This is a genomic window from Parvibaculum sp., from assembly GCF_002684405.1.
In the GTDB taxonomy this organism is placed as follows: Bacteria; Pseudomonadota; Alphaproteobacteria; order Parvibaculales; family Parvibaculaceae; genus Parvibaculum.
In genome coordinates, this window is sequence record NZ_NYVD01000101.1 from 1 (window position 1) to 49048 (window position 49048).

Sequence of the window (49048 nt, forward strand, 5' to 3'; positions counted from 1 at the left end):
CCAGCCAGTACCCGCCTCCCAGCAGCCGCCTTAGCGGGCGCGGCCCAGCCGGGCCTCGGCCAGTTGCATCGCCTTTTCGGGACGGCCCTGGTCGAGCGCCTGTTTGAGATTTACCGCCGACTGCCCCGGCAGCCGCTCCATCGCATTCGCGGGCCGGCGCGCCACCACCATATCGAGCAGCTCGGCGGCACGGCGCCTGTGCGCGTCGCCGTCGAGGCCCAGCAACTGGACCGCATATTGATAGGCAATGGAGATGTTGCCCGGGTCGATAGAGAGCGCGCGTTCATAGGCCTGCTGGCCGGCCTTGACCGACGCGCCGTAGATCGCCTCGCCGATAGAGCCGCCCGCATAGGCGATCTGGAGGTTCCACCCGCCCAGCGCCGCATGCGCCCACGGGCTGTCGGGCGCCAGTTTCAGGGCGATGTCGATATGCTTGCGGGCTTCCTCGCCCAGCCCCTGCATATGCGCTTCGAGGCCGCCTTCGCTGCGGGCCACGAAGCCCAGCGCGATGGCCAGCGCCAGATGCGCCTCGGGGCTGTCCGGCGCGCCGGCCACGGCCTTTCGCGCATCCGCCAGCGCGGTCCGATAGCATTCGAGGCGGACCTTGTCCTTTTCCTCGATGAGATCGCCCCGGGCCATTTCGGCGTGGGCGGCGAGCGTATATCCCTCGGCGGTGCCGATTTCACGCGCGACCCCGGCGGCGCGCGAAAAGGCGCCGTCGTCGAAGGCTGCGCGCGCGGCGTCGAGATCGCTCCACATGGCAGCGGCCGGCTGGGCCAACTGGGCCAGGACGAGGATCAGCAATAAAGAGACCCATCTCATGCCGCATTTCCCTCGAAGCGCCGAAAGGTGAAATATCATACGGTATGATTGGTCTTTAGGGGGCTCCCGGCAAGCCTGGATATGCGCCAGGGGCGCTATCCGGCCGGAATTTCGCGCGATCAGCCTTTGGAAAGGTCTTCCCCGGCCAAGGCGCGGCGGATGAGGGCGACGCTCTCTTCCCGGCCGTAAAGCGCGATGAAGGAGCCGAAACGCGGTCCCTGCGTCTCGCCCAGCAGCACTTCGTAAAGCGCCTTGAACCAGTCGCGCAGCTTTTCGAAGCCATGCGTCTTGCCGATTTCATAGACCACGGTCTGGAAGGCTTCGGCGCCCGCATCGGAGGGCATCTCGTCCAGACGGTCCGCCAGATCGGCAAGCGCGATCGCTTCCAGATCGCTCGGCTGCCGGTAGGTCTTGTTCGGCTTCACGAAGTCATGGAAGTAGTTGATCGCATAGCCGACCATATGGTCGAGACGCGGATAGGTTTCCGGCGAGGCGTCCGGCGCATAGCGGCGGATGAACCCCCAGAGTACATCGTGGTCTTCCGAATGGCTCGCGCTCACCAGATTGAGCAGCAGCGAGAAAGAGACGGGCAGCTTTTCAGCCGGCGGGGTGCCTGCATGAATGTGCCAGGCCGCGGAGTTCAGCCGCGTGCGCAGATCCTGTTCCGGGAAGTTCACGATCGAGGAAAGATACTCGTCCACATTCTTCGGAATGACGTCGAAATAGAGCTTCTTGCCGGAGCGCGGGCTCTGGAACATGAAATATTGCAGGCTTTCGGGGCTCGCATAGCGCAGCCAGTCATCCATGGAGATGCCGTTGCCCTTGGACTTCGAAATCTTCTTGCCTTCCTCGTCGAGGAAGAGCTCGTAGTTGAAGCCTTCCGGCGGCCTCTTGCCCAGCACGCGGCAGATCTTGGAGGCGAGCTTCACACTGTCGATCAGATCCTTGCCGGACATTTCGTAGTCGACATCGAGCGCGGCCCAGCGCATGGCCCAGTCGGCCTTCCATTGCAGCTTGCACTGGCCGCCCGTGACCGGCACTTCCACGATCTCGCCGGTATCCGGCTCCTCATAGGAGACGGTGCCCTTTTCGGCATTGCGCTCGACGAGCGGCACGAGCAGCACATGGCCGGTGCGCGGGCTGACGGGCAGGATGGGGCTGTAGGTCTGCTGCCGCTCTTCGCGCAGGCTCGGCAGCATGATCTTCATGATCTCGTCGAACTTCTCGAGCACCTTCCTCAGGGTCTCGTCGAAACGGCCCGAGGTGTAGTAGTCGGTCGCGCTGGCGAATTCGTACTCGAAGCCGTAGCTGTCGAGGAAAGCGCGCAGCATCGCATTGTTGTGGTGACCGAAGCTCTCGAACTTGCCGAAGGGGTCCGGGATGCGCGTCAGCGGCATGTTGATGTAGCCGGCCAGCATCTCCTGGTTCGGGACATTGCCGGGCACCTTGCGCAGGCCGTCCATGTCGTCGGAGAAGCACAACAGGCGCGTCGGCACGCCGGGCGCCAGCGTCTCGAAGGCATGGCGGACCATGGTCGTGCGGGCGACCTCGCCGAAAGTTCCGATATGGGGCAAGCCCGACGGGCCATAGCCCGTTTCGAACAGTACGGTGCGCGTCTCGCCGCCTTCTTTTTCCAGCCGGTCCACCAGTTTTCGCGCTTCCTCGAACGGCCAGGCTTTGGAAACCCTGGCTGCTTCAAGAATTTCGTCTTCACCGAATGTGGCCGGAAGTGTATCGGACGGCATTTTTTGACCTGTGTGTAAGGACTTAATGCTTTGTCAAGCGCGCGGACCCTATGCTGACCTTTAAGTACAGTCAACGCGGCAGTGGGGACCTGCGCTATATGGGCGTATCCTGCATATGTATCGTTGAGCCGGAGAGCAAATAAGGTGAGCGCGCAAACCAGGGACGAAGAGCCCGAAGCGATGGAAATCCCCGCCATCCGTCGGCCCGCGGACATGACGGCGCGCCTCAATGCGGAACTTCTCCGCATCCTTTTCGGCCTCGGCGACAGCAGCAGCATCACGGTCCTTCTGGGGATCGTGGTGGTGGGGCTGGTTTTCGTTCCCTACTACGCCCCGATCTGGACGCTGCCGGCGGTCATCGCCGTGCAGGGCGTCGCGGAAATGCTCTTCTCCCGGGTCAAAAGAGGATTCCGGGAGGATGCAGAGGCCGTTGCCCATGCCTCGAAATGGGCGCAGCGCTATACGGCCGTCACGGCGCTCAGCGGATCGACATGGGGGCTGGCCGCCTGGCTCTGGCTCCCCCATGCGCCGCTCACGCATCAATTCTTCTTCACTTTCGTGCTGTCGGTCCTGTGCACGGCCACCGCCGTGACACGGGCCACCTATCCGCCTGCCGTGTTCGTCTATACGAGCTTCGTCGCAAGCCCGACCATCCTGCTGTTCGTGCTGCGCGGCGACGCCATCTCGGTCGCCATCTTCGTGCTTGCGCTGCTGTTCTTCGCAACGCTCGCGGGCTGGACGCGTCAGGTCCAGCACTCCTACCGGGAGGCGGTGCGGCTAAGACTCGAAAATGCCGATCTGCTGGAGCGCATGTCGCGCGCCCATGCCGCGGCGGACCAGAAGCGACGGGAGGCGGAACGGGCCAAAGCCGAGGCGCAGGCCGCCGCCGCCACGAAGGGCGCATTCCTCGACATGCTCGGCCATGAAGTGCGCGCGCCGCTCTCTTCCATGGCGCGCATGGCGGCGCAGCTGGGCAAGACCGCTCTCGACGGGAGCGCGCGAGGCCTGGCGAAAAGCATCGAAACGACCAGTCAGCTGCTTTCGCGGCTGTTCGACGACATGCTCGATTTTTCGCAGATGGAAACGCAAACCCTGACGCTGGCACCGCGCCAGCTCGACCCCTCCGAGCTGGCGCGCGACGTGGTGCGCGCCATGCGGGACGCGGCGTCGAAGAAAGGCCTGTCCCTCGAACTCGACCTCGCCACCGATATACCCGCGGTCATGACGGCCGATCCGGACCGGCTGCGGCAGGTCCTGATCAACCTGATCGACAATGCGATCAAATTCACCGATCAGGGCGGCGTGGTCCTGCGCGCAGCGCGGGTGGAGGGGCCCGAGGATACGACGCTCCTGCGATTTTCGGTGACCGATACGGGGCCCGGCCTCAGCGAGGATATGCGCCAGCTTGTCTTCGACACCTTCGAGCGCGGTCCGCAGGAAAAGGCCGACAATGCCATGATCCACAGCGCGGGCCTCGGCCTCGGCCTGCCGATCTGCGACCGGCTGGTCCATCTGATGGGCGGCCAGATCGGCGTGGACAGCGTACCGGGCCTCGGCAGCACCTTCTGGTTCCTGTTGCCGCAGGAACCCGGCATGGCCGCCGAGTATCTCGCCACGCTCAACAGCGCGCGCAGCGGAGAGCAGCAAATATGGACCGCCCCGCTGCTGGACCACGGCATGCTGTACGAAATCGAGAACGGGATGGCCGGCGACGCCCTGACCGAATATCTGGTGGAGGGCCTCGAAAAGGTACTCGTCTTCCACCGCAATGTCTGCAGCGCGAAGACGACCCGCAATGCCGAAGCGTTGCGCGAAAGCGCCGCCGAACTGGCCAAGGCGGCGGAAAATCTCGGCCTTGCCGCCATCGCGGAAAACGCACATGCGATCGGGGAAGCACTGGACAAGGGTGAGGAAAAGGCCGCTTTCGCGAATGTGCCGCGTCTTGAACGGCAAATCACCGCCACCTGGCATGCGCTGGCGCAATCCTATCCCAGCCTGGGGGCCTGACGCCCTCGCCGCTGCGCCGTCCGCCCGGTCATGGGCATTCCTCGCAGGGGCATGATATGACGAAGCATGCCTTCCGACACGGACCCCGAATCGATGGAATTGCCGGATGTTCCTGCGCTGGTGCCGCTTTCAGGCGGCAGCGCGGGCGGCGCCGTGTCCGTGACGCCGGATGGCGAGATCGAGGAGCTTTCAGCCGAAGCGGCGCTGGCCCTGATCGAGCGGGAGCCCGTGATGCTGGTGCATGGCGGCTTTACCGCAAGACGGATCGCCCGCTCGCCGAATGTCCGCGATCCCCATTTCCGCGAAGCGGGGCCGCATGTCTTCGACCTGCTGGAGCTCTTCGCCTTCACCTTCCCGGCGCAACCCTGCCTGCCGACGCCTGAGGGACTGTTCCGCGCCCTCGGCCTACCCTCCGCCGACACGCCGGAAGACCAGGCCATCAGGCTGCATGAGGCGGCGGCGCATATGCTGCGCATCCTTGCCAATCCGCGCCTGCCCGACCGGCCCTTCGCGGCACGCACCGCCTTTCGCATGGCCGAGGGCGGCTGGGCCTGGGGACCGGGCGTTCTCAACGCGATGAAGGATGTACTGGGGCGCGACGGCAAGCCGCCTGCCGGGCGCGGCTTCGATGTCTGGAACGAATTGCCCGAATGGGAGGACAAGCCGCCCCGGCCTGCGCCGGGCGTGCTCCCCGTCAGCGCAGAGGAAGCGCAGGAACGGCTGGCGGAACTAGCCGGACCGGACGCGGAAGCCCGGCCCGGCCAGAAGGATTTCGCCGCCACCGCCGCGCTCGCCTTCGCGCCGCGCAGCAAGACCGGCGAACCGGAAGTGGTGCTGGCGGAAGCCGGTACCGGCATCGGCAAAACCATCGGCTATATCGCGCCGGCAAGCCTTTGGGCGGAACGCAACCAGGGCACGGTGTGGATTTCGACCTATACCAAGAACCTGCAACGCCAGCTCGATCAGGAACTCTCGCGGCTCTATCCCGATCCGGCGGAGAAGGCGCGCAAGGCGGTGGTCCGCAAGGGCCGGGAAAATTATCTCTGCCTGCTCAATTTCGAAGAGATCGCCGGCCGGGCGGCGCTGGGCGGCGGCGCGGTCACCATCGGCCTTGTCACGCGCTGGGCGCGGGCAAGCCGCGACGGCGACATGGTGGGGGGCGATTTCCCCGCCTGGCTCGGCCCAAGGCTCGCCAATATGGCGGGACGGGGCGGCGTGACGCTGACCGACCGGCGCGGCGAATGCGTCTACAGCGCCTGTCCGCATTTCAGGAAATGTTTCATCGAGCGTGCGATCCGGAAAGCACGCCAGGCCGACATCGTGGTGGCAAACCATGCGCTCGTCATGCGGCAGGCCGCGCTCGACCTCGCCGCCTCCTTCGCGCCCCCGCAGAATACGCAGAAGGTCGAGGAGGCCGTCGCGGCGGGCGCCGAGGATGAAGAGCCCAGCGGGCGCGAGGCGCGGGGCCGTTTCGTCTTCGACGAGGGTCATCACATTTTCGAAGCGGCGGACAGCGCCTTTTCCTCCATCATTTCAGGGCTCGAAGCCGCGGAACTCCGGCGCTGGATCCGCGGCTCGGAAGGACAGAGGCGGCGGCGCGGACGCGGTATCCAGGAGCGTGTCGGCGATCTCATCGGCGAGAGCGAGACGGCGGAAGAGGCGCTCGACGCGCTGCTCTCCGCCGCCGCGGCATTGCCCGGCCCCGGCTGGACGACGCGGCTTGCAGACGGCAGCCCGCGCGGCGCGGCGGAAGACTTTCTGACGCTGGTCCGCCAGCAGGTTCATGCGCGTGTGGAAGACGCCAATATCGGCTTTTCCCTCGAAGCGGAAACCTTTCCGCCGGTGGACGGGCTGGTAGACGCGGCCAAGAAACTGAGCGACGGGCTGGGACGAATTGCCGGGCCGATGCGGCTCATCTCCGACCGGCTGTGGGCGCGGCTCGACGACGAGGCGGACAAGCTCGACACCTCGCTGCGCATTCGCATGGATGCCGCCATACGCGGGCTCGACCGGCGCGCGCGCATTCATATCCCCGCCTGGCAGAACATGCTGGCGAGCCTGGGCGGCACGACGCCGGAAGATTTCGTGGACTGGTTTTCCATCGAACGGCAATTCGGGCGCGAAATGGATTTCGCCATGCACCGGCATTGGCGCGATCCGTCTCTTCCCTTCGCCGAAGCGGTGCTGGAACCTGCGCAGGGCGTGCTCATCACCTCCGCCACCTTGCGGGACGGCCTGCCGGAAACGGAAGACGCAGACGGGCATGCGGAGGACAGCTGGACCTCGGCGGAAGTACGCACCGGCGCAGGCCATCTCGTCGTCCCCGCCAAGCGCGCCTTCAGCCCCTCTCCCTTCGACTATGCCGCGCAGTCCCGCGTGCTGGTGGTGCGCGATGTGAACATCAACAAGGCGGACGAGCTTTCGGCGGCCTATCGCGAACTCTTCCGCGCCTCGGGCGGCGGCGCGCTCGGCCTTTTCACCGCCATCCATCGCCTGCGTGCCGTGCATGAACGGATCGGCGGGCCGCTCGGCGAAGCGGGGCTCAATCTTTATGCGCAGCATGTGGACATGCTCGACACGGGCACGCTGGTCGACATCTTCCGGGCGGAGCGCAATGCCTGCCTGCTGGGAACGGATGCCGTGCGCGACGGCGTGGACGTGCCCGGCGACAGCCTGCGCATGATCGTGTTCGACCGGACGCCCTGGCCGCGCCCGGATATTCTGCACAAGGCACGGCGCGAGATTTTCGGCAAGGGCCGCTATGACGACATGCTGACGCGGCTGCGGCTGAAACAGGCTTTCGGGCGGCTGATCCGCCGGGCCGGCGACAGGGGCGTTTTCGTAACGCTGGATGCGCGCCTGCCGACACGGCTCACCACGGCCTTTCCGCCGGGCGTGGAAGTTCAGCGTGTGGGCCTTGCCGAGGCGATCGCGCAAGTGAAGGGCTTTATCGGCGCCGACGCGCCGTGAGCATGGCGACGGGGAGCGACCTTGCCGCCGCCTGCATCAATCCGTAAGCTCCGCTCGCCCGATCAACCGTGAGGAAGCGCATGTCCACGATCTCCCCCCAGCACGCCCTTATCTACATCATGGTCACCATGAGCGCCGTCGACCGCGCCATGAGCGACAATGAACTGCAGGAGATCGGGAATATCGTGAAAACGCTGCCCATTTTCAGCAATTTCAGCGAGGAAAAGCTCATCCCCGTCGCCCGGGAATGCGCCTCGATCCTGCAGGAAGATGGCGGCCTCGACGCGGTTTTCGGGCTCGCCAAGGACGCGCTGCCGCATTATCTGCGCGAGACGGGCTATGCGGTTGCCGTGGAAATCGCCAGCGCCGATATGAGCGTCAAGGCGGAGGAACTGCGCCTGTTGCAGATGCTGCGCGAGGCGCTGGGTGTGGACAAGCTGACCGCCGCCGCCATCGAGCGCGGCGCGCGCGCGCGCCATATGACCGAGTGAACTACGCGGCATTTCCTCGCAGGCTTGTGATCGCGGCTTCATTTTCGCAAGGCCGCGCGATCCTGTAACCTGTGCGCAGCGCAATGAGGCGCATCACGCACAGGTCCAGATGAGCGAATTCCTGTCCCTCCACGAACCGCAACTGCGCCTTGCCGTCTTTGGCGGGGTGCTGCTTGCCATGGCGCTATGGGAGATATTCGCACCCCGGCGGCGGCTGTCCGCGCCGCGCTGGCACAGATGGACCACGAACCTGCTGCTGTCGGCGGGCGGTACGCTGCTTCTGCGCATTGCCGTGCCACTGCTGGCGGTGGGCGTGGCGCTGGAGGCGGAGCGGGCCGGCTTCGGGCTCTTCCACTGGCTGAGCGCGCCATGGCCGCTCGCCTTTATCCTCTCGTTTCTTGCGCTCGACCTTCTCGTCTATGCGCAGCATGTACTTTTCCATCATGTGCCGCTGTTCTGGCGGCTGCACCGGGTCCATCACGCCGATACCGATATCGACGTGACCACCGGCATCCGCTTTCATCCATTTGAAATTCTCGCCAGCATGGGCATAAAGATGGGCGCGGTGGCGCTTCTGGGAGCTCCGGCGGCGGCCGTCATCCTGTTCGAGGTGGTGCTGAACGCGACGGCCATGTTCAATCATGCCAATATCGAAATACCCGCCTGGGTAGACCGCTTGCTCAGGCTTGTCATCGTGACGCCGGACATGCACCGTGTGCATCATTCTGTGCGGCCCGAGGAGCACAACAGGAATTTCGGCTTCAACCTGTCTGTCTGGGACCGGCTGTTTTCCACCTATCGGGCAGAGCCGCGGGAGGGGCACGAGAAAATGCATATCGGGCTTGCCGACTATCCGGCGCCAAATCCTCAATATCTGGGCTGGAGCCTCTGGCTGCCCTTTGCCGGGCGCGCACCGCGCCGGGAGCGACATGTATGAAACGCCTCTGCCTGCTTCGGCATGCCAAGTCCGACTGGTCGGACCCGGCCCGCGACGATTTCCACCGACCGCTGAACGAGCGCGGCGCCAAGGCGGCGGACTTCATGGCCAGCTATGTTGCGAGCTGCCCCTACCGCCCCGACACGGTGATCTGTTCCACCGCGACGCGCGCGCAGGACACCTGCGCACCGATGATGAAAGAACTGGGCGACGATGTGCCCGTGATCTATCGCGAAGAGCTTTACCATGCGATGCCGGACCAGATGCTGGCGGAAATCCATCGCGCGCCCGACAGCGCGGATACGCTGCTGGTGATCGGACATAATCCCGGGCTCGTGCTGCTGGCCATGGCGCTGGCGGTCGATCCCGACGATGAAGTGTCGTTGCGCATTTCGCGCGGCGTGCCGACAGGCGGGTTCATCGTTTTCGATTTCGACATCGACCACTGGGCCGACCTCAAGGAAGGTAAGGGCACGCCCGTCTTCTTCGGCCGCCCGCGCGACCTGATGGCCGACTAAGCGAAGAGCTAACTCTCTGTTCTCTTTGATATCGCGATCCCGGACGGAAAACCGGTTCCCACTTTTCCTAGGATCGCTTCAATAAATACTCTGAGAAAAGTAGCGCGACGAGATGCGCCGATAGGTGCCGTCCGCGACAAGGCTTGCGAGCGCGGTATCCATGCGCTTGCGCAGCGCTTCGTCCTTGCTGCGCAAGGCGATCCCCGCGCCCTGCCCGAACCAGGAAGGATCGTCATAATCCGGCCCCGCAAGGCGGCAGCATGTCCCGTCCGTCCTGAGCCAGCGCAGCAATGCGTTCCGGTCCCCAAACAGATAGTCGACCTTGCCTTTCGCGAGCGCCTGCTCGGCATCTTTCAGCGTCGTCACGTCGACGGCTTCCACGCCCGGAAAATGATGCGTGAGAAAAGCCGCATGGACGGAGCCCGCCTGAACGGCAACGCGCTTGCCCGCGAGCCCCGCTGCGCTGGCCGGGAAACCGCCGGATTTCTGCACGGCGAAGTGTCCGGGCGTCGAGTAATAGGCGCCGGTGAAGACGATGCCCTCTTCATGCGGCGGCGCGGCGCGCGGCGCGCTCGGGATCAGCATGGAGGCGATCACGACGTCGCCGTCGCCGGATTTGAGGGCGGGCAGAAGCGCTTCCCATGGTTTCGTTTCGAAGCTGCATTGCGCCTTGAGCCTGTCGCATAGCGCATGCGCCAGATCCACATCGAAGCCGGTCAGCTCGCCTTTGTCGTTGCGATAGTTGAAGGGCGGATAATCACCCTCGGTGAGCACGGTCAGGACAAGCGGCGGTTCGGCTTCCTTTTCGGGCGTGCCAGTTTCCGCAGGGGTCTCCGCCGGTATCTCCGAAGGCGTTTTCGCCGCGAGACGCGGATTGACGAGCGGCACCCCATGGGGCAGCGGTTCGCCGGTCGCGGCCGGTTTTTCCTCAACAGGGTTTTTGTCGGCGGGGTTTATGTCAGCGAGGTTTTCTTCAGGGGGTTCCTGCGTCGGCGCGGCAGCGGATGCCCTCAAGCCCACCGAGGCCATGTCGACCGATCCGGTCTCCGGCGCGCCCGCATCGGGAGATGCCTCGTGCGACGCCGACCGGTTCACCGGCTCGGCGAACTTCGTTCCCTCGTAATGCCGGGCCAGACCTCCTGCTATCAGGATGATCGCCAGCAAATTCAGATAGGCCAGAAAACGCATACCCGCCCCGAAACCCCGATTGCACGGCTTACCCGTGCCATTGTGAAACAAACTGCCGCGGACTGTCTCCCATCCATGCGAAATGAAAGAAAGGCGGCCATTTCGCCTCTCTCAGCAAGAGGCATGCCCGGCCCACATTCAGCCGAAAAAGGATTTACCAGACCGATATTACGGAATATCATCTGTGTAATTACCTATGTAAAGACACCGGTTTCTTTTTCGTTTTCCAATAACCCGGCAGGCCTATGCGATCTGCTCTTCATTCGAAGCGTGCAGACTCTCCCTCCCGTCGGGCGCGGCCCCGCCCCTTGCGGGTGCGCCGTAAATGGCCCCTCCTCGGCACGCTGGCCCTTCGCAGCGGTCTCGTCTCCCGGCGCGAGCTGGCCCCCATTCTGGCCGAGCAAAGGCGGAGCGGCAGCCGCATCGGCGACGTTCTCATGGCCGAAGGCAAGGCAGGGCCGGACGATATCGGCCGCCTTGTTGCCCGCCAGAACGGCGTTCCGTTCGTCGATCTGGAAGAAGCGCCGCCCGATAGCGGGATCGCTGGCGCGCGGACCGAAGGGCAGCCGTCGCTCGATTTCTGCATAGCCCATCAATGCCTGCCCTGGCGGCGCCGGAACGGAAAGGTGACATGGGTCGCGGCGGACCCGTCCCTGGCGAAGAAGGCCGTCGCGGATCTGGTGGCGGGACCGTTTGCCATGTGGGCCGGGTCCGCGCGGCAAATCCGCCGCGCCATCGAAGCGCTTTATGCAGACGAACTGACGGAGCGGGCAGTACGCGGGCTCATGACGCATGCGCCTCAGGATTCCGCCGCGATGCGCCTGTCGCCGGGCCAGTGCATAGCGCTGCCGCTTCTCGCCGCGGGCGCGGCGCTGCTGACGGCGCTATACCCGCAGACGGCACTGGCCGTGTTCAGTGTCGCGCTGAGCATTTGCTTTCTCGCCGTGTCGGCACTTCGGGGGGTCTCCATCCTGCTGAGCGCCGCCGGACGCGAAACGGCGGAGGAGCTTGCCTATGAGCGGCATGGACCGGGCCCTGTCGACGAGCTGCCTGTCTACACGATCATGGTGCCGCTCTTCCGCGAGGCCAATGTGCTGCCGCCGCTGACCGATGCGCTCAAACGGCTGAACTACCCGCCCTCGAAACTCGACATCAAACTGATCTTCGAGGCATGCGACGCGGAGAGCTACGAAGCGGCCAAGGCTCTGAACCTGCCTGGCCATTTCGATTTCATCCGCGTGCCGGAAAGCGCGCCCCAGACCAAGCCCAAGGCCTGCAATTTCGCCCTGCCGTTCGCGCGCGGCGACTATCTTGTCATCTATGATGCCGAAGACCTGCCCGAACCGAACCAGTTGTTGAAGGCGGTGGCGGCCTTCCATCTGAACGATCCGAAACTCGCCTGCCTGCAGTCTCAGCTCAATTACTACAATTGGAGCGAGAACTGGCTGACTCGGCAATTCGCGATCGAATATGCATCCTTTTTCGATCTCATGCTGCCCATGCTGGTGCGGCTGGGCCTGCCCATCCCGCTTGGCGGCACATCGACGCATTTCCGCACGGATGTCCTGCGGGAGGTAAGCGGATGGGATCCGCATAACGTCACCGAGGATGCCGATCTCGGTATCCGGCTTGCCACGCGCGGCTATCGCTGCGGCATTATCCGCTCCACCACCGAAGAAGAAGCCAATTGCCGGCTGCACAACTGGGTCCGGCAACGCTCGCGCTGGATCAAGGGCTGGCTGCAAACATGGCTGGTGCGCATGCGGCATCCCGTATCGCTGTGCCGCTCGCTCGGACCGGCGGGGTTTCTGGGGTTCCAGCTGGTGATCGGCGGGTTCACGCTCGCCACTTTCGCGCACCCCTTCTTTTATATCGTGGCCGGCGGCATCGTCGCTGCGCACGGGCTCGGCGGCCTGTTCAGCGCGCATTGGCTGACCGGTTTCAATCTCTCCGTGCTGATTTCCGGCTATTCCCTGTCGATCCTTGCCGGGATGATCGCCGCAAAACGGCGCGGGCGCCTCTCCCTGATGGCCCACACGCTCACCATGCCCGCCTATTGGATGCTCATTTCAGCCGCCGCGGTGAAAGCGGTTTTTCAGCTTTTGCGGCATCCTTTCTATTGGGAAAAAACGGTTCACGGGTTGAGCCGCATGGCTCCTCCCTCTAACCAATCGATAATCAGTTTGGCGGATACTCCCGACAGGTGACCTTCTGCGATTCGGGAATTCGAGACATGGCTATCGCCCAACACATCCCTGCCCAAACATCCAGCAAGCTCTCGCAGCGCGACTATGCCAGGCTCAACGCGCTGGTGGTCGAGGATGCCAAGGATATGGCAAGCCTTCTGCGCGGGTTCCTGCGCGAGCTGGGCGTGAAGAATATCTGGAGCGTGGGGACGGGCGAGGACGCCTTCGAAATTCTGAGCAAGCACAAGATCGACATCGCCATCATCGACGACCTGCTTCCGCCGCTGGACGGCCTGTCGGTCGTTCGCGCCGTTCGTTCCGCCGACGACAAGAAGCTCGCCCCGATCCCCGTGATCTATGTCACGCATCAGCGGACGCAGGAATCCATCATCAATGCGCGCGATGCGGGCGTGACGGAAATTCTCTGCAAGCCCTATTCGTTCCAGCAGCTCGTCACGCGCATGGAAACCGCGATCCTGAAGCCGCGTGAAATGATCCGTAGCGAGAAGTTCGTCGGCCCGGACCGGCGACGCCGCCGGGGCGACGCGCCGACGGAAAGGCGCCGCTCCGTCGACAAGCCCGAAGTCGAAGCCGACAAGTTCGAAGTCGAATAAGGCTCAGGCGGAATAGGGGTCAGGCCGCGGGACGGCAGGTCTCGCGATATTCGTCGCGCAGCAGGTTCTTCTGAACCTTGCCCATGGTGTTTCGCGGCAGCTCTTCCACGAAGAAGGCGCGCTTGGGCACCTTGTAGTTCGCAAGCCTTTCCTTCAGACGGGCAAGCAAGGTCTCTTCATCGAGCGCTTCGCCCGCGCGCAGCACGACCAGCGCCACGCCCGCCTCGCCGAAGTCGGCATGCGGTACGCCGATGACGGCCGACTCGTCGACCTCCGGCATATCGTCCACGATTTCCTCGATCTCCTTGGGATAGACATTGAAGCCTCCCGAGATGATGAGGTCCTTGGCGCGCCCGACCAGATGCACATAGCCGTCTTCGTCGATGCGCGCGACATCACCGGTGCGGAACCAGCCGCCTTCGGCAAACTCCTCGGCTGATTTTTCCGGCATCCGCCAATAGCCTGAAAACACATTCGCGCCGCGCACCTGCAATCCGCCCGTCTCGCCCTGCGGCAACACATTGTCATTGTCGTCGGTCACGCGAACTTCCGTTCCCGGCAGCGCAAAACCCACCGTGCCCGCGCGGCGCTCTTCGTCATAGGGGTTCGACGCGTTCATGCCCGTTTCGGTCATGCCGTAGCGCTCGAGAATGGTGTGGCCGGTGCGCTCGCGGAACGCGTCGAAGGTTTCGGTGAGAAGCGGCGCGGAGCCGGAGGTGAAGAGGCGCATGTTGCGAACCGCCTCGGCATCGAGGCCGCTGCCCGCCAGAAGCCGGGTGTAGAATGTCGGCACGCCCATGAAGACGGTGGCGCGCGGCAGCTCCGCCAGCACGCGGTCGCGGTCGAACTTCCCGAGCCAGATCATCCGTGCGCCGGACAGCAATGCACAATGGCAGGCGACGAAAAGCCCGTGCGCGTGAAAGATTGGCAGGGCATGCAGCAGCACATCGTCTGCGCTGAAGCGCCAGGTGTCGCGCAGGGCGAGACCGTTCGAGGCCAGATTGCGATGGGAGAGCATGGCCCCTTTGGGCTTGCCCGTCGTACCGGAGGTATAGAGGATCGCGGCGAGATCCTCCGGCGCGCAAGGAACCGGCGGTAATTGTTCATTGCCATGCGCGGCCAGCGCATCGGCGAGGCTTCCCTTGCCCTCCGCATCAAGCGTCAGAACCTTCGCACCGGCCTGCCGGTTTGCGATCTCCGCAATTTCGCTTTCGCGGGACGGATCGCAGATGACGAGGGCGGGTTCGGCATTGCCGACGAGATAATCCACCTCCTCGGTACGGTAGGCGGTGTTCATCGGCATGAAGGCGAAGCCGCCGCGCAGGCAAGCGAGATAGACGAGCAGCGCTTCGGGCGATTTCTCGACCTGCACCGCCACCCGGTCTCCCTTTTTCAGCCCGAGGGCGTCGAGGAACCCGGCACAGCGGCCCGCGCCTTCCGACAGGTCGTCAAAACTCCAGGCGCTGCCGCCACGATCCGGCAGTTCCATCGCGATGCGATTGCGGTCGACGGGAAAGTTGCTTTCCATCAACGCATAGAGCGACGCATCCTCTCCCGCCATTGGGTCCTCCTTCGCAGCGCAAATCAGCTCACGACATGCATGTGGAAATAATGCATGTGACGCTCATATTGCGCCAGCAGGTCGGCGATCACCTGTTCCTTGGTGTAGCCCATGATGTCGTAGCGCTGCCCGCCTTCGCGCAGGGAAACCTCGATGCGCCACACCTTGCGGCTCTCGGCCTTCTTGCCTTCCAGTTCGGTGATGGCGAAGGACGGGATATTCACCCCTTTCATCGTGACGCCGTACTGGAACTCGTCCTCGCTGCCATGCGAGACGGTCAGCATGGCGCTGTCGTCCTCGGTGACCACCTGCGCATCGAGCCCGCGGCCGCGAATTTCTTCCGCCACGTCCTCCAGCGCCGGGATCACCGTGCCCTTGAGGAAGCCGACGGCGCGTTCCTTTGTCGGCTGGTTCAACAACGTGCCGAGGCGCTGCCGCCAGGGCACGGCGGGCGCCGTGGCCGCCGACACGCCATGTGCCGATTGCAGCGTGTCGCGACGCTGCGTTTCCCGCCTGAGGGCCAAGAAGAGGCCGTAGGAAACCAGCAACAGGATGATGCCGAGCGGGAAGCCCGTGGTAATGGCCGCCGTCTGCAAGGCGACGAGGCCGCCAGCCAGAAGCAGGAGCGCGGCGACCACGCCTTCCGTCAGCGCCCAGAAAATACGCTGCCAGACAGGCGGTTCTTCCTGCCCGCCGGAGGTGATGATGTCGATCACGAGACTGCCGCTGTCCGACGAGGTGACGAAGAACGTCACGACCAAGATTGTGGCAAGGCCCATCGAAATCGAGGCGAAGGGCAGATTTTCCAGGAACTTGAACAGGGCCACCGCCACATCGGCATTTACCGCGCTGACAATGTCGGCGGTGCCGGCCATTTGCAGCTCCAGCGCCGTGTTGCCGAAAACGGTGAACCACAGGAAGGTGAACGCCGAGGGCACGAGAAGCACGCCGATCACGAATTCGCGGATCGTGCGGCCGCGCGACACGCGCGCGATGAACATGCCCACGAAGGGCGACCAGGAAATCCACCAGCCCCAATAGAAGAGCGTCCAGTTCCCGATCCATTCATTCGGCTGATAGGCGTAGAGCGTGAAGGTCTTGTTGACGAGATCGCTCAGATAGGCGCCGGTGTTCTGCACGGTCGCGGTGAGCAGGAAGACCGTCGGGCCCATCACCAGCACGAACAGCATGAGCAGCACGGCGAGCAGCAGGTTGATTTCCGACAGGCGGCGAATGCCCGCATTGATGCCCGACACCACCGATGTCGTCGCCATCAGCGTGATGACGACGATCAGGATGACCTGGACCGTGGTGTCTTGCGGAATGCCGAAGAGATAGCTGAGACCCGCATTCACCTGCATGACGCCGAGGCCGAGCGAGGTCGCAACGCCGAACATGGTGCCCAGCACCGCGAAGATGTCGACGACATGCCCCATCCAGCCGTGAATACGATCGCCGATAATGGGATAAAGCGCCGAGCGGACGGTGAGCGGCAAGCCCTGACGGAAACCGAAATAGGCGAGCGAAAGCCCCATTACCGCGTAGATCGCCCAGGCGTGAAGCCCCCAATGGAAGAAGGCCAGTTCCATCGCCTGGCGCGCGGCGCCCACCGTTTCGGCGGGCCCCACGGGCGGATTTGAATAGTGCATGATCGGCTCCGCCACGCCGTAGAACATAATGCCGATACCCATGCCGGCACTGAACAGCATGGAAAACCAGGAGAAGGTCGAGAAATCCGGCTCCGAATCGTCCGGTCCAAGGCGAATGCTGCCCATGGAACTCATCGCCACGCCCAACGCGAAGACGATGAAGACGGCAACGGCAAACACGTAAAACCAGCCGAACTTGCCGACGATGAAATTCTGGATCGACGTCACGAAGGCCAGCGTATCGTCAACGTCGCGGAACCAGACGATGGCCAGCACGGAAAAAATCAGCACGACGGATCCGATAAAGACCGGGGCGCTGGCTTGAAATAAAGAAGATTTCTCGCTGTTGCCGTTCTCGGACATATATGACCCTCTCGCTATTTTGGCGGAAAGACGAGAGACCGCGGATGGCGGACCCCGCCAGAACAGGATGCCCCCCCACTGGCCGGATACCGACGGTTCTCGTGTGATTTTCGGGCGTCACCATCGCATACAGCACGCCGAGGGCCAACCCACGGGCCCCGGACGCTGTGTGATGCAAGGTGAAAATCCGGCCGAAGTCACTGATGAGGAAATGTTTTTTTCAGCCCGCCAGGCGCGTCAGCCCAAGAGCGAGCCCGCCACCGTCATGAGAAAGATGAAAAACCCAAGCGTTGCAGAATAGAAATAATGCCGTGCCGTCATGACGCGCTCCCAACCCGAAATCCCATGACGCCAACCTGCCGCAAAGCCGGCTAGCATCGCATGACCCAAATGAGCCAAATGCGCGGGCGCGCATGGCACCGGGCTTGCTAGGCTCCGGAGATACGCTCATGAAAAACGCGGCGGAAAGGGCTGAAATCCGGGCCTTTCACGCGGCGCTGCAAGAAGAAAAGGACGAGGCCGGTGACGAGTATGCCCTTTACGATAGCGGACCTGCGCAAACGCTATGCAGAAGGGCTGACGCCCGCGGAGGTCGTCGAGACCGTTTTCGAGCGGCTGGCGAAAGCGGACGATCCCGGCATCTTCATCCATCTCGCGGACAAGCAGGCCCTGCTCGACGAGGCGGCGGCGCTCGGCACGCCCGATCCCGACAAACCGCCCCTCGACAAACCTTTGTGGGGCGTTCCCTTCGCGGTGAAGGACAATATAGATGTCGCCGGCATGCCCACCACGGCCGCCTGCAAGGAATTCGAATATACGCCCTCGCAGGATGCGGAGACGGTCGCGCGGCTCAAGGCCGCGGGCGGCCTGTGCATCGGCAAAACCAATCTCGACCAGTTCGCCACCGGGCTTGTGGGAGTGCGCACGCCCTACCCCGTGCCGAAAAACGCGGTCGACCCTTCTCTGGTGCCGGGCGGCTCCAGCTCCGGCTCGGCGGTCGCCGTGGCGCGCGGCATCGTCAGTTTCGCGCTCGGCACGGATACGGCGGGGTCGGGCCGCGTGCCCGCCGGGCTCAACAATATCGTCGGGCTGAAGCCGACGGTGGGCGCGATGTCCACGAGCGGTGTGGTGCCTGCCTGCCGGACGCTCGATTGCGTCTCCGTTTTCGCGCTCACCGTGGAAGACTCCTATGAAGCCTTTCAGGTGATGGCCGCGTTCGACGAGAGCGATCCCTATTCACGGCATTTTGCGACGGCATCGCTCGGCGCCACGCCGCCCGTGCTGAAGGTTGGCGTGCCCGCGAAAGCGGACCGGAAATTCTTCGGCGACACGGACATGGAGGCCGCCTATGAGGCCGCGCTCGACACGCTCGCCTCGCAAGGCCACCAGATCGTGGAGATTCCGTTCGGCGATTTCTACGCCGTGGCCGATCTCCTTTACGAAGGCGCGTGGGTGGCGGAGCGCTATGCCGCCATCGAGGATTTCATCGCCGCGCATGAAAGCGCGCTGCACCCTGTAACGGCGGAGATTATTCTCGGCGCACGCAAGCTCGGCGCGGTCGACGCCTTCAAGGGGCTTTATGCGCTGCAGGCGGCAAAACGCAAACTCGCGCCGGTCATCGGCGGCGTCGACCTTTTCTGCGTGCCGACCGCGCCGACGCATTACACGGTGGACGAGGTGCTCGCCGACCCCATCGGCACCAACAGCCGCAACGGCACCTATACGAATTTCGTGAACCTGCTCGACATGTGCGGCTTCGCAGTGCCGACCGGCACACGCGGCGACGGGCTGCCGGCGAGCGTTACCCTGCTGGCGCGCGCCGGACGGGACTGGCTCACCGCCGCCGTCGCACGCGATCTTCACGCGGCAAGCGGCGTGACGCTGGGCGCGACGGGCTGGAGCCTGCCCGAGACACAGCCCGCGAAGATCGTTGGCGCGCCGGGCGAAATCGAGCTCGTCGTGGTGGGGGCGCATCTTTCGGGCATGCCGCTCAATCGCGAACTCACCGAGCTCGATGCGGTGTTCGACCGCGCGGTATCGACGACGCCGGATTATCGGCTCTACGCGCTTCCCACAACGCCGGTGGCCAAACCCGGTCTCATCCGCGATGAGAAGAACGGTGTCGCCATTGCCGCGGAAGTCTGGCGGCTGACGCCCGAAGGCTTCGGCAGGTTCGTGTCGAACATCCCCTCGCCGCTCGGCATCGGCACGCTGACGCTTGCCGACGGGACGAGCGCCAAGGGCTTCATCTGCGAAACCTTTGCCGTGGAGGGCGCGGAGGATGTGAGCGGCTTTGGCGGCTGGCGCGCCTATATCGCCTCGAAGACCAAGACGGGCTGACGGGGCGGGCTGACGGGGCCGCCCTTCTCCGCCGCCTAGCTGTCGCCCGCCGAGGGGACACCGCCTGTCACGCCTGCCAGCGCATCCGTCAGCGGCGCCAGGCTATTGCCGCCGCTATCGCCGGAGCCGCCCGTGTCGGGGAATTTTACGGTTGAAAGCGCGTCGATGACAGGGGTCGTCACGGGGGCGAGCGAGACGCCTTCCGGCAGGCTGCCGGTAACGGGCGACAGGGCCGTTCCGAGAACCCCGCCATCGGTTCCGGCTACAAAAACCGGAACCGCGCCTTCTTCGGTGCCGATCAGCGCGCCAACCGGATCGCCGCCAAGCAATTGCGTGACGGGGCTGTCTTCACCCGATGCGCCAAGGCCGGGATCTGCCAGCTGCGCCAGTTGCGGGGTCAGATTGTCCCCGACCGCCTGACCGAGCGCATCGCCCAATGGCTGCTGGGGCACGCTATCGGCGGGGAACTGCTCGCTCACCGCATTGGTGCCGCCGAGCAGCGTATTGACGGCTCCCTCCGTGCCGAGGGTCGCGCCGAGCAGGTCGTTTCCTGCGAGCGCGGTGACGGCACCGTCCTGCCCCGAAAGCCCCAGCCCCGGCGAGGGCGGCGGCGCTTCCTGCGGTGTGGAGGACCGATAAGCGGAGGGCAGCACCAATGTGCCGGTATCCACACAGCCGGCCACCAGCACGGCAATCGCACAGCCAAGCAATATCCTGTTCACACGCCCCTCCCCGAAAAGGCAAAACGATTTTCCCGATCGCGCCTCAGGCTCGTCACCGGCAAGCGCTGTCCAATGGAAAAAGCCGCAAACGCCGGGGGCAATGTAAATTAGGTGGAATTTTGTGCGCGGGGCCAGGGCGGCCACTCTCGCAGCGACAGTATCTGCCCATGAAAATGGCCCGGTGCGCCGTGAGAGACGCAACCGGGCCACCTCCCCCTGTCTTTTAACGCCAGTGGAGGAAAGAGCGCGGGGAGACAGGAGGCTCCCTGACCGGCCTGAGTGACACCGAAATTGTGGGATGCCGATACAAGGCTGCACATGCTACGGAGCAGCCGGTCCGGAATACCGGCCCGGCCCTTAGTGAGGAGGGGGCCGGACCGGATAGCATTCGTCAGTGCTCAGAAGGCGTAGGACACCGTCATGGCCACGAAGTTCTTGTCGTAGTCCACGTTCCGATTTTCCGCCCCCATATGCATGGTGTAGGAAACGCCGGCCTTGAAGCCCTGATAGAGCGCATCGACGCCGAGGCTCAGCACCTTCTTGCCCTTCACGAAGCCCGGGCCGATGGGACCGGCGGAGTAACCCGACACGTCATGCGACCAGTAGAGGTGCGGCTCGATCGTCCACCCCGTGTTGAAGGCGGAGTGATAGTCCTGGAAGGCATAGATGCGGTAGCCGGTCGAAAAGGCCGAGGCATAGCGCGCTGAGAGCGAGCAGTTCTGCGTCGGCACGCCACTCGACACCTGACAGACATCGCCGACCGCGATTCCGACACCGGGATTCGCATGCGTCTTGTTCGACCCCGGGATGGCGAAGCGGTTATTGTCCGAATCCGGCAGGTACTGGAAGCCCGCATTGATGAGCAGCACGGTGAAGTCGCCACCCGTATTACGCACGAACCAGTTGGACGGCGTCAGCGTGGACAGCGAGGTCAAGGAGCCGTGCAGCGCCTTGGTCCGCCGGTAGCCGGGAATGACCTGGCCCGCCGCGACCATTTCGCCGGTATAGATCGGCGCCTCGCCCGGATTGGCCGTAAAGCCAACCGCTGCAAAGTCATGCGCGAGGAGTTCCGTCGTATCCACCTGGAACGGCATGTTCGGGTAATAGGCGAGATCGCCCGAGATCGCCGTGCCATCGCCGAAGATTGCCGGCAACATGGTGACGGAGGTGTTGAAGCTCGCCCCGATCATCTTGATGTCTTCGGGATATTGAGCCAGCAGTTTTTTACCGCCGCCGGCGAGGGAGCCCCCATAAATGCTCATGCCATAGTAAAAGGTGGTCCCGGCAATTGCCCAATTATCAATTGGCGAGCCGGGGTAGTCGAAGGTCAGCGAGGGCCCGGCGCAGTTTACCGGGTCCATCAAATTGCCGCCACACGCAGCACTTGCCAACCCCAAGGTGCCACTCGGGTCATCCAGCGCCGTGAAGGTGCCGATGGGCAGCTTGGAATGGAAGTTCACGAAGTAGAGACCGAGATCCGTGCCCTGCCCCAGCCAGTCAGCATAATGGCGCAGCGCGAAGCCGTATTGCCCCTCATCCTTCGTTTTCTCATCGCCGATACGCGGCAGATAGCTCGGCGGCGGAAATACACCAGCTTCCAAGCCGCGGTTATAATCACCAAGCGCGATGCCATAGGCGCAGCCCTGGCCCAGCGCATCGCTGACGGAGAAAAGCGTGCCGCAAGCCGGAAGCTCGGACTTCTCATGCTCATAGATATACATGGCCTCGAGCGTGACATCGCCCGGCAGACCCAAGCTCGCATAGGCCGTGCCCTGCGGCAGGAAGACTTCCTTCAGTTCCAGGCCCGGCTGGTAGAGCGCGGCCACGTCGAAAGGCAGATATGACGAGACGCCGCCCTGGATGAAGGTGCTTTCGCCCCAGCTCACCACCTGCCGGCCGAGACGGACATTGAGCGGCATGCCGGCAATGTCCCAATCCGCATAGGCATAGGCGTCCAGCAGCTTGATGTCGCGCATGGCGTATTTCTTGGCGCTGCGGGCCCCGTCATTGAGAGGCCGTCCGCCATGCGGGTTCGCAGCGCCACCGATTATAGGACCGTATTCGTTATAGCCGTCATCGATGTCGCGGGCGGCCGGGTCGAAAAAGGCCTTGCCGGAAACGTAGAAGCCGTAATTGCGCCACTGGCCGCTCAGTTCCGAAACGACCTTATAGGGCATGGAGAATATCTCGCCCTGTTCGACATTGATGTTGCCGTCGTCGTTATTGACGTCCCAGCCGGAGCCATCCGACTGGAGGCAACCGCCGTTGAAATAGGAGATATGGGAGCAGTCCCGTCCCTCCGTCCGCATGGCGGCGGATACGGACACCGTGGTGTCCAGTTGCATCGTCAAATCGCTGAATTTGAATTCCAGAGCGTCGGCCGACGACGCGAAGAGCGCCGGCGACAATATCAGTGACGCGGCGACAAGCGCGCGCCGCCCGCTTTTTGCGGGCGAATGCAGGATTGTCATTCCTTCCCCCCTTTTCCCCTTTACGTTTCTACTACGTGCTTTTGTTTCTCTCGCTTCCGCGAGCGCCGCCCGCTCATCGACAAATGCCCGATGACGCAACGAACTCCTCCCTTTCGAAGCGAGGGGAGTATGCGTGAAGGAGGCAGGCCGGTTGAAGGTGGCTTCTGGCCAATGTGACGGTTCGATCTGGCCAGTTCGAAAACCCCCTTCGCGGCAGCCGATTTCCGAGCGGCGGAAGTGCCACAGCGCCGGATTTTTCGTTCCGCAAAGAGGTGCACGCCCAATTCGCAGCGCGAAATACCCATATTTTTCACCTTTCTCCGATTCTCGATTTCCGACAGCAAATATGCGTAATCCTTATGTGGTTTTATCTTTCCCTTCTTCTTCGGATTGACAGTCCAATACTGTGTGTCCAGACTTCATTACGGGGAGGGAACGGTCATGCGCGTCACGAAGAGCTATCCGCTAGCGGCCTGTGTGGTCATCGAGGAGCTGGGCTTCGATTCATCGACGCTGCAATCCTTCGAGGGGCTCGGACTTTCCGGCGACGACCTGCCGGATCTGTGCCGGCAGATCGCCATCAGCGCGGACCATCACCCGGAACTCGGACTGCGAATCGGCCGCTCCCTGAGCCTCGGCTCGCATGGCATATTCGGCCACGCGCTGATGAGCTGCAGGACACTGCACCAGGCGGCGCGGATATTGATGCGCTACAACCCGCTCGACGGCGAAACGCGCTGCGCGAACGTCTCCTATACCGCCGACAATGTGGTGCTGAGTTTCGTTTCGCCCTTCGAGATTCCGTCCTTTCCCGGCCTGATGAGCGAAATTTTCTTCGCCGCCGTCGTCAATGCGCTGCGGGAACTGCTGGGTACGGATCTGAGCGGCGCCCGCCTGGAGCTGGCGCATGTGCCGCGGATCGACGAGGACCACTTTTCCGACCTCATCAAGATGCCGACGACCTTCGGCCACAAGGCCAACCGGCTTCTGGGCCCGATAGAGGCGATGCAGGTTCCCCTGCCCGCCGCAGAGATCGATACGGCGCCGCTTTATCTGGAGCAGTGCGAGAAACTGCTGGCGCAGATGGGGCGCGCGCATGGCACGCATACGCAGGTGCGCCGGATATTGATGCGCATGAAACCGCAATTCCCGCGCGAGGGCGAAGTGGCCGCGATGCTGAATATCAGCCCCCGCACGCTGCGCCGCCGCCTGACGGGCGAAGGCACGTCCTATCAGCGGATCTGCAACGAGGTTCGCGCGCATGTCGCCTGCGAATATCTGCGGCGGACGGAAATCGGCATTGCCGAAATCGGCGCGCTTGTGGGATTCGAGGATGCGGCGAATTTCCGGAACGCCTTCAAACGATGGACCGGCATGTCGCCCAGCGCGTTCCGGGCGCGGCCGCCGGACCATGCCGGCGACGAGCGGGAGACGATCGTCTCTCTCCCCTCGGCCATCGACAACGGCGGCGGGATCGGCAACGGGATCGGCAAGCCCCGGCTGCGCGTTCAGTAACGCTCCCGCCGCTGGATATGCAACAGCGCTTCAGCCGACATAACCAAACACTCCTTCAGGGCTTTCGACGGAAAAACCCCGGGAGCTTTGTTCGCTCCCGAGGCTCACAATTTCGATCCGATTGCGGGGTGTCGAACCGGGCATGACGCCCGGTTCTCCGTTTGCGGTGCCTTAGCGGGCGCCCATCCGGCGGATCGCGCTGGGCGAGTACTCGTCACCGTTCAGCTCATCCGCGAAGAAGTTCACCGCGGGCTCCTCATTGTTCAGAGCCGAGGCAAGGTAGCGGCTGCCCTGCAGGTCGTAGTCCATCTGACCGGCATAGGCGCAGAGCGGCACGTTGTAGGCCTGGATCTGCTCCAGCTCCTGCACACGCCAGATGTCGCCTCGTCCGTCATAGAGCTCGGTCGCGGCGATCTGCCAGGCATCCTCGTCCATATGGAAGACGCGGCGGGCATAGACGTGGCGTGTGGAGGGCTTCAGATCGGCCTGCACTTCCCACATGCGATGCTTTTCGTAGCGCACGAAATCCTGGTTGAGGTGGCGCGCCTGGATGAGGTCGTCATATTCGGCCAGACCCATCTCGTAATTATTGGCCGCCATGTAACGCACATTCTTGCCGAGCACGGTCCAGTCGTAGCGTTCCAGCGAGCCGTTATAGCCGTCGAAGCTGTCGGCGGTGGACAGGCCGTCCGTGTTCACGCCGGGATTGTCGAAGGCGATGTTGGGCGCGCGGCGCACACGGCGTGTGCCGGGGCTGTACTGCCAGGCCTGGCGCGGACGCTTGGCCGCGTTGATCGCTTCATGCACCAGGATCACGTTACCGGCGGCGCGCGCCGGCGCAATCGTGTGCGCAATGTAGTAGATCGAGTTGTTGTTGAGATCTTCCGCGCTCTTCTTCGTCGGGTCGGACCACCACAGGATCGCCTGGTCCTGCACGATCAGCGGCGTGTAGGAGCCGCTCGGCGTGACCGGCATGGCTGCGAACTGACGGATCAGCTTGAAGGAGCGATAGCGCAGCGTGTGGTTCCACACGATTTCATAGGCGTTGTTCGGAATGGGGAACGGGAAGCCCATGATGGCCTTCGAAACGCCGTTGCCGCCGCCCACAAGCTCACCGACGCGCGCATTGCGCTTGGTCGCTGCATAGACGTTCTGGGGATAGGCGCAGCTACGCCGCGTCTGGAAGACTTTCATCTTGTAGTCGTCATAGCGTTCCAGCATCGCCGCCTGACCGGGCGTCAGGAACTTCCGGTACTGGTCGATGTTGGAACCGTCCACGACATAGAGCGGCTTGTCATCGGGGAACGGGTTCTCCAGATGATCGCCCACCTGATAGCTGACATTGGAGGGAACCGAATTCAGTCCCCCGGTCCAGGCCGGAATATCCCCTCCATCGCCAGCCTTCTCCGCGCCGATCGGCGTCAGGTCCTGCCCCAACCGATTGACCTGGTTTTCCGGTACTTTCGCGTAGGACGCGGTCATGCCGAGCGCCAAGATGGCAGCCGACAGCGTGGCTGTTTTCATAATCCTCATCGAAACCTCCCCCCCTTTCAGGCGATGCAATGGCCTGTTGTTCGTTACTGGTAACGTCTCGCCCCCGCCACTTCCATGTATCGAGCCAGCTTCAGGACAAGCGATCTGCGAAGGTGCAGCCTAGAGGGAACGCCTTAAGGCGACAGGCCTCAAACAGGCCAAGTTAGGGGTAAAAAGCGGCCACCCCGCGCCATTCCCCGCATGCGCCTTGGCAGACGGCAGTGGCACGCGCCACCGGACACGCCACGGCAAGCCGCAACCAGCCCCGCCGCAACGTCCGCCCGAAGACATATGCCGGTTCCTGTCTCATTACTCCGTATAAGGATGTTGAAAGTTCTTTCCCCGACCTTGTCTTCTGGCTAGTATCCCTCTGCCAACTTCGTTGTCCCGCGCATGATTCTGCACATACCTGTCGCGGGCCTCCCAATCCAGAAATCATAATGAAACCGGCGACCTGCCCTTCGGAAGGTTGGTTCCGGACAATCTGGGGGTAGGAGTAGGCCAACAATGTATTTGTCTCCCGCATATGTCACAGTTCTCGAATCCACACTCAGGCAGCTTGGATACGACGCGTCGGAATTTGCGCGGACCTATAGCGAACCGTTGCGCGAGAAGGATCTCTACGATCTGTGCTGCCGCGCCGTGGACATCTCGCACGGCCATGCGGAGCTGCCGCTTCTGGTCGGCACGGGATTTCACCTGGGCACGCATGGGCTGTTCGGACATGCGCTGATGAGCTGCCAGACATTGCGGCAGGCGGCGAGGATTCTCGTGCGCTACAACCCGATCAATGGCGACAAGGGACGGGTGCAGGTCGTCTTCGCAGATGAGTCGGTGGTGGTTTCCTACTTTCCGGCCTTCAGCGTGCCCGGCGCGCCGAACTTTCTCACGGATCTGTTTTTCTCCGCCGTGTCGACGGCACTGAGGGAACTGATCGGCCGCCACCTCGAAACGGCGCAGCTGGAGCTTTCCTACACGCCGTCCATTCCCGAAGAGCGATATTCCGATATCGTCGGCATACCGACCACCTATGGACATCTCGCCAACCGGTTGATCGGTCCGGCCGATGTTCTGGACCGCCCGCTTCCGGCCGCCCATATCTCGACGGCCGACGCCTATCTGCGCCAATGCGAGAAGCTGCTTCAGCGGATGGAGGAAAGTCACGGCTATCAGAACATCGTGCGGCGCCTTTTGATGACGTCCCGCTCGAGCCTGCCCAACGCGGCTGAAATCGCCGACAAGCTCAATATGAGTCCGCGAACCCTGCGCCGGCGGCTTCTGGACGAGGGAACGAGCTATCAGGCCATCGTGAACGAGGTCAGGAGCTATCTCGCCTGCGAATATCTGCGCGACACCGATATCAGCGTGTCGGAAATCGGCGTCCTTCTGGGGTTCGAGGATATTTCCAATTTTCGAAATGCCTTCAAGCGCTGGACCGGCGTCTCGCCACGCGATTACCGCCGGCAGGCGCGGCAAGCCGAAAGCACCTAGCGCGTCGCCCGCCACATCCATTCGCTCAGGATTCCGCGTCCGACACTCAGCTCGCCAAGGCCCGTGCAATCGTCTGCCAGGCCGCCAGGCGCAAGGGCTCTTCGCTGCCGGTCGGGTCCGGATCAGTGGAAAACTGCACGATCACGGTTTCGGCCGTCGGCGCGATCCATAGGCGTTGACCGAACTGGCCCCGAGCGGCGAATGAATCGAACTCGTCGTGAAAGAACCACCACTGATTGTGATAGGAGCCCCCCGGATAGGACATGGGATCCCCCTCGAACACATCGCGATCTCCGGCTTTCCCGATTTCCGCGATGACGCTGTCTGGTACGATTCGAGTGCCGTTGAACATGCCGTTGCAGCGAAGCATTTCGCCGAACCGCGCCAGGTCGCGGGCCGTCGCGGAAAGTCCGCCGGCGGCCCATTCGGTGCCGCCCAGATCCACGAAAAACGAGGCATCGTGCTCCGCGCCCAGTTTCGACCAGAGACGATCGCCGATGAGTTGGTCGAGGCTCTTGCCGGTGACACGCCGCAAGATCCAGCCAAGCATGTCGGTGCTGCCATTGTCATAGCGAAAGGCGCCACCATGGGGCACCGTTGCAGTATTTGTCGCCAGCGTTTCATAGACGCCTTTCGGCCCCGCATAATCCGGACCGCCATCGATGAATCCAAGCGCGGCGAGGTACCCCACCTGCACCTGCCCCGGCACGCGCGGCGGAAAGGCGCTGAAGTCGAAGTGAGCCTGCATATCCTGCAACTGCTGCACCGTCGCCTCGCCCAGCGCCGTTCCCTGAAGCTCCGGCACATAGGTCCCCGCGGCGGCGCCACGGTCGATCTCGCCCTCCTGGATGAGCCATTCGACCAGCAGGCCGACAAATCCCTTTGTGCAGGAAAACAATGCGTGCAGCGTCGATGCCGTCATATCTCCGAAATAGCGCTCGAAAACGACCTCGCCCCGATGCACAACCAAGAGCGCATCGACGGCCGACCGCCTATAAAAATCCTGCATCGGAAGGGTGTCGTTTCCCTCAAAGGCTATGGGCAGGCTATCGACATCCAGTCGCTGTCCATAGCCGAAGGGGGTGATTGCCTCTTCTCCTCGGGAAACGCGCGTCGTGGGAAACAGCCGAGACTGATTCATGAAGCTCCAGCGCAAATGCCCGGGCGCCATCATGTTTGCGCGCGTGACGCGTTTTTCCGGCGGCGGAGGAAAACCGACCATGATTCCCAAATCGCTCGGCGCATCGAGATTGGGCGCGAGCGGCGCTGCTTGCTGCGGAGCCTTGTCGGCGGGGCGTGTCATTGGTTCTTCAAACCTTCTTCTCGTCGAGGCGTGACACTCGGTTTTGCCGATACGGGAACACTTCAATCGACCCGTATCAGGAAACCCCGTAGCGCATACTTTTCAAATTCTGGATGTGGAGATGCATCCCGCAACCGACCGGCGCCGATGTCACGCCGATGGCCTCTCCTCCCTTGATCACCGAAATTCCCTCCGCGAGATCCCGCATCGCGAATTTGTGGTAGAGCGGAATGTCTTCTTTCACTTCCAGTTCACGTGCCCCGTCCGGCGTGACAATGCGCACCATGGCACCTGCCTTCAACGGGACAAGGGCCAATGCGACATCATCATCCGTATGCAGCATGAATCCGGCATATCGAGGTTCGCCGGCCATCAGAGCGTTTCTCCGTTTCGGCTGATCGTTTCATCGCCTTCTCCCAGGATCTCCCCGAAGGTGTATGCCCCGGAAGCGACATCCATCATCTGCTCCAGCAATGCCTTTGTGGCGTCATCGAAGGTCGTTTCTCCGGTCAGAATTCCACTGGCGTCGAAATCGATCTGCTCGGTCAGCTCGCGGCACGCCACCGCGTTGGCCGACAGCTTGACCGTCGGCGCCAGCAGACTGACGAAGCTGTTGCCCGGACCGGTCGTGAACAGCACCATATGCGCGCCCGCCGCGACAAAACCGGAAAGCGATTCCGTGGAATAGAAGGGCTGATCCATCAGCCAAAGTCCGGGACCGGCGGGGGCTTCGCCATGTTGCAGCACGCCGCAAACAGGCGAGCTGCCAGTCTTCATGACGGCGCCCAGCGACTTCTCCTCAAGCGTGGAAAGCCCCATCGCGATGTTGGCCGGCCCCGGATTGCTGCCGATCAGATCTATCCCGGCTGCCTCGGCCCGTTTCATGCGCCGGTCGACGGCTTCTCTCAGACGTTCGGCGACGGCGGGCGTTGCCGCCCGTTTCTCCAGAAGATGTTCCGCCCCGAACCACTCCATCGTCTCGCCGCCCATCACACGACCGCCGCCGGCAACAACGGCGTCGGCGATACGGCCCACGAGCGGATTGGACGCGACCCCGGAACTGGTATCGGAACGCCCGCATTCGACGCCGATGCATAGCTCCGACAAGCTGGCAGGGCTACGGCGCGCGGCGGACAGCTCCTTCAGAAGCCTGGCCCCGGCCCGCATTGCGGCATCCGTCAACCGAAGACCGTCATGCCCGTAATCATCCAGCACCAGCTTCGCCGCGGGGCGGCCCGACGCCTCGACAATGCGGTGATACAAATTTCCCTCGATGGGATTGCAGCTGATCACAAGGACCGCACCGACATTGGGATGCGTTGCGAAACCGGACAACATCCGCCGGCGAAGCACTGCATCTTCCCCGATAATTCCCCCCGTATAGGGGATCGTGATCAGCTTGGCCTGAGGAAGGGCCGCCGCGACACGCCGGGCGATGGGGGTGGTGAGCCCGGACAGAGAAAGTATGAGCAAGTCATTGCGCAACCCGACCGATCCGTCGGGTCTGCGATAGGCGTCGAAACGATATTCTTCAGTCATGAATCCGGTTCCACAGCTCAACGAACCACCCAAATGCCCGCCTTGCCTCCCTCACGGTTCCCCAACCTTTCCGCGATCGGGTAGCCGCAAGCGATCCGAGCCTTATTGTTGACAATTTATCTCAGCACGATACCAAAACACCGGAAAATTGGCGATTATCCTAGGGCAATAGAAGATGATCGAGTATGATTGTCAACAATCAATCGTGAATCGCCCGTTTTCGTGACGCCAGAGGCAGAAACTCTATGGCCGCTTCCCAGGAACCACCCCCCGGCGAAGACAGTCGCCGCACGCACGCCGCGGAAATCGCCGACGCGCTCGAGCAGGAAATCGGCGCGGGTACAATTCCGCCCGGCACAAAGCTGATTGAGGAAGCTCTCGCCAAACGCTTCGGGGTGTCCCGCGGGCCAGTGCGGGAGGCGTTGAGAATTCTGTCGCGCGACGATCTGGTGCGGATACGCCCCCATCTCGGCGCTTGCGTGCCGGAGCTGACCCCCAAGGAACTGTCCGATCTCTACGAAGTCCGGACGGCGCTGTTCGCGGCCGCCATCCGGCTATTCACCCTCCGCCTGCATAACGGCGAACTGAGCGAGGAATCGATTGCCCGATACGCGACCTTCGGCAAGGACCTATGGGCCGCCAAAGACGCGCCGGCGGAACAATTCGCCCGCCTGAGCCAGAGCGCGGCGCGCTTCATATACAAACATTGCGGCAATCCCGTTCTGCACCGGCACGCAGAGCGTATCGACCGTCAGGCATTCCTGTTCTATGTGAGATTTGCCAAGCAGGACATGGCGCATCGTCAGCGCTTTCTGACGCTGTCCAATATGCTCGGTCAGGCCGTCCGGATGGGGGATGCCGATCTTGCGGCAAGCCTGGCCCAGAAGCTGGGCGAGGAAAACCGGCGCACCACCTATGAGCAATATCGCGCGCTGAAGTCCACCAGCGAACATCCGCAAAAGGATGAGTTCACTCCCCCGATCACGGAGTGACATGTTTCCCGATCGCCGCCATGGCGGGCGACGGTCGAGTGTGGGCGGAAGGAAGGGCTGGAGCGGGTGAAGGGAATCGAACCCTCGTCGTAAGCTTGGGAAGCTTCTGCTCTACCATTGAGCTACACCCGCGCGGCCTTCTTAGTAGCTTAGCCGTCCCGCCCCGCGCAAGAGGGATCGCGTCGGGAGAAGCGGCAGGGCCCTACCAGCGGTTCTTCACTTCCTCGGCAAAGCCCAGCAGGTCCGTCACCTCCAGCCGGCTGCCATCGTCCAGCACCACATGGCCGGAGAAACGGCCGAAGACCTGATGCTGGATGGAGCGCAGGATCTTGAGATCCACGGCGCTGCTGCGGTCGATGATGGGTTCGAAACGCATTTCGAAGCGACCGTCATTGCTGCTGAAACTCCAGGGCGCGCCGTCGAACGTGCCTTCGGGGATGTGGAAGGTCACCTGGTCGAGCTTGTGCGCCGTGCCGTCGACGAAGACCATGTTCTCGGACGCCGCCGAGGTGTCGCCGAAGCCATAGCCGATATTGAAACCGAAGGGCTTTCCGCCGACGAGGCCCGAGGCCGAGCCCCAATACCATGTGTTGTCATAGGTCCAGACGCCCCGGCCCCAGTCGAGCACGCCGACAGCGGAAGCCGGGTCGAAGGCAAAGCTCTTGCCGCCGACCGTGACGCCACCGCTCGCGGGCATGCAGTTGATCTTCTGGTTGTAATAGAAGGCGCGCGGCGCATCGGGGAAGGGCGTCGCGATGACCATGCGGTCCATGGGCGGCTGGCTTAAAAAGATCTCGCCCTTGAGGCCCGCGCCCTTGCCGAAGTCCGGACAGTCGAGCGTCAGCCGCCGTCCGCCGGGCTCATGCCGGAAGGAGATGTCGATTTTGGGATGATGCTGGACGATATCGCCCGTGTCGGCGCTTTCCGGCAGCTTCATCCTGCCGCGCGGCAGCGCGGTGACGATGCTTTCCTCGGTCGCTTTCGGCGCGGTGAAATCGAACCAGGTGGTGCCGAGAAGGCCCATATAGCCATTGTCGGCCACCACCATGGCAATGCCGTAATCGCCCGCCAGCACGCAGTAATAGTCCCACTCCTTGATGCGGAACCAGGGCGCGCGAATGGCCGAGCGGCGATAGCTTCGCACCTCCGACCTCGCCCAGCCCCGTTCGACGAGGTGCCCCTTTGCGTCGAGCAAATCGCCATTCGTCATTTCATGCTGCATCGAATCCCCCTGCGTTCCGGCCGAAGAGCATAGCCTGCCTCGCAGATTTGTGAATTGCCGTTGCGCCTGACCGCGCTAGTTTCTGAGGCATGACTGTGAAACCCGACAATCTGCCCCGCGAGAAATTTTCCCATCCGGATGTGACGGCCAAGGAGGAGCGCCGCGCCTCGGTCGGTTTCCGACGGCTGGAGACGCTGTGGATCAACACGGGCACGCTCTGCAATATCGAATGCGCGCATTGCTACATTCATTCCAGCCCGACCGAGGACCGGCTTTCCTACATCACGCGCGACGAGGCGGCGCGCTATCTCGACGAGATCGAGGCATTGAAGCTCGGCACGACGGAAATCGCCTTTACCGGGGGCGAGCCCTTCATGAACCCGGATATGTGCGCCATGGCGGAGGACGCGCTCGCGCGCGGGCATGAGGTGCTGATCCTCACCAATGCCATGCAGCCCATGATGCGCCCAGCGGTAAAAACCGCGCTTCTCGACCTCCGCGCCCGCTTCGGCAATCGCCTGAAGCTGCGGATCAGCATCGACCACTATCTGGAAGAGCCCCATGACCGGGAACGCGGCGCCGGCAGCTATGCGCGCAGCATTGCGGGCCTGCGCTGGCTTGCCGCCCACAGTTTTCCGCTCACCGTCGCGGGCCGAACAGCGTGGGGCGAGGAAGAAAGTGTCATGCGCGCGGGCTTTGCCTCGCTCTTCCGCCAGCTGGAGCTGCCCGTCGATGCGTTCGACCCGGCTTCGCTCATCCTCTTTCCGGAGATGGACGACGAGGCCGATGTGCCGGAGATCACCACTGCCTGCTGGAACATCCTGCATGTCGACCCGGCGCAGGTGATGTGCGCGACGAGCCGCATGGTGGTGAAACGGAAAGGTGCTGCGGAACCGAGTGTCGTCGCCTGCACCCTGCTTCCCGACGATCCTCAATTCGATTTCGGGCCGCGGCTCTCGGATGCGCTTCACCCCGTGAAGCTCAACCACCGTCATTGCGCCAAATTCTGCGTGCTGGGCGGCGGGAGCTGCACTGCGTGAGCCGGCGCCAAAGCGCAATGATTTAAATCAAATTTTATCTATTTATTTTCCTCGGCCTCTTTCACAAGTATACGGGTTCCTCCTTATTGATCCGCTCCTTGCGATATTCTTTTCTTCTCGGGGACAAGATTTCCAATAACCCCCCCAGACGAGGAGGATCGTCCATGAAGAAGATCGCAGTCACTCTGGTTGCCGCCACGAGCGCATTCGCCATGTGGGCAGGCGCTGCCTCGGCCGACGTGTTCATGACTGGTAAGCAGGTCGCCAAGGAGATCGTCGGCAACACGATCGAAGGCCAGTATCGCGAATGCGCAGCCGACCGGAACGACTTCCAGGAATATTACGATCCCGACGGCACGATCCGCGGCCGCGAACGCCCCTGCCGGATGAGCGGCAGCTGGTCGCGTTATGGCGGCTCGTGGGAGGTGAAGGACGGGAAGTTCTGCGTCACGCTGGGCTCCGGCCGTTCCAGCGGATGCTTCGACTACAATATCGGCAAGGATGGCATGCTGACCCGCTACAATGCGGTTGGCGTGACCGATCTCAAGTTCAAAGTCTATGACGGAAATCCCGACCATCTTTGATGGCGGTCGCAGGATTACAGGCGGGCGCGGCCTCATGGGGCGGCGCCCGTTTTCTTTCAGGTAAAGGCAGATCGGACCGCGATGGCGGCGACGACATGGAAGGCCGCGCCGGCCTTCATATCACGATGCACACCCTGTCGCCCCTCAGCGAGCCTTCATCATCATAGCAAGATTGGAAAGCATCGAGCTGTCCCAGACAGCGCAAATATCGGCCTGTGTATCGAGAAACGCTTCCATCACCAATGGATCGAAGCCTCCCGGATCTCCCCGACACTCTTTCATCAGTTGACTGATGGTATCTTCGTGGCTGCGCTGTGCCTTATAGGAACGAACGGAACGCAGCGCGTCATAGACATCCGCCACGGCTACGATACGCGCCTCAAGCGGGATATTCTTCCCGCTCAGCCGAGCCGGATAGCCTCTCCCATCATATCGTTCATGATGAAGGAGCGCGACGTTGCGCGCCATTTGCGCGAACGGCCCCGCTTCCTTCGCGAGTGCCTGCCCCCCAAGATAGCAATGAGCCTCGATCAGGCTGCGCTCATCAAGCGTAAGAGAGCCCGGCTTGCAGAGTGTGGAAACCGGAATGAACAACTTCCCGACGTCGTGGAAATAGGCGGCATCGCCGATCAGGCTCGCCTCTTGCGCGGGCAGCCCCATCGCAAGCCCTAACCCTGTCGTCAGCATCGCCACGCGGGTTGAGTGGCCATACAAATCCAGACCGGGATGCGCGCAATCGGCGCGATAAAGGGCATGCCTCAGCTCTGCCAGGGCATCTCCGCCGGACCTATCATCCAAAGACTTATGAGGTTCCATCTCGACCTCTCAAGCGCCGCCCTCTCAAATGCGGCGGCGCCATCTTTTGTCGGGGCCGATTAAGAAGTCTCTAACGCAGCGTGTCCGAAAGGCATGGATGACAGGCTGCCACTTCGCCCAACGCGTTTCCGCAATGACATACGATCAGGCGGCAATGAGCCATATGAGAGGCAGGACGATCGCCGTGGCGATACCGTTCAGCGCCATGGCGACGCCGGAAAAGGTGCCCGCAACCTCATGTTCCTGAAAGGCGCGCGCCGTGCCGATGCCATGCGCGGCCGTGCCCATCGCAAACCCCCTTGCGCGCTCGTCCTTCACGCCCAGCGCGTTGAAGAGCATCGCACCCGATATGGCGCCGATGATGCCCGTCACGATGACGAAGGCGGCGGTGAGCGGGGCCAGCCCCCCGATCTTGTCGGCAATCCCCATCGCAATCGGCGTGGTGACGGATTTGGGCGCCAGCGAGCGGATGGTTTCCGCCTCCGCGCCGAGGGCCCAGCCGATGCCGACAGCCGACACCACCGCCGTGGTGGAACCCGCCACAAGCGCCAGCACCATGGGTTTCAGCGAGCGGCGCACATGATGGAAATTCGTGTAGAGCGGCACCGCGATGCCCACCGTGGCGGGACCGAGCAGCCAGAGGAGAAGCGCGCCCGCTGGCTCATATTGCAGCATGGCCTGTTTATCGACCGCCAGCAGGAACATGACGGGCAGCGCTGTCAGCAGCACGGTGTTGGCCAGCGGATGGCCGTTCACCTTTTGCTGGAAGCGCCGGGCCAGAAGATAGATGCCGACGATGAGCGCGAGCCAGAAGGCCATGGCGCCGATCTCATCAAGCGGGACAAGGTCGATACCGATGTCACTCATTCCATCCCCTCTCCGTCATCGCCTTTCGCCGCCCAGCGGAAAACGAGCGCGCCGACCGCCATGGCAAGCAGGGTGGAGACGACAAGCGCCACGGCAATCGGCAGGAGATCGCGGCGCAGGAGCGCGATATAGCCCATCAGGCCAACACCGGCGGGCACGTAGAAAAGGTTGAGGTGGGAAAGCAGGAAGGCGGTCATGCGGCGCAACGGGTCGGGCACATGGCCCGTCGCGAGCAGCCCGGCCAACAGGATCAAGATGCCGATAACCGTGCCGGGCACGGGAAGCGCCAGCGTATCGGACAGCCAGTTGCCCACCTCGTTGCAGACAACCAGCAGCGCAAAGGCGAGCGCGAGGCCGGGGAGCCCACGCATGGTTCAGCGCGCCTTGAAATGCTTGGAGAGCTTCAGCCCCTGGCGCTGATAGTTGGAGCCAATATCGCCGCCATAGAGTTTGCCCGGGCGGTCGGTCAGGCGCTCATAGACGAGGCGGCCGATAATCTGGCGATGCTCCAGAATGAAGGGCACGTCGTGGCTGCGCACTTCCAGAACGGCCCGGCTGCCGACGCCGCCGGCTTCACGCGCGCCGAAGCCGGGATCGAAGAAGCCCGCATAGTGCACGCGGAACTCGCCCACCAGCGGGTTGTAGGGCACCATTTCGGCGGCATGGGTGGGCGGCACATGCACGGCCTCGCGCGAGGCGAGGATGTAGAATTCATCCGGGTCCAGAATGAGGCCCCTGTTGTCGCGGATATAGAGCGGCTCCCAGAAATCGAGAACCTCATAGGCGTCCGGCTGGTCGACATCGATCACACCGGTATGGCGCTTGGCGCGATAGCCGACAAGGCCGTCTTCCCGGTCGGTTTTCAGGTTCACGGTGAGCGCGAGGCCGCCATCGATATCCGCCTCGCCCTCCACGAGCTTTACCTGCTCGTGCAGCCGCTTCAGTTCCGCGTCGGAATGGGTCGGCGTGCCGCGCCGAAAGCGGATCTGCGACAGGCGCGAGCCGGGCCGCACCAGGATCGGAAAGGTGCGCGGCGAAATCTCCAGATAGAGATGGCCCTTGTAGCCGGGCTCCACCTGATCGAACTCGGCGCAGAAATCGGTGATGACGCGGGTGAAGACATCGAGACGGCCCGTCGAGCTTTTCGGGTTCGCGGCAGCCGAGGTGCGCTCCGACAACGCCAGCGCTTCCACCAGCGGGACGAGATAGACGCAGCCGGTTTCCAGCACGGCGCCTTCCGTCAGGTCGATCTTGTGAAGGGTCAGCTCTTCGACGCATTCCATGACACCGCGATGGGGGCCGGGCAGGAAGCTCGCCCGCAGGCGATAGGCCGTGGTCCCGAGCCTCAAATCGAGGCTCGCGGGCTGGATCTGCGCCGGCTCGATCTCGGGGCTGCCCCAGATTTCCTTTTCCCGGATCAGCGACTGGATCGCATGGGCGGGCAGGATACCGGTCGCATGGGTCTGGCCGGGGCCGACCCTGCGGGGCTCCGGATCTTCAATATGGGGAAAAAGGTCGTCTGCGGGTGTCGTCATGGTCCTGCCCTTATAAGGTGGCCGGGCTTTTGGCGGAAGCCCCGCGATTGCGGTCCCGAAACAGGCCGGGCCGGACTTCTGCCCGGCTGCGTCTTGACTGGACGCCCTGCCCGGCTTTTAATGCGCCGCGTTCGGGCGGCTCAGGGCCGGTCGGGCCCGTGGTGATTTGAGCCGACCGGCTTGCGGCCACGTAAAACAACCCGCTAAAAAGGTCGGGTTGTGAAACCCCGTCCTTCCCGGTCGGGGTTTTTTGTTTTGGGGACACGCCAATGACCGAAAAGACCCCCTCCTCCGCCAAATGGAGCGCCCGCACCGCCGCCGTCCATGGGGGCACCATGCGCAGCCAGTTCGGAGAGACGAGCGAGGCGATGTTCCTGACGTCGGGCTATGTGTACGAGACGATGGAATCGGCGGAGGCCCGCTTCAAGAACGAAGAGCCGGGCTACGTCTATAGCCGCTTTGCGAACCCCACCGTGCGCATGTTCGAGGAGCGCATCGCGGCGCTTGAGGGCGCGGCGGATGCCCGGGCGACGGCAAGCGGCATGGCTGCCGTGACCGCCTCCATGCTCTGTCATCTGCAGGCGGGCGACCATGTACTGTCTTCGCGCGCGCTTTTCGGCTCCTGCCGTTACATCGTGGAGACGCTGCTGCCGCGCTTCGGCGTGACCTCCAGTTTCGTGGACGGGCGCAACATGGACGAATGGCGCGCGGCCATCCGCCCCGAGACCAAGGTGCTCTTTCTGGAATCGCCCTCCAACCCGACGCTGGAAGTGATCGACATCGCGGCGGTGGCCGAGCTTGCCCATGCCAATGGGGCGCGCCTGATCGTCGACAATGTGTTTGCGACGCCGGTTCTCCAGAAGCCGATGGAGCTGGGCGCGGATGTCGTCGTCTATTCCGCGACCAAGCATATCGACGGCCAGGGCCGCTGCCTCGGCGGGGTGGTGCTGTCGGACCAGGACTTCATCGACGAGCATCTGGCGAATTTCCTGCGCCAGACCGGCCCCGCCATCAGCCCCTTCAATGCCTGGGTCATGCTCAAAAGCCTCGAGACGCTGGACCTTCGTGTGCGTCAGCATGCAAGAAATGCAGAGGCCGTTGCGCGCTTCCTCGACGGCCATGAAAAAGTGGAACGTGTATTTTACCCGGGCCTCGAATCCCACCCTCAGCACAATCTCGCCATGAGCCAGATGGAGATGGGCGGCAACATCGTCGCCTTCGAGGTGAAGGGGGGCAAGGCCGGCGCCTTCAAGGCGGCCAATGCGCTGGAAATCGTCAAGATTTCCAACAACCTGGGCGATGCCAAGAGCCTCATCACACACCCGGCGACGACGACCCATCAGCGGCTTTCGCCGGAGGCGCGAGAGGAGCTGGGTATCCGGGAAGGGCTCGTCCGGCTCTCCGTCGGGCTCGAGGAGGCCGACGATCTCATCGCCGATTTCGATGCGGCACTTGCGCGCATCTGAGATTGATCCACTCCGGACAGGTGAACATTAAGGGGAATTTAGCCCCTCTCCTGCTAAGTCTGCCTTGCGGAACTCGCTGGGACACCTCTTGCCAAGAACATGGCCGGGTCATATCCAGTGCCGCGGGGCATTCAGAATGAAGACCTCACGCCGGGCGTACCGGAGAGCAGGACAGCCGATGTACAGCGAGAAGACAAGATCCATCAAAGTCTGCGTAGAACCGACCTATCTGGAAGACCAGTCGGAGCCCGATGACGATTATTTCGTCTGGGCCTATCGCGTTGTCATCGAAAATGAAGGCGGCGAGACGGTGCAGCTGCGCTCGCGCTACTGGCAGATCGCCGATGCGGGCGGCCGGGTGCATGAAGTGCGCGGCGACGGCGTGGTCGGCGAGCAGCCCGTGCTCCATCCCGGCGAGCGCTTCGAATATACCAGCGGGACCCCGCTCGGTGCGCCTTCGGGCATCATGTTCGGCAAGTACCAGATGGAAACCGGCGGCGGCGAAACCTTCGAGGTGAACATTCCCGCCTTCTCGCTCGATTGCCCCCACACCAAGGCACTGATGAACTGATCGCCAAGCCGCGCTAGGATGCGCCCTCACCCAGGGGGACGCGATGGCGCCGATACGGCTTTCAACCCGGGAGATGATCGACCGGCTCATCTCCTTCGACACGACCAGCCGGAATTCCAATCTCGAGCTGATTTCCTTTATCGAGGACTATCTGGCCAGTCACGGCGTCGCCTCGCAGCGCGTAGTGAACGAGGACGGCTCCAAGGCCAATCTCTTTGCAACTATCGGCGAGGCGTCGAAGCCGGGCGGCATCGTGCTGTCGGGCCATACCGATGTCGTGCCGGTGGACGGGCAGGACTGGTCGGGCGATCCCTTCCGCGTGGTCGAAAAGGACGGGATGCTTTTCGGGCGCGGCACCAGCGACATGAAAAGCTTCATCGCCATTGCGCTCGTCATGGTGCCGGAGTTTCTGAAGCGCGGACCGACCATCCCCGTGCATCTCGCCTTTTCCTATGACGAGGAAATCGGCTGCCTCGGCGTCAGGCCGATGATCGACGGCATCGTGCGCACCCTTCCGCGCCCGGCGGTCGCCATTGTCGGCGAGCCTTCGATGATGAAGGTCGTCAATGCGCATAAATCCATCCAGTCCTATTTCACGACCGTGACGGGTCTCGAATCCCATTCCAGCCAAACGCACAAAGGCGTCTCCGCGATCTCCTATGCGGTGGAGCTGATCGCGTTTCTGGACAGGCTCGCGCAGGAAATGCGCGAGCGCGCACCGGCGGGCTGCCGCTTCGCGCCGCCCTACACCACCATCAATGTGGGGGTGCTGAAAGGCGGTACGGCCGTGAACATCATTCCGCGCCAATGCGAATTCGGCTGGGAATACCGCGCGCTGCCCGACGACGATCCCGACGAGATCATCAACCGCTTCACCGCCTTTGCCGAAGAAGAATTGCTGCCGCGCATGCGTGAGGTCTATCCGCAGGCCCGCATCGAAACGCGCGAACGCGCCAAAGCGCCGGGCCTCGTGCCGGAAACCGGGTCGGCGGCGGAAACGCTGATCCTGAAGCTCGCGCAATGCAACGAGACGGAAGCCGTCTCCTATGCGACCGAGGCCGGGCTTTTCCAGATGGCGGATGTGCCGACGCTGGTTTGCGGGCCCGGCGACATTGCGCAGGCCCACAAGCCGGACGAGTTCATCGAGCTTTCTCAGATCGCCGAATGCGAGCGCTTCATGATGCGGCTCGCGGAGCATGTGGGGGGCTGAGAGCTACTCCTCCAGCCCTTCCTTCAGCTCGTCGGCGGTGAAGACATAGACCGAGCTGCAGAACTCGCATTTGGTGGTGATGACGTCGTCCAACACCATGCTGTCGATTTCCTCCGCGCCGAATGAGCGCAGGACCGAACTCATGCGCTCGCGCGAGCAGCGACACCCGAATTCCACACCGGATGTCTGGAAGGCGCGGACGCCATCCTCATGGAAAAGGCGGAACAGCAGACGTTGCGGCTCCAGCGCGGGGTCGAGGAGCTCGTGGTCCTCCACCGTGTCGAGCAGGATGGAGGCGCGGTTCCAGCTTTCCTCTTCCTCCGTATAGGGACTGTCGTCGTCTCCCTCGCGATAGCCGGTGAGACCGCCCTCGCGCGCGACATGCTGGATCATGATCGCGCCGGCGCGCCAATGCTTCTCGCTACGGCCTTCCGCATCGCGGCTATAAAGCGGCCCGGCGGCGATGCGGATGCGGGTCGCCACCTGTTCGGAACTCTCGAAATATTCATGCGCCGAATGGGTGAGCCCTTCCGGGTCGAGCGCGACGATGCCCTGATAGCGGTCCATGTCGCCGCCCTGATCGATGGTGAGGGCCATATGCCCTTCTCCCATCAGCTCGGCGGATGACGCGTTGCCCGCCGCGATGGCTTCGTTCACGGCATCGCTGTCCATATGCGCATAGCCGCGCACCTTGCCGGTGCCGTCGCCGTGACTTTCATAGTCGGCGACCAGCATGGAGATGGGGCCCTTGCTCTGCGTCTGCAGGATGAAGCGGCCCTCGAATTTGAGGGCGGAGCCAAGCATCACCGTCAGCGCCAGCGCTTCGCCCAAGAGGCGGGAGACCGGCTCGGGGTAATCGTGGCGTTTCAGGACTTCGTCGACCAGCGGCCCGAGACGCACGAGGCGGCCCCTTATGCCCAGATCCTCGATCTGGAAGGGCTGCACGATGTCGTCGCCCGGCATGTCGAAGCGGCGGCCATCGCCGCCGCCCCTGTTCTGGCTTGCGTCACTCATCTCTACTTCCTGTCAGTCGGGCGTGTTGTCTCACACCACCGCCTGGCCGTTCGGGCTGTTACCCGAAGCACCAGGCGAGCACACCCTTTTGGGCGTGCAGCCGGTTTTCCGCCTCGTCCCAGACCACCGAGGCGGGACCGTCGATCACGTCGGCGGTCATTTCCTCGCCGCGATGCGCGGGCAGGCAATGCATGAAAATGGCGTCCGGGGCCGCCTTGCCCATCAGCGTCTCGTTCACCTGGAACGGAGCCAATAGATTGTGACGGCGGGTCTTGGTTTCAACATCGTCGCCCATGGAGACCCAGGTGTCGGCCACCACGCAATCGACGCCGTCCACCGCCGCGCCCGGATCGGTGCCGAGCGTCACTTTCGCGCCGGTCTTCTTCGCCCAGTCCATGACATCGGCATCCGGGCTCAGTTCCGGCGGGCAGGCCAGGCGCAGTTCGAAGCCGAGCTGACCGGCGGCATGGATCCAGGAGACGGCGACATTGTTGCCGTCGCCCACCCAGGCGACCTTTCGGCCGGCGATAGCGCCCTTGTGTTCCTCGAAGGTCATCACATCCGCCATGAGCTGGCAGGGATGGGACTTGTCGGTGAGACCGTTGATGACGGGGACGCTCGCATTTTCGGCGAGGTCCAGCAGCGAGGCATGGTCGGTGGTGCGGATCATGACCGCATCGACGAAGCGCGACAGAACGCGCGCCGTGTCGGCAACGGTTTCGCCGCGGCCAAGCTGGGTTTCCTGCCCGTTCATCAGAAGCGTCTGACCGCCAAGCTGGCGCATCGCCACATCGAAGGAGACGCGGGTTCGCGTCGAAGGCTTCTCGAAGATCATGGCGAGCAGCTTGCCGTTGAGCGGCATGTCGTCATCGGGCTCGGCCTGGCCCTTGCCTTTGCGCGCGGCCTTGCGTGCATGGGCGTCGTCGAGGATGGCGCGCAATTCGCCCGGCGCGACTTCATGCAGATCGAGGAAATGCCGGCTCATGCTGCGCCCTCCCGCTTCCCGCCCGCGTGTCCGTCCAGCGCGGTGCAGGCATTCGACAGCTTGTCGATGGCTTCTTCCACCTCTTGGTCTCCGATATTGAGCGGCGGCAGCAGGCGGATCGTATTGTCGCCCGCGCCCACCACCAGCAGATGTTCGCTGCGCGCGGCGGCCACCAGATCGGTGTTCGGCACCTTGCATTTGATGCCGAGCATCAGGCCTTCGCCGCGCACGCCCTCGATGATGTCGGGATGCTCGTCGGCAAGCCGCGCGAGCTTCTGGCGCAGCGTGCGGCCGAGTTCGTTCACATGCTCGATGAACCCGTCGGCCAGCACCTGATCCAGCACTGCATTGGCGACCGCCATGGCAAGCGGATTGCCGCCGAAGGTCGAGCCATGCGTGCCCGCCGTCATGCCCTTGGCCGCTTCTTCCGTCGCAAGGCAGGCGCCCACCGGAAAGCCGCCGCCCAGCGCCTTGGCAATCGCCATGATGTCGGGCGTGATGCCGGCCAGTTCATGCGCGAAGAGCTTGCCCGTGCGGCCGATGCCGGTCTGCACCTCGTCGAGCACGAGCAGGATGCCCGCCTCGTCGCAGATTTCGCGGATCTGCCGGAGATCGCCATAGGGCAAGGGACGGATACCGCCCTCGCCCTGAATGGGTTCGATGAGAATGCCCGCGGTCGCGGGGCCGATCGCCTCCTTGAGCGCATTCAGATCATCGAAAGGCACTTGCGGGAAACCAGGCATCGCCGGGCCGAAGCCTTCCAGATATTTCTTCTGGCCGCCCGCGGCGATAGTCGCCAGCGTCCGCCCATGGAAGGCCCCTTCCATGGTGATGAGTTCGTAGCGCTCCGGATGGCCGTTCACCGCGTGATATTTGCGCGCCATCTTGATCGCGCATTCCAGCGCCTCTGCGCCCGAATTGGTGAAGAAGACCGTATCGGCGAAGGTCGCCTCGACCAGGCGCTGCGCCAGCCGCTCCTGTCCGGGAATGCGATAGATGTTGGAGGTGTGCCAGACCTTCTGCGCCTGCTCGTTCAGCGCGGCGACGAGACCGGGGTTTGCATGACCGAGCACGTTGACGGCGATCCCGGCGCCGAAGTCGAGATATCGCTCGCCCAAGGCGGTGAGGAGATATGAGCCCTCGCCCTTCTCGAATTCGAGGTCGGCCCGTGCATAGGTCGGCAGAACTGGCGTGATCACGACTGCGCTCCTGCGGGGGATCGCACCGGCCGCTTGTGTCGATAGACCGTCCGGCTGCGCCTGTCATTTTCCATAGACAGGCCCCAATAGAAAAAGCCGCCCAAATCCGGCGGCGTTGCGAGAAGCCTCGAAGTATTAGGGAGAGGCCGCCTCGCTGTCAATCGCAGACGGCCTCTCCCAACGCAAAAAAGTGAAGTCATGCGGGCGGTTAGCGTGTCTTCCGCCTCCCCCTGACCGGCCGGTCAGGCCTTCAGCCGGTAGCCGCGCTTCAGCATCATGTGGCAAACCGCCCAGAGGATCGCATTGACCGCCAACACGACCGCCACGCCGATCTCGATGGAGCCGTCGGCATGGCCCGTCATGCCATAGCGGAAGCCGTCGATCAGATAGAAGATCGGGTTGTACTGGGTGATGTGATAGGCGAAATCCGGAAGCTGCGTCACCGAATAGAAGGTGCCCGAGAGGAAGGTCGCCGGCAGGATCAGGAAGTTGGTCACGGCCTGAAGATGATCGAACTTCTCCGACCAGATGCCGCCCATCATGCCGAGCAGCGACAGCATGAGCGAAGCCCCCACGGCAAAGAAGACCACGGCCCAGAGATGATCGATCTCCAGATGGATGAAGGGCCACATGCCCAGCGCCGTCGCCAGGCCGCAGACCACGCCGCGCGTGACGCCCGCCGTCGCAATCCCCACATTCAGCTCGCCCGGCGAAAGGGGCGGCATGAGGATATCGACGATATTGCCCTGCACTTTCGAGATCAGGATCGAGGAGGAGGTATTGGCGAAGGAGTTCTGGATCATCGTCATGATGATGAGACCCGGCGCCAGAAACTCGATAAAGGGCACGCCATGCACATCCGGCCGGAACTTGCCGATGGCAAGCGCGAAGATCGCAAGGTAAAGAAGCGTGGTCACCACGGGCGCCGCCACCGTCTGGGTGATGACCTTCATGAAGCGGCGCACTTCCTTCATGTAGAGCGTCCACACGCCGAGCCAGTTCACCGAGCCGAACCGACGCGCACCGACCATGGGCTGCATTGACTTGCGATCTGTCGAAACACTCATGGGCAAGGCTCCCTTGACGTTTTGTCGGTGCCGCCGGCGACAGGCGCCCGGCACACGCTTGATTTACGGGCAAGCAATAGGGGACCGCCGCCCCCGTGACAATCGCGCCCCGAAAAATTGTCACAGGCCCTCGCCAAAGGACCGTCGCGGATGGGCAGCAACGGCATAAACCCGCCCTTCAAGGGGATATCCGTCCCGGACAGGGCCATTCTGGCCGCGCAAGGGGCATATATAGGGAGAGAAACGCGGCGCCCCCACCCTTTTCTGTGGATAAGCCGAATCGAAGGCGCATGTCTCCTTGCTAACAACTACCCCCATCTAGTATATTTTTCATGAACACATACGAAATCTGGTGTGCCTGACGGGCGTAATTTGCGGGCATTGGCCGGGCCGAGGCCGGGTCCTGCCGGATCGCAGGGTCTTCCGGGCCAATAAGGGGGAAGGAACCGAGATGTGGACTGAGGAACGCGTAGAACTCCTGAAAAAGCTGTGGTCGGAAGGCCTCAGCGCCAGTCAGGTTGCCAAGCAGCTTGGCGGCGTGACGCGAAATGCGGTGATCGGCAAGGTGCACCGGCTCGGTCTTTCCGGCCGTGCCACACCGAGCCGCCCGGCGCGCACGAGCCGCCCCGCGGCGCCGCGCACGCTGGTCCGGGCCCGGCCCGAGCCGGCCACCCCGCGTGAGCAGAAAGAAGAGCTTCAGAGCCGGAGCGAGGACAATCTGCCGAAGGAAAGCCGGGCCTCGAGCGCAAGCGAGCTGCCCGACCTGCCGCTTTCGGAACGCGCCACGGTGCTGACGCTGACCGAACGGACCTGCAAATGGCCGATCGGCGAGCCGGGCAAGGCCGGCTTCCATTTCTGCGGCCGCGCCGCCGAAGACGGCATGCCCTATTGCCCCGAACATGCGCGGAAGGCCTACCAGCCGGCGCAGAGCCGCCGCAATCGCGAACGTGCGCGGACGGAACGGCTTACGGGCTGACCCCTTCGGAGGGGAGCCTTCCCGTCTAGGCCCCGGGGGACGGGGCGCAAACAAAAGCCGGTGTCGAGAGACACCGGCTTTTTTCTTTTCGGCATAAAGCGCTCGGGCTCGAAAGCGTTCAGGCCCGGAACTGCTCGTCCAGCGCATAGCCCGCGGAGCGGACGGTGCGGATCGGATCGCGCTCGCCCCTGTCGTTGAGCGCCTTGCGCAAACGGCCCACATGCACATCCACGGTACGGGCTTCGACATAGACATCGGAGCCCCAGACCGCATCGAGCAATTGTTCGCGGCTGAAGACGCGCCCGGGATGCTGGATCAGATGATCGAGCAGGCGGTATTCGGTGGGTCCCAGATGAACCTCCCGCTCGCCGCGCCGCACACGATGGGCCGCCCGGTCGATCACGATGTCGCCAAAGGTCACGAGGTCCTCGGTCAGCGCGGGCCGGATACGCCGCATGACCGCCCTGATCCGCGCCAGAAGCTCGGTCATGGAAAAAGGCTTGGTCACATAATCGTCGGCGCCCGTGTCGAGGCCGCGGATACGGTCCGATTCCTCACCACGCGCCGTGATCATGATGATCGGCAGGTTGCGGGTTTCGGGCCGTCCGCGAAGCCTGCGGCAAAGCTCGATACCGGACAGTCCCGGCAGCATCCAGTCGAGAAGGACGAGATCGGGGGTCGTTTCCCGAACCATCATCGCCGCTTCCTCGCCATCCGACGCGGAGAGAATCCGGTAGCCTTCCTTGTCCAGATTGTACTGGAGGAGGGTCGATAGAGCCTCCTCGTCTTCCACAATCAATACGGTTGGTTTCATTCTTCGTTCAAAGGACGCGTGAGACCGTAGCTCATCCGCCGTGGTCAACATCTGCATTTCCCTTGTGGCCTCCTTCAATCATCCGATTCTATCGAGGTCATGCTCGTCGTATCGCCCTTCGGGCGGTCATCCACGACACGTTCGCCGGTGATGAGGTAGCGGACCGTCTCGGCGACATTGGTCGTGTGGTCGCCGATCCGTTCCAGGTTCTTGGCAATGAAGAGCAGATGGGTGGAGACGCCGATCGTGCGGGGGTCTTCCATCATGTAGGTCAGCAGTTCACGGAAGATCGAGTTGTACATCTCGTCGATCTCTTCGTCCTGCATCCAGACATCCATGGCAGCCTGCGCATCGCGGCTGGAATAGGAATCCAGCACCGTCTTGAGCTGCCCCTGAGCCAGCCGGCCCATGCGCCCGATGCTCTGGATGAGACGGTTCTCGATATTGAAATCGGAACCGATCACGATGGCGCGTTTGGCGATGTTCTTCGCCAGATCGCCGATGCGTTCCAGATCGTTCGAAATCTTGATCGAGGCAATGGCCTCGCGAAGATCGGCCGCCATGGGCTGGCGGAGCGCGATCACACGCACAGCCTGAGTTTCGATCTGCGTTTCGAGATCGTCGATCCGCACGTCCTCGCGCACGGTGCGCTCGGCCAGCTGATTATCGCGCCGCTGAACGGCCTCAAGAGCTGCCGATAGCTGAGCTTCGGTCAGCCCGCCCATCTGGGCGATCCCGGTGCTGAGCTTCTCGAGCTCCTCCTGGAAGGACTTCACTGTATGTTCTGTCGTCACGCCTGATCCTCCTTTTGGCCCCTCACCGAGTGACCGGCGTCGAAATTAACCGAAACGGCCGGTGATGTAGTTCTGCGTGCGCTCGTCGTCCGGATTTGTGAAGATCTTGTCGGTATCCCCCTCTTCCACCAGCACACCAAGGTGGAAGAACGCGGTTCGCTGCGACACGCGTGCCGCCTGCTGCATGGAGTGCGTCACGATCACGATCGTGTAGTCCGACCGGAGTTCGTCCATCAGCTCTTCGATTTTCGCCGTCGCGATCGGATCGAGCGCCGAGCAGGGCTCGTCCATCAGGATGACTTCCGGCTTCACGGCAATGGCGCGCGCGATGCACAGACGCTGCTGCTGACCGCCGGAAAGACCCGTGCCCGGCTGGTCCAGGCGATCCTTCACTTCTTCCCAGAGGCCGGCCTTCTGAAGGCTGGTCGCCACCAGCTCTTCCATGTCGGCCTTGTTGTTGGAGGAGAAGCCATGGATGCGCGGTCCATAGGCGATGTTATCGAAGATCGACTTCGGGAAGGGGTTCGGCTTCTGGAACACCATACCGACACGCGCCCTGAGTTCGACCACGTCGAGATCGGGGGCGTAGATGTCTTCCCCGTCGAGTTCGATATCGCCGGTGATGCGCGCAATCGGGATGACGTCGTTCATCCGGTTCAGGCAACGCAGGAAGGTGGACTTGCCGCAGCCGGACGGGCCGATAAGCGCCATGATCTCGTTGGTTGGGATCTCCAGGTTCACCCCGAAAAGAGCCTGCTTCTCGCCGTAGTAGACGCAAACGTCACGCGCGCTCATCTTGCTGGTGTCGGCCTGATTTGCACCCTTGGGGGCCGACGAAACGGGTGCGGAAATTTCTACCATTTTCGTTCGAACTTTCTGCGCATGATGACAGCGGTGGAATTCATGAGGATGAGGAAGCCCAGCAGGATGATCGTCGCGCCTGCCGTGCGCTCAACGAAACCGCGCTCGGCGGCGGTCGCCCACATATAGATCTGCACCGGCAGCGCCGTGGCGGGATCCATAGGGGTCGCGGGATAATCGACGACGAAAGCAACGAGGCCGATCATCAGAAGCGGTGCCGTTTCGCCCAGCGCCTGCACCAGCCCGATGATCGTGCCGGTGAGAATACCGGGCAATGCGAGCGGCAAGACGTGATGGGTTACGGTCTGCATCTTGGACGCACCGATCCCCAGCGCCGCCTCACGGATGGAGGGCGGGACGGCGCGGATCGCCGCGCGCGTGGCGATGATCACGGTCGGGAGCGTCATCAGCGTCAGCACCAGACCGCCCACCAAGGAGGACGAGCGCGGCAAGCCGGCGAAATTGATGAAGACGGCAAGCCCCAGAAGACCGAACACGATGGAGGGGACGGCGGCGAGGTTGTTGATGTTCACCTCGATCAGATCCGTCCAGCGGTTCTGCGGCGCGAACTCTTCCAGATAGAGCGCGGCCGCGACCCCGAGCGGCACCGCCAGCAGGACCACGATCAGCATCATGAAGAAGGAGCCGATGGCCGCCACCCCGATACCCGCCGTTTCCGGCTGGGAGGAGGCGCCATAGGTGAACAGACCGGTGTTGAAGGTCAGGGAGAGTATGTCTTTCTGCTTCAGCTCATCGAGCCAGGCCACCTGCTGGTTGTCGAGCTGACGCCGGCTCTCCGGCACGTCGCGGTCGATGGCGCCCTTCATCAGCGCATCCGCATTGCCGCTGGCCAGAAGCCAGACCTTCCGCGTGGTGCCGATGACGGAGGGATCGTCCATCACGATGTTGCGGAGCTGGATCGCCGCCCCGCGCGACAACAGCGCCTCCGCCTTGCGGCGCATCGGCCGGTTGGCGGGATCGACGCCAAGCTCGGCGAGCAGCGCCTCGCGCGCGAGCTTGCGGTAGTTGGCGGTCAGCAGCGTCATGCGATCGCGCTTGCCGGATTTGTC

Annotated in this window: 43 protein-coding genes, 1 tRNA gene and 1 riboswitch; of the genes, 19 read left to right on the top strand and 25 right to left on the bottom strand. The window is 63.1% G+C overall.

Annotated elements, in window-relative coordinates; genetic code table 11:
• Positions 1–30: 30 nt before the first annotated feature.
• Together CMI59_RS08880 and CMI59_RS08885 are read right to left on the bottom strand one after the other, a co-directional pair.
• Entirely contained in the window at positions 31–822 is a 792-nt protein-coding gene (locus CMI59_RS08880; RefSeq protein ID WP_293327384.1) for a hypothetical protein, read from the bottom strand.
• 119 nt (positions 823–941) lie between these two features.
• On the bottom strand, positions 942–2567 hold the full coding sequence (locus CMI59_RS08885; protein WP_293327387.1) for a lysine--tRNA ligase: 1626 nt from the start codon (positions 2565–2567) through the stop codon (positions 942–944).
• 144 nt (positions 2568–2711) lie between these two features.
• Between CMI59_RS08885 and CMI59_RS08890 the strand changes: the two genes are divergently transcribed.
• The 5 genes from CMI59_RS08890 to CMI59_RS08910 all read left to right on the top strand — a co-directional run bounded on the left by CMI59_RS08890 (position 2712) and on the right by CMI59_RS08910 (position 9490).
• Positions 2712–4574 (top strand): HAMP domain-containing sensor histidine kinase, encoded by a 1863-nt coding sequence (locus CMI59_RS08890; RefSeq protein WP_293327390.1) that lies wholly within the window; start codon positions 2712–2714, stop codon positions 4572–4574.
• Between the two features lie 66 nt (positions 4575–4640).
• A complete protein-coding gene (locus CMI59_RS08895; protein WP_293327393.1) occupies positions 4641–7544 on the top strand; it encodes an ATP-dependent DNA helicase in 2904 nt (967 codons plus the stop codon).
• An 80-nt stretch (positions 7545–7624) separates the two neighbouring features.
• Complete coding sequence (locus CMI59_RS08900) at positions 7625–8035, top strand: tellurite resistance TerB family protein (protein WP_293327396.1); 411 nt, start codon at positions 7625–7627, stop codon at positions 8033–8035.
• Between the two features lie 109 nt (positions 8036–8144).
• The gene (locus CMI59_RS08905; RefSeq protein WP_293327399.1) at positions 8145–8972 is read left to right on the top strand and encodes a sterol desaturase family protein; all 828 of its coding nucleotides are present in this window, start codon (positions 8145–8147) and stop codon (positions 8970–8972) included.
• On the top strand, positions 8969–9490 hold the full coding sequence (locus tag CMI59_RS08910; protein WP_293327401.1) for a histidine phosphatase family protein: 522 nt from the start codon (positions 8969–8971) through the stop codon (positions 9488–9490). The genes CMI59_RS08905 and CMI59_RS08910 overlap by 4 nt, the downstream gene beginning before the upstream one ends.
• 78 nt (positions 9491–9568) lie before the next feature.
• On the opposite strand, the gene CMI59_RS08915 is transcribed toward CMI59_RS08910, so the two are convergent.
• Positions 9569–10678: a transporter substrate-binding domain-containing protein gene (locus tag CMI59_RS08915; protein WP_293327404.1), complete on the bottom strand. Its 1110-nt coding sequence runs from the start codon at positions 10676–10678 to the stop codon at positions 9569–9571.
• 314 nt (positions 10679–10992) lie between these two features.
• Between CMI59_RS08915 and CMI59_RS08920 the strand changes: the two genes are divergently transcribed.
• Both CMI59_RS08920 and CMI59_RS08925 read left to right on the top strand, forming a co-directional pair.
• A complete protein-coding gene (locus CMI59_RS08920; protein WP_293327497.1) occupies positions 10993–12885 on the top strand; it encodes a glycosyltransferase family 2 protein in 1893 nt (630 codons plus the stop codon).
• A 26-nt stretch (positions 12886–12911) separates the two neighbouring features.
• On the top strand, positions 12912–13478 hold the full coding sequence (locus CMI59_RS08925) for a response regulator (RefSeq protein WP_293327407.1): 567 nt from the start codon (positions 12912–12914) through the stop codon (positions 13476–13478).
• A gap of 19 nt (positions 13479–13497) precedes the next feature.
• Here the strand turns inward: CMI59_RS08925 and CMI59_RS08930 are convergent, their stop codons facing one another.
• Together CMI59_RS08930 and betT are read right to left on the bottom strand one after the other, a co-directional pair.
• A complete protein-coding gene (locus CMI59_RS08930; protein WP_293327410.1) occupies positions 13498–15039 on the bottom strand; it encodes a malonyl-CoA synthase in 1542 nt (513 codons plus the stop codon).
• A gap of 23 nt (positions 15040–15062) precedes the next feature.
• Positions 15063–17051 carry a choline BCCT transporter BetT gene (gene betT, locus CMI59_RS08935; RefSeq protein WP_293327413.1) on the bottom strand — a complete coding sequence of 663 codons (1989 nt, stop codon included), beginning with the start codon at positions 17049–17051 and terminating at the stop codon, positions 15063–15065.
• A gap of 172 nt (positions 17052–17223) precedes the next feature.
• On the opposite strand from betT, the gene CMI59_RS08940 reads away from it, so the two are divergent.
• Complete coding sequence (locus tag CMI59_RS08940; protein WP_293327416.1) at positions 17224–17352, top strand: hypothetical protein; 129 nt, start codon at positions 17224–17226, stop codon at positions 17350–17352.
• 230 nt (positions 17353–17582) lie between these two features.
• A complete protein-coding gene (atzF, locus tag CMI59_RS08945) occupies positions 17583–19391 on the top strand; it encodes an allophanate hydrolase (RefSeq protein WP_293327419.1) in 1809 nt (602 codons plus the stop codon).
• Positions 19392–19426: 35 nt separating this feature from the next.
• Here the strand turns inward: atzF and CMI59_RS08950 are convergent, their stop codons facing one another.
• Entirely contained in the window at positions 19427–20113 is a 687-nt protein-coding gene (locus tag CMI59_RS08950; protein WP_293327422.1) for a hypothetical protein, read from the bottom strand.
• A gap of 398 nt (positions 20114–20511) precedes the next feature.
• Entirely contained in the window at positions 20512–22584 is a 2073-nt protein-coding gene (locus CMI59_RS08955; protein WP_293327425.1) for a DUF1302 domain-containing protein, read from the bottom strand.
• A 441-nt stretch (positions 22585–23025) separates the two neighbouring features.
• On the opposite strand from CMI59_RS08955, the gene CMI59_RS08960 reads away from it, so the two are divergent.
• On the top strand, positions 23026–24099 hold the full coding sequence (locus tag CMI59_RS08960) for an AraC family transcriptional regulator (RefSeq protein ID WP_293327428.1): 1074 nt from the start codon (positions 23026–23028) through the stop codon (positions 24097–24099).
• Positions 24100–24270: 171 nt separating this feature from the next.
• On the opposite strand, the gene CMI59_RS08965 is transcribed toward CMI59_RS08960, so the two are convergent.
• Entirely contained in the window at positions 24271–25632 is a 1362-nt protein-coding gene (locus tag CMI59_RS08965) for a DUF1329 domain-containing protein (protein ID WP_293327431.1), read from the bottom strand.
• A gap of 507 nt (positions 25633–26139) precedes the next feature.
• On the opposite strand from CMI59_RS08965, the gene CMI59_RS08970 reads away from it, so the two are divergent.
• Positions 26140–27123, top strand: a complete 984-nt coding sequence (locus CMI59_RS08970; RefSeq protein ID WP_293327433.1) for an AraC family transcriptional regulator — start codon at positions 26140–26142, stop codon at positions 27121–27123.
• Positions 27124–27169: 46 nt separating this feature from the next.
• On the opposite strand, the gene CMI59_RS08975 is transcribed toward CMI59_RS08970, so the two are convergent.
• Positions 27170–28264 carry a serine hydrolase gene (locus tag CMI59_RS08975; RefSeq protein ID WP_293327436.1) on the bottom strand — a complete coding sequence of 365 codons (1095 nt, stop codon included), beginning with the start codon at positions 28262–28264 and terminating at the stop codon, positions 27170–27172.
• Between CMI59_RS08975 and CMI59_RS08980 the strand changes: the two genes are divergently transcribed.
• Positions 28263–28460 carry a hypothetical protein gene (locus CMI59_RS08980; RefSeq protein WP_293327439.1) on the top strand — a complete coding sequence of 66 codons (198 nt, stop codon included), beginning with the start codon at positions 28263–28265 and terminating at the stop codon, positions 28458–28460. The two genes, CMI59_RS08975 and CMI59_RS08980, sit on opposite strands and share 2 nt — an antisense overlap.
• Positions 28461–28502: 42 nt before the next feature.
• On the opposite strand, the gene CMI59_RS08985 is transcribed toward CMI59_RS08980, so the two are convergent.
• On the bottom strand, positions 28503–28799 hold the full coding sequence (locus CMI59_RS08985; protein ID WP_293327442.1) for a UxaA family hydrolase: 297 nt from the start codon (positions 28797–28799) through the stop codon (positions 28503–28505).
• Positions 28799–29965: a UxaA family hydrolase gene (locus CMI59_RS08990; protein ID WP_293327444.1), complete on the bottom strand. Its 1167-nt coding sequence runs from the start codon at positions 29963–29965 to the stop codon at positions 28799–28801. Before CMI59_RS08990 ends, CMI59_RS08985 begins: the two co-directional genes overlap by 1 nt.
• Before the next feature lie 245 nt (positions 29966–30210).
• On the opposite strand from CMI59_RS08990, the gene CMI59_RS08995 reads away from it, so the two are divergent.
• Positions 30211–30957: a GntR family transcriptional regulator gene (locus CMI59_RS08995; protein WP_293327446.1), complete on the top strand. Its 747-nt coding sequence runs from the start codon at positions 30211–30213 to the stop codon at positions 30955–30957.
• Between the two features lie 58 nt (positions 30958–31015).
• On the opposite strand, the gene CMI59_RS09000 is transcribed toward CMI59_RS08995, so the two are convergent.
• Positions 31016–31089, bottom strand: a tRNA-Gly gene (locus tag CMI59_RS09000).
• Between the two features lie 70 nt (positions 31090–31159).
• Positions 31160–32179: a DUF2804 domain-containing protein gene (locus CMI59_RS09005; RefSeq protein ID WP_293327449.1), complete on the bottom strand. Its 1020-nt coding sequence runs from the start codon at positions 32177–32179 to the stop codon at positions 31160–31162.
• Positions 32180–32268: 89 nt separating this feature from the next.
• Between CMI59_RS09005 and CMI59_RS09010 the strand changes: the two genes are divergently transcribed.
• Positions 32269–33219 (top strand): radical SAM protein, encoded by a 951-nt coding sequence (locus tag CMI59_RS09010; protein ID WP_293327451.1) that lies wholly within the window; start codon positions 32269–32271, stop codon positions 33217–33219.
• Between the two features lie 164 nt (positions 33220–33383).
• The gene (locus tag CMI59_RS09015) at positions 33384–33803 is read left to right on the top strand and encodes a hypothetical protein (protein WP_293327454.1); all 420 of its coding nucleotides are present in this window, start codon (positions 33384–33386) and stop codon (positions 33801–33803) included.
• A gap of 144 nt (positions 33804–33947) precedes the next feature.
• Here CMI59_RS09015 and CMI59_RS09020 read toward each other — a convergent pair whose 3' ends face one another.
• From CMI59_RS09020 to CMI59_RS09035, 4 genes are all read right to left on the bottom strand, one after another.
• On the bottom strand, positions 33948–34619 hold the full coding sequence (locus tag CMI59_RS09020) for an HD domain-containing phosphohydrolase (protein WP_293327456.1): 672 nt from the start codon (positions 34617–34619) through the stop codon (positions 33948–33950).
• Between the two features lie 144 nt (positions 34620–34763).
• A complete protein-coding gene (locus tag CMI59_RS09025; RefSeq protein ID WP_293327459.1) occupies positions 34764–35486 on the bottom strand; it encodes an LrgB family protein in 723 nt (240 codons plus the stop codon).
• Positions 35483–35857, bottom strand: coding sequence for a CidA/LrgA family protein (locus tag CMI59_RS09030; RefSeq protein WP_293327461.1), 375 nt, complete (start codon positions 35855–35857; stop codon positions 35483–35485). The genes CMI59_RS09025 and CMI59_RS09030 overlap by 4 nt, the downstream gene beginning before the upstream one ends.
• A gap of 3 nt (positions 35858–35860) precedes the next feature.
• On the bottom strand, positions 35861–37021 hold the full coding sequence (locus tag CMI59_RS09035; RefSeq protein WP_293327464.1) for a 2'-deoxycytidine 5'-triphosphate deaminase: 1161 nt from the start codon (positions 37019–37021) through the stop codon (positions 35861–35863).
• 148 nt (positions 37022–37169) lie between these two features.
• Positions 37170–37249: riboswitch (SAM riboswitch) on the top strand.
• A gap of 41 nt (positions 37250–37290) precedes the next feature.
• Here CMI59_RS09035 and CMI59_RS09040 point away from each other — a divergent pair.
• From CMI59_RS09040 to argE, 3 genes are all read left to right on the top strand, one after another.
• Positions 37291–38487 (top strand): O-succinylhomoserine sulfhydrylase, encoded by a 1197-nt coding sequence (locus tag CMI59_RS09040; RefSeq protein WP_293327467.1) that lies wholly within the window; start codon positions 37291–37293, stop codon positions 38485–38487.
• Between the two features lie 178 nt (positions 38488–38665).
• Entirely contained in the window at positions 38666–39058 is a 393-nt protein-coding gene (gene apaG / locus CMI59_RS09045) for a Co2+/Mg2+ efflux protein ApaG (protein ID WP_293327470.1), read from the top strand.
• A gap of 43 nt (positions 39059–39101) precedes the next feature.
• Positions 39102–40268, top strand: a complete 1167-nt coding sequence (gene argE / locus CMI59_RS09050) for an acetylornithine deacetylase (protein WP_293327473.1) — start codon at positions 39102–39104, stop codon at positions 40266–40268.
• A gap of 3 nt (positions 40269–40271) precedes the next feature.
• Here argE and CMI59_RS09055 read toward each other — a convergent pair whose 3' ends face one another.
• The 4 genes from CMI59_RS09055 to CMI59_RS09070 form a co-directional block, all read right to left on the bottom strand.
• Positions 40272–41282 carry an Hsp33 family molecular chaperone gene (locus tag CMI59_RS09055; RefSeq protein ID WP_293327475.1) on the bottom strand — a complete coding sequence of 337 codons (1011 nt, stop codon included), beginning with the start codon at positions 41280–41282 and terminating at the stop codon, positions 40272–40274.
• 58 nt (positions 41283–41340) lie between these two features.
• Positions 41341–42267 (bottom strand): ornithine carbamoyltransferase, encoded by a 927-nt coding sequence (argF, locus tag CMI59_RS09060; RefSeq protein ID WP_293327478.1) that lies wholly within the window; start codon positions 42265–42267, stop codon positions 41341–41343.
• Positions 42264–43466 (bottom strand): aspartate aminotransferase family protein, encoded by a 1203-nt coding sequence (locus CMI59_RS09065; RefSeq protein ID WP_293327480.1) that lies wholly within the window; start codon positions 43464–43466, stop codon positions 42264–42266. Before CMI59_RS09065 ends, argF begins: the two co-directional genes overlap by 4 nt.
• A 242-nt stretch (positions 43467–43708) precedes the next feature.
• Positions 43709–44533 (bottom strand): ABC transporter permease, encoded by an 825-nt coding sequence (locus tag CMI59_RS09070; protein ID WP_293327482.1) that lies wholly within the window; start codon positions 44531–44533, stop codon positions 43709–43711.
• 451 nt (positions 44534–44984) lie between these two features.
• Here CMI59_RS09070 and CMI59_RS09075 point away from each other — a divergent pair, with 451 nt between their 5' ends.
• Positions 44985–45509, top strand: a complete 525-nt coding sequence (locus CMI59_RS09075) for a GcrA family cell cycle regulator (protein WP_293327485.1) — start codon at positions 44985–44987, stop codon at positions 45507–45509.
• Between the two features lie 118 nt (positions 45510–45627).
• Here the strand turns inward: CMI59_RS09075 and phoB are convergent, their stop codons facing one another.
• From phoB to pstA, 4 genes are all read right to left on the bottom strand, one after another.
• A complete protein-coding gene (gene phoB / locus CMI59_RS09080) occupies positions 45628–46323 on the bottom strand; it encodes a phosphate regulon transcriptional regulator PhoB (protein ID WP_293327488.1) in 696 nt (231 codons plus the stop codon).
• Positions 46324–46397: 74 nt separating this feature from the next.
• Positions 46398–47117 (bottom strand): phosphate signaling complex protein PhoU, encoded by a 720-nt coding sequence (gene phoU, locus CMI59_RS09085; RefSeq protein ID WP_293327491.1) that lies wholly within the window; start codon positions 47115–47117, stop codon positions 46398–46400.
• Between the two features lie 45 nt (positions 47118–47162).
• Entirely contained in the window at positions 47163–47912 is a 750-nt protein-coding gene (gene pstB / locus CMI59_RS09090; protein ID WP_293327500.1) for a phosphate ABC transporter ATP-binding protein PstB, read from the bottom strand.
• 59 nt (positions 47913–47971) lie between these two features.
• The coding region (pstA, locus tag CMI59_RS09095; RefSeq protein WP_293327494.1) for a phosphate ABC transporter permease PstA at positions 47972–49048 on the bottom strand (1077 nt) is incomplete at its 5' end.

What these genes read in the sequence shown, in the direction of transcription:
- CMI59_RS08880 (WP_293327384.1), bottom strand. Translation starts at nt 822, where the DNA reads ATGAGATGGGTCTCTTTATTGCTGATCCTCGTCCTGGCCCAGTTGGCC.
- CMI59_RS08885 (WP_293327387.1), bottom strand. Translation starts at nt 2,567, where the DNA reads ATGCCGTCCGATACACTTCCGGCCACATTCGGTGAAGACGAAATTCTT.
- CMI59_RS08895 (WP_293327393.1), top strand. Translation starts at nt 4,641, where the DNA reads ATGCCTTCCGACACGGACCCCGAATCGATGGAATTGCCGGATGTTCCT.
- CMI59_RS08900 (WP_293327396.1), top strand. Translation starts at nt 7,625, where the DNA reads ATGTCCACGATCTCCCCCCAGCACGCCCTTATCTACATCATGGTCACC.
- CMI59_RS08905 (WP_293327399.1), top strand. Translation starts at nt 8,145, where the DNA reads ATGAGCGAATTCCTGTCCCTCCACGAACCGCAACTGCGCCTTGCCGTC.
- CMI59_RS08910 (WP_293327401.1), top strand. Translation starts at nt 8,969, where the DNA reads ATGAAACGCCTCTGCCTGCTTCGGCATGCCAAGTCCGACTGGTCGGAC.
- CMI59_RS08915 (WP_293327404.1), bottom strand. Translation starts at nt 10,678, where the DNA reads ATGCGTTTTCTGGCCTATCTGAATTTGCTGGCGATCATCCTGATAGCA.
- CMI59_RS08925 (WP_293327407.1), top strand. Translation starts at nt 12,912, where the DNA reads ATGGCTATCGCCCAACACATCCCTGCCCAAACATCCAGCAAGCTCTCG.
- CMI59_RS08930 (WP_293327410.1), bottom strand. Translation starts at nt 15,039, where the DNA reads ATGGCGGGAGAGGATGCGTCGCTCTATGCGTTGATGGAAAGCAACTTT.
- betT (WP_293327413.1), bottom strand. Translation starts at nt 17,051, where the DNA reads ATGTCCGAGAACGGCAACAGCGAGAAATCTTCTTTATTTCAAGCCAGC.
- CMI59_RS08940 (WP_293327416.1), top strand. Translation starts at nt 17,224, where the DNA reads ATGCAAGGTGAAAATCCGGCCGAAGTCACTGATGAGGAAATGTTTTTT.
- atzF (WP_293327419.1), top strand. Translation starts at nt 17,583, where the DNA reads ATGCCCTTTACGATAGCGGACCTGCGCAAACGCTATGCAGAAGGGCTG.
- CMI59_RS08955 (WP_293327425.1), bottom strand. Translation starts at nt 22,584, where the DNA reads ATGACAATCCTGCATTCGCCCGCAAAAAGCGGGCGGCGCGCGCTTGTC.
- CMI59_RS08960 (WP_293327428.1), top strand. Translation starts at nt 23,026, where the DNA reads ATGCGCGTCACGAAGAGCTATCCGCTAGCGGCCTGTGTGGTCATCGAG.
- CMI59_RS08965 (WP_293327431.1), bottom strand. Translation starts at nt 25,632, where the DNA reads ATGAGGATTATGAAAACAGCCACGCTGTCGGCTGCCATCTTGGCGCTC.
- CMI59_RS08970 (WP_293327433.1), top strand. Translation starts at nt 26,140, where the DNA reads ATGTATTTGTCTCCCGCATATGTCACAGTTCTCGAATCCACACTCAGG.
- CMI59_RS08980 (WP_293327439.1), top strand. Translation starts at nt 28,263, where the DNA reads ATGAAGCTCCAGCGCAAATGCCCGGGCGCCATCATGTTTGCGCGCGTG.
- CMI59_RS08975 (WP_293327436.1), bottom strand. Translation starts at nt 28,264, where the DNA reads ATGAATCAGTCTCGGCTGTTTCCCACGACGCGCGTTTCCCGAGGAGAA.
- CMI59_RS08985 (WP_293327442.1), bottom strand. Translation starts at nt 28,799, where the DNA reads ATGGCCGGCGAACCTCGATATGCCGGATTCATGCTGCATACGGATGAT.
- CMI59_RS08990 (WP_293327444.1), bottom strand. Translation starts at nt 29,965, where the DNA reads ATGACTGAAGAATATCGTTTCGACGCCTATCGCAGACCCGACGGATCG.
- CMI59_RS08995 (WP_293327446.1), top strand. Translation starts at nt 30,211, where the DNA reads ATGGCCGCTTCCCAGGAACCACCCCCCGGCGAAGACAGTCGCCGCACG.
- CMI59_RS09005 (WP_293327449.1), bottom strand. Translation starts at nt 32,179, where the DNA reads ATGCAGCATGAAATGACGAATGGCGATTTGCTCGACGCAAAGGGGCAC.
- CMI59_RS09010 (WP_293327451.1), top strand. Translation starts at nt 32,269, where the DNA reads ATGACTGTGAAACCCGACAATCTGCCCCGCGAGAAATTTTCCCATCCG.
- CMI59_RS09015 (WP_293327454.1), top strand. Translation starts at nt 33,384, where the DNA reads ATGAAGAAGATCGCAGTCACTCTGGTTGCCGCCACGAGCGCATTCGCC.
- CMI59_RS09020 (WP_293327456.1), bottom strand. Translation starts at nt 34,619, where the DNA reads ATGGAACCTCATAAGTCTTTGGATGATAGGTCCGGCGGAGATGCCCTG.
- CMI59_RS09025 (WP_293327459.1), bottom strand. Translation starts at nt 35,486, where the DNA reads ATGAGTGACATCGGTATCGACCTTGTCCCGCTTGATGAGATCGGCGCC.
- CMI59_RS09030 (WP_293327461.1), bottom strand. Translation starts at nt 35,857, where the DNA reads ATGCGTGGGCTCCCCGGCCTCGCGCTCGCCTTTGCGCTGCTGGTTGTC.
- CMI59_RS09035 (WP_293327464.1), bottom strand. Translation starts at nt 37,021, where the DNA reads ATGACGACACCCGCAGACGACCTTTTTCCCCATATTGAAGATCCGGAG.
- CMI59_RS09040 (WP_293327467.1), top strand. Translation starts at nt 37,291, where the DNA reads ATGACCGAAAAGACCCCCTCCTCCGCCAAATGGAGCGCCCGCACCGCC.
- apaG (WP_293327470.1), top strand. Translation starts at nt 38,666, where the DNA reads ATGTACAGCGAGAAGACAAGATCCATCAAAGTCTGCGTAGAACCGACC.
- argE (WP_293327473.1), top strand. Translation starts at nt 39,102, where the DNA reads ATGGCGCCGATACGGCTTTCAACCCGGGAGATGATCGACCGGCTCATC.
- CMI59_RS09055 (WP_293327475.1), bottom strand. Translation starts at nt 41,282, where the DNA reads ATGAGTGACGCAAGCCAGAACAGGGGCGGCGGCGATGGCCGCCGCTTC.
- argF (WP_293327478.1), bottom strand. Translation starts at nt 42,267, where the DNA reads ATGAGCCGGCATTTCCTCGATCTGCATGAAGTCGCGCCGGGCGAATTG.
- CMI59_RS09070 (WP_293327482.1), bottom strand. Translation starts at nt 44,533, where the DNA reads ATGAGTGTTTCGACAGATCGCAAGTCAATGCAGCCCATGGTCGGTGCG.
- CMI59_RS09075 (WP_293327485.1), top strand. Translation starts at nt 44,985, where the DNA reads ATGTGGACTGAGGAACGCGTAGAACTCCTGAAAAAGCTGTGGTCGGAA.
- phoB (WP_293327488.1), bottom strand. Translation starts at nt 46,323, where the DNA reads ATGAAACCAACCGTATTGATTGTGGAAGACGAGGAGGCTCTATCGACC.
- pstB (WP_293327500.1), bottom strand. Translation starts at nt 47,912, where the DNA reads ATGAGCGCGCGTGACGTTTGCGTCTACTACGGCGAGAAGCAGGCTCTT.